The following is a 57671-nucleotide window of genomic DNA, read 5'->3' on the forward strand; positions in this document are numbered from 1 at the left end:
AAATGCCTTGGTTATAGACAACCTGCGGTGGTGTTCGATGAACTACGAAGCGCAGCATAATTTAGAGGGTGGTGCACTTCGGAGTTGAATTCGCGCTTAATTTCATCATCTAAAATTTGGATAATTCGTTTAATTGATAACAGGACTCGCTTATGAGAATCACTGATTGTGCAAGCTTCCAGTCGGTTGCTTTCTCTCAAACGATCTTTTTCCAACGCTGATAGCCTACGAACTAACGCTTTGATTGATCTAATACTCTCGGCATCTGGTTTCCACAAAGGAGAATGCTCATATTGAGCGTTACCATATCTTGCGAGCATATATGAATCTGATTTATCTGTTTTATGAATTAACCCTAGCGACTGAGAGAATTTCTTCGCTTTGCCAGGATTTGAAATTATGATTTGAACACCAGACGTGTATAAATATAAAGCGATTGCTTCATGATAAACACCTGTAGACTCCATCGTTATGACGATTTCGTTGGGTTGGCATTTAGCTTGCTTTAACAACCAATCATTGATAGTTGCATAATCGACTTTTCTATTTTTAAAACTCCTAAACTTTCGACCGCTCTTGGTTTGATTTAATAATAAACAAAAATCTAAAGAATCTTTGCTTACTTCAATTCCAACATTTACTCTCATATCAACGACTCCACTTGTGCATACAGCGTCATTAGTTAATAACTAAGCGCTCGGATACCATCCAGTATTAGAGAAAGTAAAATCAGGGGATAATCTACAGCTCAATGTTAAACATTACGTGGTCAAACATCCTCACTGATTTTAGAGCTTGGAGGATAGCTAATCATCCAAAACTTCAAGATACAAGTGGTCAAGTCAAACTGGCCACGGTTTTATAGTTTCTCCAGTACAGCTCTTCCGCTTTATTCGGTGGCAACATTCTATTGTGCTGATGCGGTCTAATTTGGCTGTAGTATCCTACTATGTAATCCGTTACAGCATGTTTAGTTTCTAAAAAAGTCCGGTAACCTAATTCAGGCATCCATTCTGTTTTGAAGCTTCTAAAGAAACGCTCCATCGGGGCATTATCCCAACAGTTTCCACGGCGACTCATACTTTGCTGGATTTGATACCGCCACAGCAAACGACGATATTTTAAGCTTGTGTACTGACTACCTTGATCTGAATGAAACATTAACGCCTTAGGTTTTCCTCTTAACTCATAAGCCATAATAAGAGCCTTACTAATAAGCTCACTATCAGGGCTCAGAGACATCGCCCAGCCAACTGGTTTTCTAGCGTATAAATCCATCACAACCGCTAAATAAGCCCAACGACTTCCTGTCCAAACATAGGTAATGTCGCCACACCAAACCTTGTTAGAAGAGCTCACTTTGAACTGTCGAGCCAGAAGGTTCGGCGCAACTAAACTCTCTTGCTTTGCTCGTTTATAGCGATGCTTAGGCTGGTGACAGCTAAGCAAAGCGAGTACGCGCATTAAATTACTTGCGACATACCGACTTAAGCTTGTACCACCTTGAGTAACAATAGCTGCGACCGTTCTCGCTCCCGCAGAGCCCTCACTCACTTCAAAAGCGGCTCGAACTTTTTCTTTGAGCATAATACGAGCAGGTGTTTCACCAACTGCTTTATCACGCCAATATCTGTAGCTACTTCTGTGAATATTGAATAACTGACAGAGATGATCAACGGGAAAGCTCTCTTGCAGTCGATGAATTAACGCAAACCTTTCAGCTCGTTCGACATCAAGAGAGCGGAAGCCTTTTTTAACATGTCTTTTTCCATTTCAAGGCGTTTAACTTGCTTTTCTAATTCGCGAATTCGACGTTGTTCATCTGTCATTGGTGTTGCTTTGGGGGATTCACCACGGATCTCTGAGCGGAGTTGTCTCACCCATTTATCCATGGTGGATTTGCCCACTCCCATCGATTCAGCCGCTTCTGCAACACTATAATTTTGTTCTGTAACAAGCTGCGCCGCTTCTAAACGGAATTCAGGGCTAAAATTAGGTTTTCTTGGCATAGTGAATAAATTCACTATGCCACTACAATGCGACTCATGTGGCTGCATCAATCAATGTGAATAGCGTATTGCAATCTGAAGGGGATAAGCTAACCCCTAAGCGAATTAATATGCTTATTAAAATTGGTTCGCCTTTTGTTATTGCAGGAATGAAAGAGCTGGTTAGTAAAGATCCAGACGCTAAGGTGGTAGGGTACGAAGCCAATGGTGGCTTTTTAGTAGGTACTAACATTCAGGTAAGTGGTAAAACGCTGCATGCGTTACCAACGCGCGATTCTATGTTGCCTATGTTAATTATCTTAGCGATGTCTGTGCAGCAAGCTCGAACTGTTAGTCAACTTAGTTCAGAGTTCGCCAAACGTTATACCGTCAGCGACCGGATTAGAAATATCCCAACAGAAACAAGTAGACAGCTGATTTCAGAGCTAAAAGCCAGCAAAAAAACGAGACAAGCTGTTTGCTGTAATCGCTGAACAAGACCAGGTATTAGACGTCGTCGCAATGGACGAAACAGATGGGTTGCGTATGATACTTAATACCGGAGATATCGTGCATTTAAGACCCTCTGGAAATGCGCCTGAATTACGGTGTTATATGGAGTTTAGAAAGTCTCTTTATTGACAATAGTAAATACAGCTATTTAGCATTTTTATGAATAAAACCTTTCCAGAAAGTCAGGAAGATGATTTTAAAATCGAGCCAAATCGACCAGTGTTCTATGTAATATAGGTCACACTCAATTCTTTTCTCTAGGTCTGTATCTCCGCGCCAGCCGTTTATTTGTGCCCAACCGGTAATGCCGGCTTTGACCATGTGTTTTTGGTTATAGCCTGAAATCTCATGTTTAAAGCGTTCGACAAAAACGGTGCGTTCTGGCCTTGGGCCAACGATAGACATATCGCCTTTTAGTACGTTAATAAACTGTGGTAGTTCATCTAAGCTGGTTTTACGGATAAAGGCGCCAAATTTGGTTACTGACATACTGGTTGCGCCACCCCATTTTACGCCATCTTTTTCACTGTCTACTGCCATGGAGCGGAACTTGAGCATCTCGAATGGACGACCATTCCAGCTGACCCTTTCTTGTCGGTAAAAAACTGGACCTGGCGAAGAAAGTTTAACACCGATAGCAACTAGAAAAAGAATAGGGCTAATACAGAGAAGAATAATAGCTGAAAGGAGCTTGTCTTCTAGTGATTTCAAAAAGCGATTTCTGCCTTCTAACATATGAGAGGTAGATAAGTTGATAACAGGCAAGCCTGCAATTTCCGTCATGGAATGGTTAAGCAGCTGGAAGCCGAAAATATCCGGTACCATTCGAATGGTTACAGAGGTTTTGGTAAGAACGTTTTGGACCTTTTTCATCTGCTCTACTTCTGTCATAGGAAGAGCTATCCAAACTTGATCTATATGGAGATCTGCAACTGTTTTGTCTAAGTCTTCTAAATTACCTAGATAGTTAAGGTGACAGCTGTTTTCTTCTTCAGCAAGGGCGCCATTGTCAGAAATATAACCTTTAATAACCAGCCCCATACTGGGCGTTTCTATCAGCTTTGTTGCCACTTCTTGTGCTAACTCGCCATGACCTATGATGATGACACGTCTAATGTTTGTTCCCCTCGCTCTCAATACACCTAAGCTTTTACGCAGTGTAAAGCGGTACAGCAAAATAAGAATGCATGAGCTTATAGGCCAGCTAATAACCCATATACGCGAGAAAAGCTCTGAAGATTGTGTGGCAAACACACTGAGGATAAGAAGGATAAAGCTTAAACAGATGGCGCCAATTACACACCTTATTTCAGTGAAAAATGAGATACCACGCCATGCTCGGTATGCCCCAGACGCAGATAAAGAAAGCAGGCTAAGTAAGATACCTATTAAGAATACGCTTTTATAGTCGTAGCTTAAATTTAAATGTGAGAAGCGTAGCCAGAAGCAGAATAGCCCTGAAATGAGTATAGCAATAACATCTAGAGTTCTTAGTGTAATGGCGATGGAGGCGCTGTGTTCTTTTAGTGAGTGTCCTGATTTCAATGTCTTCCCTACTTATTTACTACAAGATTAGATGATTATAATATCAGCAATAGGCCAGTAATATCAGTAAGATAATAAAGGGAATATCGTTTTTAGACAATTTAAACGGCTAGGTAGGCACTAAGCTGATCCTCAGTATAGGAGGATGCTTTAACTGTGGCTGACCATGGGTTCGTGATGAAAATGGAGGAGAGTAGATAAAAAATGGCTACCGCGTGGTAGCCATTTAGTTCGATATGGTAATGCTCTGTGTTTAAGAGAGGGCTACGGGTGTTGCTTATTTAGTTTCAGCTTTCGCTTCGTCTTTTTTCGCATCTGGTTTTACGATGCCGTGAAGCTCAACAACAAATTTAAGTGCTGCGTTTGGTGGGATAGGGCCAGTGCCACCAGGGCCGTATGCTAGGTCTGCTGGGATGTATAGCTCGTATTTAGAGCCAACAGGCATAAGTTGTAGGCCTTCTGTCCAACCTGGGATAACTTGGTTTAGAGGGAAGGTGATGGCTTCGCCACGCTTGTAAGAGCTGTCGAATACTGTGCCGTCGATCAAGCTGCCTTCGTAGTCTACTTTTACTGTGTCAGTGGCTTTTGGTTTTTCGCCAGTGCCTTTGGCGATGACTTTGTAAAGTAGGCCGCTGTCAGTCTTCATTACGCCTTTTTCAGAGGCTTTTTCTTTCATCCAAGCTTCTGATTTGGCTTTGTCTTCTGCGGCTAGTTTTGCTTTTTCACGTTGTTGCTCTTCCATGCGCTCTTTTTGGTACGCTTGGATAGTTGCCGTTACTTCTTCTTTGGTCATTAGGCCTTTTTTGCCTTCGTATGAATCTTTAAAACCTTGGAAGAAAGTGTCCATGTCTAGATCTTTAAAGTCCTGTTCCATGCGACCACCGAACATAGTACCAATACTATAAGCTAGCTTTTGTTCTTTGGTGTCTAGTTTGGTAGTAGTGTCTGCTGCGTACGCAAAAGAAACGGAGGACATAACCAGCGCCGCAATGAGAGTTTTTTTCATAAAAAAGCGTTCCATTTGATTGTTGATTATCGCAGAGCGATGTATTGGGTTTTGTTACGGAATTTGAGTCGCATGTCGTTTTTAATTGCGTACATGTAAGAGGTATAACCTTGATGACACATTTAATACGCCCTGTGCTTAGCAAAATCAGATCCGTCGGTACTGTTCTAACATAAGCAAGGACAATTATGCCAATTTTATGTTGGACTCTTTACCAAAGCGACCCCTTCACCTGCACACTTTGTTGATCCAAAAGATAATCTTCTTCTGCAAAGCACAAGGTGTGATTCGAGAATAAGCGTTGTCGCTCTTTCCCGACAATGAGTTTTACATAACCATGACGGTGTTTGCGCAAGCGCTTGTCTTTACAAAGCGTCTTTACAGAATGCTGACAGGGTGTTTGGGGGAGAAGGGCAAGTTCCAGTATTAGTTCAAGATCAAACCCCCTCCAGCTCCCCCTTGAAGAAAAAGGGGGAGAGCAAGTGCCAGTGCCAGTTCAAGACCAAACCCCCTCCAGCTCCCCCTTGAAGAAAAAGGGGGAGAGCAAGTTCCAGTGCCAGTTCAAGTGCAAACCCCCACCAGCTCCCCCTTGAAGTAAAAGGGGGAGAGCAAGTTCCAGTGCCAGTTCAAGTGCAAACCCCCACCAGCTCCCCCTTGAAGTAAAAGGGGGAGAGCAAGTTCCAGTGCCAGTTCAAGTGCAAACCCCCACCAGCTCCCCCTTGAAGTAAAAGGGGGAGAGCAAGTGCCAGTGCTAGTTCAAGACCAAACCCCCTCCAACTCCCCCTTGAAGAAAAAGGGGAGAGCAAGTGCCAGTGCTAGTTCAAGACCAAACCCTCTCCAGCTCCCCCTTGAAGAAAAAGGGGGAGAGCAAGTGCCAGTGCTAGCTCAAGACCAAACCCTCTCCAGCTCCCCCTTGAAGAAAAAGGGGGAGAGCAAGTTCCAGTGTCAGTTCCAGCAAGTGGATGCTGGTTAGTGCATGCCAAGGAAGAGTGGGATGAGGATGGGGACGAGTAGGCTCATGATGAAGCCGCTTGCGATGCAAACCGGGACTATTTCTGGGCCGTGAAATTTGCTGAGTATCGGGAGGGTGAAGTCCATGGCGGTGGCGCCGGAGTAGCCGACGGACATGTGGCTGCTGCGTTTGGCAAGAAAGGGAATGATCATAAGCGCGGTGATTTCTCGCCCAAGGTCGAGTAAAAAAGCGGTGGTACCGAGTACTGGGTCGCCTAATCCGGTTATCAAAATACCAGAAAGGCTATACCAGCCAAACCCAGAAACGACAGCCAAGCTTTGTTGCCAGCTGAGGCCTAATATTAAGCCGCTGAGCCAGCCTGCCAGCAGTGTGCTGCCGATGGTGGTGCCTGCGACTATGACGGCTTGCTTATTTAGTAGGAGTTTTCTGAGGCGGTAATTACCTTGTCTTAGTTGGCAACCAACAAGCAAGAGCAGTATGTAGAGTAGCCCTGTGACCGCTTGGTCGACGCCCATGGCCCAGTCTTTGCCAAACCTACCCAGAATAATCCCTGCGATAACCCAAGCGATGGTTTGTGCGGCGTCTTTTAGTGCTTGCTGCTTGCTGGCTTGAGGGATGTCTTTTGGCTCGCTGGCGTGTGCGCCACCAAAGCGTTGTCCGCTGCAATAGAGCGCGGTTAAGCTGATAAGAGTAATAAGGCTAAATAAGACAAAGGCTTGCCATCCCGCAACGATCAGTTTCTCAATGAGGTTGTCCAGTGCCCCTATGCTAAAACCAATTAACCCAAGGATAAGATAAACCAGCTTTTCAAGGCCGATGGCAACACGCTTTGGCGAAAGAAACTTGATGTCTATCCAGTAGCCGAAAAGTAGCGCAACCAATAAGGGGCCTAGTGTGGTGATAACTGTCATGGGCTGTCTAACCTTAGTCCTTAATGTTAGGGACACACAGATGTTAGGAATAAGAAAAACACGGCATTTTGTCGGCATTTTTAGAAGGGCGCAAGGGGATCTATACACATAAGGTAAGTAAAAGGCTTTATTTGAAAGAAAAGTGTCTCTTTTGTGCGTTATAAAGCCGGTTACTTCGGTGTAAAATGCGGAGCTTGGTGCGAGCTGGTATCGCCCTATTTCTTTATCTGTAAGGGTGCATGTGTGTTAAAAGGATTTTCGTCTCCGTCTATTTTAAAAGAGGTTCTGCATCTACTTTTGCCCATGGTACTGACCATGACATTAGAGTTGTCGATTAGCCTAGTCGATACCGTGATGCTTGGGCATTACAGTGCGACGCATTTGGCCGCGGTTGGTTTGGCGTCCAGTTTGTGGCTGCCTGTAGGGTGTTTTTTAATTGGTGTGACCTTTGGTATTACGCCTTTGGTAACTCGCCATTTGCATGGGCGTCAGCCTAAGCTTGTTAACATCTATATGTCTCAGGCGGTAGGGCTTTCGATTATTCTGGGTGTGGTGGCTTGTATTGTCACTGTGACCCTATTGCCACATTTTGCTCGCATGATGGCGACCCAAGAAGAAACCCGCCGTGTCGCGGTGGATTATTTGTATATCTTTGCGCCAGCTTTGCCTATGTTGGCCTTGATGACGGCCTATAAAAACTTATTTGAAGCGGCTGGCCGTCCAGGCTTTCCGCTGTTTGTGGCGAGCACCGGGTTACTGCTGAACATTGTCTTTAACTATGTGCTTATCTACGGCAAGTTGGGCTTTCCTGATCTTGGTGCCCGTGGCGCGGCGATTGCGTCGAGTTTGTCTTTGTATTTGTCGGTAACTTTCTTCTTTGTATACGATCGCTTTTTTAATAAACGTCCTTTGTTCTCTCGGTTGATCTGGCGCTACATGAAGAAATTCTCTTTGCTGCTGCATATTGGCGCGCCCGCAGGCTTTGCTTTTACCTTTGAGGTAGCGCTGTTTTCCTCCATGACATGGCTGATTTCATCGTTTGGTGATTTGGCGTTAGGGGCAGGGCAAATTGTCATGTCTTATACCTCTATTTTGTTTACGCCTATGATGGCGATGAGTGCGGTGACGGCGATAGTGGTGGCCAAAGCCATGTCAAAAGAGGGAGTCTCTGGGGTGAGAAAGCGGCTGCGAGTTATTTTGTGGCTCGGTCTAGGTTACGTGGCGATTTGCTTTAGCATTACCCAGTACTTCCACGATGTTATTCCTTATATTTACAGCAGCGATGCCCAAGTGGTGGCCATGGCCGCGAGCATTTTGTTGATCTCCTCAAGTTATCAGCTACCAGACATGCTGCAAACCGTGTTTACCGGTGCACTGCGAGGCTTTCGAGATACCCGCTCGTCGATGATCGCCTTTGCCGTGTCTTTGTTTGGCTTGAGTATCCCGTTTGGTTATTGGCTGTCTCACTACAGCCCTTGGGCCGACACGCTTACATTGCGTGGTTTCTACATAGGCTTGGGAGCAGGCTTGAGCTTGTTGTCTCTGATATTGGTCGTGCGCTTGCGGTTCATCTTGCAGCGTTATGAAGGCAAACGGATATTGTCTGAAAGGGAAGTGGCTTAGATAAATATGTGATGGGGAGCGTGTGAGGTGTGTCCGCTACGCGGCCAGGCTGTGCCAGTTCAAGTGCAAACCCCCTCCAACTCCCCCTTGAAGAAAAAAGGGGGAGAGTAAGAGCTGTGCGGCCAGCGGCACATTACGCTTCGCTTATGGAGCCCTTCGAAGACCGCGGTATTCTCGATAGATGTGATGTAACCAAATATCGTCATTTCTACCGTAGGTCGGATGAGACGAGGAACGAGGCGTAATCCGACGGAAGGTGGTGATACCCGACGGATTATGTCTGGGTCTTGTAGGTCGTGGCTTTAGCCCGGATCCCACTATGCTAATAAAGCCAATCATGCGAGACACGTGTGGTTAGGGTGATACAACAGCCACACAACATCACCGGCTATTTCGACTTTAACCCACATTTGAGGCATCCAATCTCCAGTTATTCGCCTAAGGGCAAACCTACAAGAGACCGCGGTATTCCCGATGGATTTTGTGTAATCAAATATCGTCGGATTAAACTGTGCCCGCTGCGCGGCCATCGGCACATTACGCTTCGCTTATGATGCCCTACGAAGACCGCGGTATTCTCGATGGGGTTGGTGTGATCAAACATCGTCGGATTAAACTGTGTCCGCTGCGCGGCCATCGGCACATTACGCTTCGCTTATGATGCCCTACGAAGACTGCGGTATTCCCGATGGATTTGGTGTGGCCAATCATCGCTATTTCTACCGTAGGTCGGATGAGACGAGGAACGAGGCGTAATCCGACGGAAGGTGGTGGTACCCGATGGATTATGTCTAGGTCTTGTAGGTCGTGGCTTTAGCCCGAATACCACTATGCTAATAAAGCCAATCATGCGAGACACGTGTGGTTAGGGTGATACAACAGCCACACAACATCACCGGCTATTTCGACTTTAACCTATATTTGGAATCGTCCATTCTCCAGTTATTCGCCTAAAGGCAAACCTACAAGAGACCGCGGTATTCCCGATGGATTAGGTGTGGCCAAGCAGTGCCAGTTCAAGTGCAAACCCCCTCCAACTCCCCCTTGAAGAAAAAGGGGGAGAGCAAGAGCTGTGCGGCCATCGGCACATTACGCTTCGCTTATGATGCCCTACGAAGCCCGCGGTATTCTCGATGGATTTGGTGTGGTCAAGCCGTGCCAGTTCAAGTGCAAACCCCCTCCAGCTCCCCCTTGAAGAAAAAGGGGGAGAGCAAGAGCTGTGCGGCCATCGCACATTACGCTTCGCTTATGATGCCCTACGGGGTGAGTCGGTGGCAGCTGGTGGTTTGTGTGTCATCACTTCCGCGTCGGCCGCTCTTTTTTAGGTATGGCGACCCACAAAGGTAAGCGGCGATTGCGGGGGCTTAAGTATGGTGAGTTTTACGGTCGGTACATGGTTTTGTGGTTTAAGGGGCAGAAATCAACGATTTTTGCCCCTTAAGACAATCAAGCTACTGGGGTGTTTGATTGTCTTGTTGTTGCTTTTCTTTTATTTCAGCTTGCCAGATAAGGGCTAAAATCGCTGCAAAAGTTATTTGTAAGCATAGTACCCCTGTCCAAAAGAATAAGTACGACTCAAATATGCTAGTGACGCTCCAAAAGGATATTGTAGCAATAGAGAAGTAACCGATATCCCTATTCAAAAGATTCTTCGAGACCGCTTTAAGTACTTTAGTAAGTAACCAGCCAACCCAGACGAGGTAGAAAATGAGTCCGAATAATCCATAATTTGTTAGCAGTGCTATGTATATATTGTGAATATGTCCAAAGTCATGCTTTATATGATCAGGCATCCATGCTGTTTGGTCTATAGCAATTGACTGCCCATTGTTGCCCCACCCTGTTAGTGGTCGCTCTTCAATTTTTGCAAAAGACGCCCGCCACATATGAATTCTGATGCCAATACTGGTATAAGGCACATTTTCGATATCTCCACTTAAAATATGCTCTATCACGCCAGATTCAGCACCTGAGCGCTTTTCTACAATGTGCCCCATTGATTTGAAAACGACAAGACATGAAGTCAATAGAACTAAAGTAAAGACAAGCAAATAGCGTGGCTGTAAATACTCTTTTTTTAAGCCAGTACAAATAAAGTACAGAAGACAAATAGAGATCGCCCCAATAAGAGCTACCCATGATGCACGGGTTTGCGTTGCTATTATAGTAAATGCGCAGAACATGATCGCAGGTACTAAAAGGGCAAAAAGGTATTTTGAATAGCGAAAAATTCGTGGAGCAAAACAAACTAATCCAACTAAAACAAAGCCAAAAAATAAGCTGGCATGTTCTGGGTGGTTGCGTAAACCAAAATCTATGCGTTTACTACCACTCCATCCTATTGCTATTTCTTGCCAACTCCCGCCACTGATCCAAGGAGAAAAAAGGATTGGTAAAGAGGCAAGCCCTAAGAAAATAAAGACTTTTTTTGGACTATCTTTCAGCCACCACGCCAACGGAATAAATAGAAAAATTCGTGCCATCTTACCTAATCGCGGAGAGTCGTCCGTTAATTCTGGATAGCTATCATGCGCAAAGTACCAGCTAATAAGCGGTATAATGATAGAAACGAGCAGTAAAAGCATAGGGATTTTTACACTTAACCCTTTTCCATACCGATAGATGGAGTAAAGCCCTAGTAGCACCATAGGCGCACCAACAGCATTTGATATCCCACTAGGGGTATGGATTTTGGTTAAGGCATATAAACAAGCGAAAATAAAGCCAATTAATAAAAAACGGCTGCTTTGGCTAGTGTGGTCGAGGCGGGTCATATAATAGGGGTGTCCATTCAAGCAAACTGCGAAACTGTAAAATTCTAGGTGGGAAATCATAGCGTTTTTTTTACATTCTGGCATTAGTCTTTTTTGTGAGCTTTTTGGTGGGTTGGAAAAAGTGTCTAGAGTTGTGGAGGCAGGGAAGGTTTTGAGGCAGGTCATGAGGGTGGGTGTGGTTGAGGAAATGTGCCCGCTGCGCGGCCATCGAAGACCTCGGTATTTTCGATGGATTTGGTGTGATCAAGCGGTGCCATCCTCGTCGAATTTGATGCACCAAATATCGTCATTTCTACCGTAGGTCGGATGAGACGAGGAACGAGGCGTAATCCGACGGAAGGTGGTGATCCCCGACGGAAGGTGGTGATCCCCGACGGATTATGTCGGGGTCTTGTAGGTCGCGGCTTTAGCCCGAATGCCACTGTGCTAATAAAGCCAATCATACGAGACACGTGTGACAAACGTGACCCTCATGATGAGCATCACTTCCGCGTCGGCCGCTCTTTTTTAGGTATGGCGACCCACAAGGGAAAACAGTATTCTAGATGGATTTAGTGTGGTCAAAGATCGTCGGATTAAACTGTGTCCGCTGCGCGGCCATCGGCACATTACGCTTCGCTTATGATGCCCTACGAAGACCGCGGTATTCCGCGATGGATTTGGTGTGATCAAGCAGTGCCAGTTCAAGTGCAACCCCCCTCCAACTCCCCCTTGAAGAACAAAGGGGGAGAGTAAGTTCCAGTGCCAGTTCAAGTGCAAACCCCCTCCAACTCCCCCTTGAAGAAAAAGGGGGAGAGCAAGAGCTGTGCGGCCATGGGCACATTGCGCTTCGCTTATGATGCCCTACGGGGTGAGTCGGTGGCAGCGGGTGGTTTGTGTTATGGCTTCTGCGTCGGGTGGTTTTAGTTTGGTTTCCATGTTTTGCATTGTTGGATTAGTTTGTCGATGTCTATGTGTGCTTCGGTGCTGTCGGCGAGGCGGTTGATTTCTTGGTCGCGTAGGGCTGTGTAGTCAAATGGCGCGGCGTTTTGTATGCCTACCCATTTTATGAGTGCGGCAAGGGCGTCTGGGTGGTCGAATAGGCCATGGAGATAGGTGCCTATGATGGCGTTGTCGGCTGAGACGAAGCCTTCTTGCTGGCCGTTTTCCAATGTGGCGAGTGGCTGTCTTTCTTGGTTAAAATGTGAGACGCCGCAGTGGATTTCATAGCCTGTTAGTTGAACTTGTGTCTCGTTGAGCAGCAGTGAGCCTTGGCGTTGTTTCAGTTGTTTGTCTTTTTCCAATACGGTTTCCATGGGGATAAAACCAAAGCCATTTGAGGTGGCGTTTTTCTCGTGGTTTTCCAAACCGTGGGGGTCGAGGAGTTTTTCCCCTAGCATTTGATAGCCGCCGCAAATGCCGATGACTTTGCCGCCGTATCTTAGGTGTTTATTCAGGTAGTCTTGCCAGCCTTCTTGGCGTAGAAACGCCAAATCCGTTTGCACGCTTTTGCTACCCGGTAAGATGACCAAGTCCGCAGCGGGTATGCTTTGGTTGGCGCCAACGAGTGTGACCTGAACGTCTGGGTGTAGGCGCAAGGCGTCCCAGTCGGTGTGGTTGCTGGTACGTGGCATGACAGGAATAACCACCTGTAATTTGGCTTGAAGGCCTTCTTTTTCTGGGCTTTTTGCCACCGCGTCTTCAGATTCTAAATGGAAGCCTTTTAAGTAAGGTAAAACCCCTAGAACCGGTTTGCCGGTGCGTTCTTCAAGCCAGTCTAATCCAGATTGCAGCAAGCTGATGTCGCCCCGAAAGCGGTTTATCACAAAGCCAATCACTCTGTCTTGCTCACTTTGGCTCAGTAGCTCCAGAGTGCCAACAAGATGCGCGAAAACCCCGCCTTTGTCGATGTCGGCAATGATGATCACAGGGCAATCGACGGCTTCGGCAAAGCCCATGTTGGCGATGTCGCGGGCGCGTAGATTAATTTCCGCTGGGCTGCCTGCGCCTTCTATTAATACCGCTTGGTACTGGTCAGCAAGGCGATGATAGGATTCCAGCGCAGCGGCTTTGGCGACGCTTTTGTATTGGTGATAACCCACGGCGTTCATATTACCGATGGCTTTGCCCTGAATGATGACTTGCGCGCCTGTGTCTGTGTTGGGTTTAAGCAGAATCGGGTTCATGTCGACCTGAGGCTCAAGCCCTGCCGCATAGGCTTGCACGGCTTGAGCGCGGCCAATTTCATTACCGTCGGCGGTTACCGAGCTGTTTAATGCCATGTTTTGCGGCTTGAAGGGGGCGACGGCAATGCCTCGGCGTTGGAATAATCGGCACAGGGCGGTGACTAGGGTGCTTTTTCCTGCATCCGACGTCGTTCCTTGAATCATTAAGTTAAAAGCTGGCATGTAAGTCATCACGTATTGGGTCAATTCGGTGGTAGAATTCTAGCCGACAATTCTACTCGACATTGATGCTTTTTTACGTGAAAAAATAACGCTTAACCATGATTACCTCTATTTTTAATGACTCTTTTGAGTTTCTGGGCTCTACGGCCGTGATGCTGGTGGCGGCCTTGTTACTGGATCGTCTGCTCGGCGAGCCAAAAAGTTGGCATCCATTAATTTGGTTTGGTCGTTGGGTGGACTATTGCCGACGGACGTTGCAATTGCCGCTTAGCGCAGACGTGTTCAATCAGCGTTTGTTGGGCGTTGCAGCTTGGTGTGCCGCCGTTTTGCCTTGTTTGTTTGTGCTCTTGCTCTGCTATTGGTTGCTTCCCGATTGGCTAGACAGCTTGCTGTCTGTGCTGATTTTGTATTTTTCTATTGGTTGGCAAAGCCTGCGCGAGCACGCTTTAGCCATCGCAACGCCGTTAAGTCTTGGGCATTTGGATGAGGCTCGTGTTGCAGTGAGTCGTATTGTCAGCCGTGATACTCATGATTTAAGTGAATCTCAGGTTGCCAAAGCGGGCATTGAATCGATCTTAGAAAACGGTAGCGATGCGATTTTCGCGCCTATCTTCTGGTTTCTTATTTTCGGTGCACCAGGGGCCTTGGTGTATCGCTTGGCAAATACCTTGGATGCCATGTGGGGCTATAAAACGGCCGAATTCTTATCCTTTGGTTGGTTTGCTGCGCGTTTTGATGATGTGTTGAACTACCTACCAGCGCGTTTGGTGGTTTACACCTATGCCATTTGCGGTCAGTGGGCGCCAGCGTTGCGCTCGGCAGGCAAAGCAGAAGTTCGCTGGAAAAGCCCAAATGCCGGCCCAGTAATGGCTGCCGGTGCCGGTGCTTTAGGCGTGCAGCTGGGTGGAGAAGCGCCGTATTTTGGCAAAGTTGAATCGCGACCTGTGCTCGGGGAGGGCGAAGCACCAACCCCTGTGCATTTAGAAAAGGCCATTTGGTTAGTGGATAAAAGCGTTTATTTATGGGGATTGCTCATATGCATTTTGATTTAGTGCCACCAAAACACGGTGGCGATCTGGCCTATTGGCAGCGAAAAGTCGGCTCGCAAGCGTTGGCCTGGTTAGACCTTTCTTCGGCCTGCAATAGAGAGCCATGGCCGATTCCCGATATCGACCCCAAGTTATGGAACGAGCTGCCCGACCAAGCGGCCTTATTGGCCCAAGCGACTCGCTATTATGGGCTGCGCCCTAGTGCGATTGGTGCCGGTTCTCAGCATATTATTGAATCGTTACCGGCCTTGTTGAGCGAACGACTCAAACAGAAAGTCGTGATGGTGCCGCGTATTGGTTACCAAGAGCATGCATTTGCTTGGCAAAAGTGGGGCTATGACATTGCCTACTACAACGAGCTGGATGAGCTCTTAACACAAACCTGGCAAGTGGCGGTGGTGATTCAGCCGAATAACCCAACCGGACGTTTGTATGATTTTGAGAGTCTACAAGCTGTGTTGGATAAAGCCGAGTCTATGGACGCTTACCTAGTAGTGGACGAGGCCTTTATGGACCCGCAGCCAGAGCATAGCTTTTTGTCTGCATGTGAGGCGAGCGATTGGCCAAAAGCCTTATTTGTGCTGCGTTCTGTGGGTAAGTTTTTTGGTTTGGCGGGGGCGCGAGTAGGGTTCGCCTTTTGTTCAACGCGCTGGGAAGTGGCGCTGAACAATCTGTTAGGCCCTTGGCCGGTCGCAACCCCGAGCTTGTTTTTGATCGGCGCTGCGTTTGATGATTTAGCCTGGCAAGCGCAAGCGAAGCAAAGCTTAGCCGAGCGACAAGCTTTGTTTGTCAGCAGGGTAATGCCTAAGTTGAACACCATTTTTGACTCTCAACAGCACACAGTATGCCCTTTGTTTGTGACTTGGCATTTAGAAAGTAGCGAGTACGCAGAGCGAGTATTCGAAATGTTGCATACCGTGGGCGTGCATACGCGCTTAGGAGAGGGCTGGATCCGTGTCGCCTTGCCAGCGCGGGATGAAATTGATCGACTAGATAAAGCATTGATCGGCTTATTAAAAACCGCCGGAGGCCGAGAATTAGCATGAAGCATTTGGTGTTAGGCGGCGTGCGCAGCGGTAAAAGTGCGTTTGCAGAAAAGCAGGTTTTAGCCACGGGCTTGGCGGTTCATTACATTGCCACCTCGCAGGTTTGGGATGAAGAAATGGCCAGCCGAGTGGCGAAACATCAACAAGGTCGTCCGGCTGAATGGCAGCTTATTGAAGAGCCGCTTGCATTAGCCGATACCTTAGCGAGATTAAACGATAAAGAGAATGTGCTGATCATAGAGTGTGTTTCCCTGTGGATAAGCAATCTCTTATGTTTAGAAGACGAGGCGCGGCTGGTGGCAGAGACGAACGCTTTTTTAAAGGCGGTAGACGCGTTTCAAGGCAGTTTGGTGATTGTCTCCAGTGAAGTGGGGTTGGGGATTATGCCAATCAACAAATTGGCGCGACGATTTGGTGACGAAATCGGTACAATGAATCAAAAATTAGCAAACTTGACCGAACGGGTAACTTTTGTTGCAGCCGGGCTACCAATGCCGCTAAAATCACCCCCTTAAAATCAGCCTCAGGTGGTTTTTGTGTTTTTGGCCTAAAATTCGCAAAGCCTCCGACACCACAACCTTTCTTAGATGTTTTTTATCCGTAAATGCGGCGTTGATTTCAGCGGTGATTTTGCGTATCTAAGATAAATTTGCTACTGACTGTTGAGCATAGGAGCTTATGATGACCCCTTATTCGAAAAACTTCCCGGTTTCTTGGGAAGAGCTACACCGAAATGCACGTGCATTGTCTTGGCGTTTGTTAGAGCAAGGTCCTTGGAAGGGCATTATTGCGATTACTCGCGGTGGTTTGGTGCCGGCGGCGATTTTATGTCGTGAAATGGACATTCGTCTGATCGATACCATTTGTATCGTTAGCTACAGTGGTGAAGCGGGCGAAGCGGCCATGAAGCAAGGCGAGCTGAGCGTGCTAAAAGGTGTTGAAGGGGATGGCGAAGGTTTTATCTTAATTGATGACCTGGTGGACACTGGCCGTACCGCGCAAAAAGTGCGCGATATGCTGCCAAAAGCGCATTTTGCCACCCTATATGCCAAACCTGCCGGCAAACCACTGGTGGACACCTTTGTTACAGAAGTAAGCCAAGACACCTGGATTCGCTTTCCATGGGATATGGAATACACCTTCTCTACCCCATTGGCTGATCGTCATGGGAAGTAAGCAATAAGTAAATAATCTAAAACACTTTGTTCCTATCTGGCGGCTTGCGTAAAATGCCCTCAAAATACAGCGAGACATGTTTCAAATTTATACAAAAGTCTCGCTGTCATTCTTCTCTTAATACGCTATTTTTAAAGTAGGCACCTTATTTTGCATAGCGGATCTTGATGCCGCTGCGCTTTTCTTTAAAACGCTTTATAGGATTTCACTATGCACCAATATTTATTCCGCTTGATCTTTGCTAGCTTGATGTCGTTTGCCATTGCACTGCCTGCTTGGGCTGATGGCACAGTCGCTCGAGCTGTGTTCTCCAGTGATGTTATCGACCGCGAGCCAATTGATGATATTGGCAATATTATTCCTGTTAAATACGGCGACATTCAGCGCGTCTATTTCTTCACCGACCTACGTGGCATGTCCGGAAGCCAAGTGACTCATCGTTGGAAATTAGACGGTGACGTGATGGCAGACGTGTCGTTTGATATCGGTGGCGATCGCTGGCGTGTATGGTCTAGCAAACGTTTAATGCCAGGCTTTGATGGCACTTGGACGGCGGAAGTCGTGCAAGATGGTGAAGTGATTGATTCTCGCTCATTTCGTTATATAGACGAAGACGAGCCAAGCGACACCTCAAGTGACATGAACAGCGACATGGCCGCGCCAGAAACCATGGCCGCGCCCATGTCAGAAGTAACAGAATAGGTTAAATAAATATGCCCCATTTACGAGTCCGAGGTCTTCCGCTAGAAGACCTTGAATCTATTGCAGACACGCTATTAGAAAACCTAGCGGAGATCACCGACACACCCAATTCTCATTTCACCCTCGAATACCAAGCGATAACCTACCTCGCCGTCGGCGGCGCCTCCCCCGCGTACCCATTCTTTGAAGTCTTATGGTTCGACCGTGGCGACGAAGTAAAGGCAAAAGTCACCCGCGCAATCGAATACCTCACACGCCCCCTAGTAAAAAGCGGCCAAGACATCACCGTCTTATTCCACGATATACAAGGCAAAGACTACTACGAAAACGGCGAACATTTTTAACTAACGATCCAAGACGACCGCCAAACACACCACGAAATCATGGTCACAGCTGTCTCGTGTGATTGATTCGTCTACTCCGTGGTATTTGCCTTTGTGGGTCGTCATACCTAAAAAAGAGCGCTCGACGCGGAGGTGATGATCGTGGTATGTAGTTTCGTTATAGAGCGGTCACGTTGATCGCACGTGTCTCGTGTGGTTGATTCGTCTACTCCGTGGTATTTGCCCTAAAGGGCAACCTACAAGACCCGGCTCCAGAGCTAGTTTAGTAGTTTCGTTAAAGAGTAGTCACGTTGATCGCACGTGTCTTGTGTGATTGATTCACCTACTCCGTGGTATTTGCCTTTGTGGGTCGTCATACCTAAAAAAGAGCGCCCGACGCAGAGGTGATTCCACAAGCCACCCGGTGTCGCCGTTAGCCTTTGTGGGTCGTCATACCTGAAAAAGAGTGCCCGACGCGGAGGTGATTCCACAAGCCACCTGGTGTCGCCGTTTGCCTTTGTAGGTCGTGGCTTTAGCCCGACGCGGAAGTGATGATCGTGGTATGTAGTTTCGTTAAAGAGCAGTCACGTTGATCGCACGTGTCTCGTGTGATTGATTCACCTACTCCGTGGTATTTGCTTTTGTGGGTTGTCATACCTAAAAAAAGAGTGCCCGACGCGGAGGTGATTTCACAAGCCACCCGGTGTCGCCGTTAGCCTTTTTGGGTCGTCATACCTGAAAAAGAGTGCCCGACGCGGAGGTGATTCCACAAGCCACCTGGTGTCGCCGTTTGCCTTTGTAGGTCGTGGCTTTAGCCCGACGCGGAAGTGATGATCGTGGTATGTAGTTTCGTTAAAGAGCTGTCACGTTGATCGCACGTGTCTCGTGTGATTGATTCGTCTACTCCGTGGTATTTGCTTTTGTGGGTTGTCATACCTAAAAAAAGAGTGCCCGACGCGGAGGTGATTTCACAAGCCACCCGGTGTCGCCGTTTGCCTTTGTAGGTCGTGGCTTTAGCCCGACGCGGAAGTGATGAAATCAGATTTCTCGTTTATCCCAATTCTAAGATCATTGTGACTTCAGCTGTCTATACTAGAGAGTCAACAGGTATAGAAAGGGATTTGTTATGTCATGGAATGACCTAAGAAAAGGCAGATACAGTCAGTTACAGGGTGAATATTTTATTACCTTTAAAACAGAAGCTAATCGGAAATATTTTCGAGACTTCAAATTAGCCTGCTTGTTTTGTCAGCAAATCAAGATCAACGAAATGAACCATCAATGTGTCTGGTTAGCATGGGTTCTCATGCCTGACCATTTTCATGGTTTGGTCCGGTTAAATTCACAAGTAGATTTGTCGGTCGTAGTTGGCTCATTAAAGGGAAGAAGTGCTAAAACACTGAATCATTCAAGAAAGGTTAAGAGTAAAATCTGGCAAACAGGTTTTTATGATAGAGCGCTCCGATCTGGAGATGATAGAAAGAATATAGCTAGATATATCGTTGCTAACCCGCTTAGGAAAAATCTAGTTAGCAGTGTTAGTTTTTATTCTTTCTGGGACTCTGTTTATCTTTAACTTGATTGCCTCGCCTGACTTAGCCTTTTATCGCACGTGTCTCGTGTGGTTGGTTCGTCTACTCCGTGGCATTTGCCCTAAAGGGCAACCTACAAGACCCAAGCCTAGAGCTAGTTTAGTAGTTTCGTTGAAGAGCAGTCACGTTGATCGCACGTGTCTCGTGTGATGGATTCGTCTACTCCGTGGCATTTGCCCTAAAGGGCAACCTACAAGACCCAAGCCTAGAGCTAGTTTAGTAGTTTCGTTAAAGAGCAGTCACGTTGATCGCACGTGTCTCGTGTGATTGATTCGTCTATTCCGTGGTATTTGCCCTAAAGGACAACCTACAATACCCAGCTTCAGGGCTAGTTTAGTAGTTTCGTTGAAGAGCTGTCACGTTGATCGCACGTGTCTCGTGTGATTGATTCGTCTACTCCGTGGCATTTGCCCTAAAGGGCAACCTACAAGACCCAAGCCTAGAGCTAGTTTAGTAGTTTCGTTGAAGAGCAGTCACGTTGATCGCACGTGTCTCGTGTGATGGATTCGTCTACTCCGTGGCATTTGCCCTAAAGGGCAACCTACAAGACCCAAGCCTAGAGCTAGTTTAGTAGTTTCGTTGAAGAGCAGTCACGTTGATCGCACGTGTCTCGTGTGATTGATTCGTCTACTCCGTGGCATTTGCCCTAAAGGGCAACCTACAAGACCCGGATCCAGAGCTAGTTTACTAGCTTCGTTGAAGAGCAGTCACGTTGATCGCACGTGTCTCGTGTGATTGATTCGTCTACTCCGTTGAATTTGCCTTTGTGGGTCGTCATACCTAAAAAAGAGTGCCCGCCGCGGAGGTGATGATCGTGGTATGTAGTTTCGTTAAAGAGCTGTCACGTTGATAGCACGTGTCTCGTGTGATTGATTCGTCTACTCCGTGGTATTTGCCCTAAAGGGCAACCTACAAGACCCAAGCCTAGAGCTAGTTTAGTAGTTTCATTGAAGAGCAGTCACGTTTATCGCACGTGTCTCGTGTGATTGATTCACCTACTCCGTGGTATTTGCCCTAAAGGGCAACCTACAAGACCCAAGCCTAGAGCTAGTTTAGTAGTTTCGTTGAAGAGCGGTCACGTTGATCGCACGTGTCTCGTGTGATTGATTCGTCTACTCCGTGGTATTTGCCCTAAAGGGCAACCTACAAGACCCAGATCTAGAGCTAGTTTAGTAGCTTCGCTTATGGTGCTCTATACGCTATGGCTGTTGTTTTCATTACCGACCATCGTTGTTTGGCGATGGTCGGTTTTGGATTACTTTTGAAACTCGTAGACTGATCCCAATTCTAAGATTTTGGTGAGTTCGTCGAGTGCGGTGCGGCTTTCGATGAGCAGTTGTGGGTCGGCGAGGTCGGCTTCGTGTAGTGTGTCGCGGTAGTGTGCGTCTACCCAGGTGTTTAATCGTTGAAACAGTGTGTCGTTCATCAATGTGGCTGGGTTGAGTGCGGCTTGTTCGGCTTGTGTTAGGGCGACTCGAAGGCGCAGGCAAGCAGGTCCGCCGCCGTTGCTCATGCTTTGTTTTAGGTCGAAGACTTTGATTTCTGTAATCGGTGAGTTGCCTGCGACTAGACTATTTAAGTAGGCCCATACGGCTGGGTTGTTTTCACATTCGCCAGGTACGACGAGCACCATGTCGTTGTCGCCACGGCTTAATAGTTGGCTATTAAACAGATAAGACTGAATGCAATCTTGCACAGACACGGCGTCTGTTGGCACTTCAATTAAATGAAATTCTGAGGCACGTTCACCCCACGCAGCCAACAAGTCTTGCTTCATTTTCGCTGTGTCGAGAAAGGCTTCTTGGTGGTAAAAATGCGCATTACGGTTGCCCACTGCGATGACGTCATTGTGGAATACGCCAGCGTCTATCACGTCAGGGTTTTGTTGTGCATAGACCACTTGTGATGGGGTCAAACCATGGCTACGGGCGACGGCTTGGGACGCTTCTAATGTGTGACGCGCTGGGAATTTCGCAGGGCGAGGTGATGACATATCAAACGCCGACATACCATAGACAAAAAACTCGATGCCTTGTTCGTTGTATTGGTCGCAAAAGCGGGTGTGGTTAGCGGCGCCTTCGTCTCCAAAATGATCGACACTTGGCAATGCGGAATGATGAGCAAAGTGTTTTTCGTCTTTGAACGTCGCTTTTAAAATCGCCCCTGTGGTTTCGTGCTCGATGGAGCGGTGAAATTTATTCACAAGGTTGGCGGGAGTAAAGTGTACGCGGCCATCTTGAGTGTCACCACTTGGTGAAACCGTGGCGGCGTTGGCGGTCCACATGCATGACGCGGAGCTTACGGCAGCCAATATTTTAGGCGCGTGTTTTGCGGCCTGTGCCAATATTTCTGAGTCAGACCCAGAAAACCCAAGGCGACGCAGGCTAGGAATATGAGGGCGTTCGTGAGGCGCTAGCACCCCTTGTACAAAGCCTAAATCCGCTAAGGCTTTCATTTTAACCAGGCCTTGTTTGGCCGCGGCTTTCGGGTTGGAAGGTCGTGCTGAGTTGTTTAAAGACGCGACATTACCAAAAGAAAGGCCGCTGTAGTTATGGGTCGGTCCCACTAAGCCATCAAAATTGGCTTCTGTCGCATGGTTCATGATTACCTCGATATTCTAAATCTGTGTGTCTTTTCGTGTATGGGATAGCCGCGTGTGGCCGCGTGGCAAAGCGGCCACACGCGGCGATAAGGTGGCTTACAGAGTTAATCCTGGGCCTAACTTTTCTGGCATACATAGGCTGTCAGCTTCGATGCTGGCAACTGGGTAAGCACAATAGTCTGCAGCGTAGTAAGCACTTGCTCTGTGGTTGCCGCTGGCGCCGGTACCACCAAATGGTGCGGCGCTGGAGGCGCCAGTTGTTTGGCGGTTCCAGTTAATGATGCCAGCACGGCTGTGTTGCAAGAACCATTCATACTCGTCTTTCTCATCCGACAAGATGCCCGCCGACAAGCCAAAGCTGGTGTTGTTGGCTACTTGCATGGCGTGATCCAGCGAGTCGTAACGTACCACGGTCAACAAAGGGCCAAAGTATTCTTGGTCTGGAAGCGTATCCAGCATCTCGGTAGCGTCTATGATGCCCGGTGTGACAAAGCCAGTATTGGTGTCGCCGCGAGTCATTTCCAGCAAAGGCTTAGCGCCTAGGCCGACGAGTTTGTTGTAGGCTTGCAGTAAGCCATCTGCAGCTTGAGCAGAGACCACAGGGCCCATAAATGGCGCTTCTTCAGCGTCAAAGCGATCAATGCGTAGCGCTTTGGTTGCGGCTAGTAGTTTTTCTAAGATCGCATCGCCTACTGCGCCTTTTGGCAATAGCAGTCGGCGTGCACAGGTGCAGCGTTGTCCGGCAGATAGGAAGGCGGATTGAATGATTTCATGGACCGCAGCGCGCTGATCCGCCACTTTTTCTGAAACCAGTAATGGGTTGTTTCCGCCCATTTCTAAGGCAAGGATTTTACCTGGATGACCTGCGAAATCCTTGTGTAAAATGTGACCTACCTGTGGGCTGCCGGTAAAGAATAAGCCGTCGATGCCTTGGTGGTTTGCCAAGGCAACCCCAGTATCACGCTCGCCTTGAACTAGGTTGAGTACACCAGCTGGAAGTCCCGCTTTTTCCCATAATTGAATGATCAAGTCAGAGGTAGCTGGCGTTTGTTCGCTGGGTTTGAAAACAATGGTGTTGCCAGCAATCAGTGCTGGAACAATGTGTCCATTGGGTAAATGGCCAGGGAAGTTATAAGGGCCAAAGACCGCAACCACACCATGAGGGCGGTGGCGCAAGCGTGCAGTAGCGCCTGGCATTGGGCTGCTTTTCTCACCCGTACGCTCGTCATAGGCTTTTTGCGAAATCGCGACTTTACCGACCATAGCAGCAGCTTCGGTGCGTGTTTCCCAAATGGGTTTGCCCGTTTCACGGCTGATTACGGTGGCAATGGCTTCACTGTTCTCTTTGACTAGGCCGGCAAAGGTTTCGATGATCTCGATGCGCTCAGCACGAGGTCGATTCGCCCAGCTAGGAAACGCGCTGCGTGCGGCTTTAATTGCTTGATCTACTTGGCTTTCGCTGGCGCTGTTCGCTTGCCAAACTAGGCTGGCATCGGCAGGGTCGATCGAGCGAGACAGTGGGCCTTCGCCTTGAATCCATTGTCCATTGATGTAATGAGCTTGTTTCATGTGGGCTCCTATTATGGGTAGACGGTGTCTTTAGGTTGCGGGTTGAGCGGTGTGTCTCCTTATTAATAAGGAGACAGCTCTACCACGCGAACGGGTTCTTTATTAGTCACGGCTAGGTGTTCGGCTTCTTCTTGGGTCAAGGTCATGGCGCTGCCTGGCGGTGTTGAACGTTGAATCAGAATGCAGCGGAAGTCTTGTACCTTGGCATTGGAAACCAGGTAGTGAATGCCTTCTCCAGCACCTTTAGGCTCGCCAATACTAGCAAGGCAAAGGCGACTATTACGCACCGCGCGAATATCTTGTACGCGGGCTTCGATGGTTGGGCCGCCATCAAAAATATCCACGTAATTTTCATAGCGGAAGCCTTCTTGCTCAAGCAAGCGGCGTGCTGGCACTGTGCTTTTATGGACCTGTCCCAGTACTTCGCGGGCTTCTTGACTCAGTAGGTTTACGTACACTGGGTTGCTCGGCATCAATTCAGCAATAAATTGCTTACTGCCTAAGCTGGTCAGTTCGTCGGCGCGGTCAAAGTCGATGGAGAAAAAGTGGCGGCCAAGGCTTTCCCAAAATGGTGAGACGCCATTTTCATCACTAACGCCACGCATTTCGGCAAAGATCTTGTCGGTAAAACGCTCAGGGAATTGCGCTAGAAACATAAAGCGTGCTTTTGACAAAAGCTGGCCATTTTTTGAATGGCGGTAACTTTCTTCTAAAAATAATGTGCAAACTTCACTGCAGCCGGTGTAGTCGTTGTTTAGCACCAAGGTGGGCATAATGTTGTGCACACCAAGCTCACGGGAGGAATGGGTAATGGTACCTAGGTGATAGCTGTAGAAGGGCTCGTCTAAACCCACTGTAGCTAGCAAGCCTGTGGTGCCGACAATATCGCCTGTTTCTGTGTCTTCGAGCACCATTAGGTAGTCTTCAGTATCTGGTTTCTCAATCGTTTCTTTCGCGAAAGAGCTAACCGCCGTGTCTATTTTTCTTTGCAAAATGGCCTCGTCGGCTACCAAAGAGGTAAAGCCAACACCGGTTTTTTCTGCAAGCCGATAGAGAGAGGCATGATCCTCTTGGCGAATTGGGCGGATAACCATCATGATAAAAATCCTCGTTAAAATATCTTCATACCATTTAAGGCATTACAGCATGTCGTTGAAGTAAGTCGTTGTTAAAGTCTGTCTTGTTAAAGTACAACCCACTGAATCCGGCTGCCAGAAGAAATCTGTAAGCGTTCTTGGGTGTCTTTTTCTATGGCTAGCCCCGCGGCCTGCGGTTCAGCTTTCGCGGCGGTCACTCGAAAATCTTCTAAGTGACCGGCCGAAATAAGGTGCGTTTTGCCGAGTAAAGAATCTGGCTGGATGAGGGCTTTGCCGATGCGTTGCTGGCTCACTGTGGTGAGGTTTTCTGAACGCGCTTCGAGCGTTGGTCCCGCATCGAAAATATCCACATAGCCACGGAACTCAAAACCTTCTGCGAGCAAAATATCCGTGCTTTTGGCAGAGTCTTCATGCAGTACCCCAATGACTTCTTGTGCGGCTTCCGGCAGCGTCGGCACATAGATGGGGTAACGTGGCATTAGGTCAGCAATAAAGTGTTTGTTGCTGACTCCTGATAAGTAGTCCGCCTTTTTAAAATCCATGGTGAAAAAGTGTTTACCCAGCGCATCCCAGAAGGGCGAATAACCGTGACGATCGCTCTCGCCGCGTAATTCGACAAACAAACGTTTGGTAAAACGCTCAGGGTGGCGCGCGATAAATAGCAATCTAGCGCGCGACAACAGGGCCAATGCGGTGGCGTTTTGATGCGCTTTATCCACCACCAGCGACATTAAGCGGCTCGTGCCACTGTAGTCATGACACAGAAATAAAGCCGAGATACGATTGTGAATTTGCAGTTGTGGAGAGGCGTGCACCACTTCATCAATACGGTAGCTGTAAAATGGCGTATCTATGCCCACCATGGCTTCTAAACCACAGGTACCAACGATGGTATTTGTACTGGTATCCACAAGGACAAATAAGTAGGATTCGTCACCTGGCTGAACCACATCGGTTTGTAGAGAGCGGCGCGAAGAGGCAATCTTGTCATTCAGTCTCTCGCGATTCGCAGGAAAGTTTGTCATACCTATGCCGGCTTCTTGAGCGAGGCGCTCGAGAGCAGGAAGGTCACCAAAATCCACGGGGCGTACGAGATACATAAAAAGCCTTGTGTTGTTGATTAGTAAAACGTGATTGATCACAAAGAATGCAAATTAGATCGCTATTATTACCTAAGTCTAGGTTGTTAAATAGATGTCTAGTTTTCAAATAGCGACCTAATATTCTGGTTATTGGTATAAAAAGGTCGATTTTTAATAAAAGAGGTGGTTTATGAAGCTGGGAATCTATCGTCACTATAAAGGCGCGGAGTACTGGGTTGAGCGTGTTGTGACGCACAGTGAAACAGAAGAAAAGTTAGTGATTTATCAGGCTTTGTATGGTGATTTTGGCTGGTGGGCGCGACCTTTGACTATGTTTTCAGAGCAGGTCGAAGTAGGAGGGGAAAGCATCCCGCGTTTTGAATGGCTAAGAGCTGAGAAAAACGCAGGATAAAAGCCTAGCTTATTTGTCTATTAAGTGGCATTTCTTGGTAGTGGGCTAATCTGGAAGGTGCATCCAAGGGCATTCGCGCATAAAGCGAATAATGTTTTCCCGTAGCCAGCGGTGGGCGAGGTCGTTGTTTGAGCGCTCGTGCCAAAAGATATGAATAGGGTGGCGACCATTGTATTCGTCCACTTCAATGACTTCTTTGGGAATCGGCAGAACCTTGGTTGGATAGGTGTTTTTCTGGTCACAGATGACATCGGTAAAGAGTTTACCAATCGGGCGTGGTGCGACCAGCGCCATGCCGCGTTTTACTGCTTGCATGGCAACCATCAGGCTATCGGTTTCTAATGATGGTTCTATGTCATAGCCTTTCTGTTTCAGCTTGTTCGCGGTATTTTGAAAGGTGGATTCTTGGTGGTTGCGTAAGTGATGAGTCACGGTTCGGTTCTGGAGCAGCTCTTCCAGAGAGATTTCATCGCGGTGAAATAGGGGGTGTGATTCGCTTAAGATGATACAGGCTTCCATATAACCAATCAGCTTGCTGCGAATGTTGCCTGGTGTGTTTGTGATGCGCATAATGCCGAGGTCGGCAGTGCCTGACATCAAGTCTTCAAACTGTGATTCTTCTCCCCAGCCACTAATCGATAGGCGCAAACCGGGTGCGTCGTCATGCAAAGACGCCAACAGTGGCTCGATAAAATTCTCTAAATCCCCTTCGTCGACCCGCAAACAAAAGCGTCGTTGCAGCGTTTTCAGGTCAAGTACGCTGGGCGTCATAAGCTCTGAAAGTGAGCTTAAGATAGGGTGGATCTGGTTGCTTAACTCGACGGCTTTGGCGGTTGGACTTAAGCCATAGGCTTGGCGAGTGAAGAGCGGGTCTTTAAACAATTCACGAAGTTTTTGCAGGTTTTTGCTGAGCGCAGGCTGGGTAACGCCAAGGCGTTTTGCGGCGCGAGAAGCGCTGCCTTCTTCCATGATAGTCATAAAGGCGACCAAGATCTTGATGTCGAGTTTTAGCACGTCGTCTAACTGCATAGTGTTCTCTACTTATTCCATACGAAGCACGGTGATCGAGTGATCACCGTGCTTTAGGCAAGATTTTAAGATTCAAAATCTGTGCGTTTTCGGTATTTTACACGGAACAATATGGCATAAAACACAGGAACAGCGATTAAAGTAAGGATTGTTGCGAAGCCCAAACCGAACGAAATAACCACCGCCATACCTTCAAAGAAGGCGTCATAAAGCAGAGGAATCATCCCCAATATGGTGGTGATGGCAGCCATACAAACCGGACGCACACGACTCACCGAAGAGATGAAAATCGCTTCATACAATTCCGTGCCTTGCTCTTTTTCAAAGTTAATCTGGTCGGCCAGTACTATGCCATTTTTGACCACCATACCAGACAAACTTAAGAAACCGAGCAGTGCCATAAAACCAAAGGCGGAGTTCATGGCTAATAACCCAGTCGACACGCCAATCAGCGCCAAAGGCACACAGAACCAGATGGTTAATGGCACGCGGATCGAGTTAAACAGCAAGATGGTGATGATAAACATAAACAAATACCCCATTGGCAATGCCTTGAAGATATTCGCTTGAGCATCGGTACTGCTTTCGTATTCACCGCCCCACTCTAAAGCGTAGCCAGGTGGTAACTGAATGGCTTCCACTGGCCCGCGGATACGGGCAAAAATGGCCATGGCGGTTTCGTCGCTTAAGATGTTCGGGTCGGCCATCACGGTAATGGTACGTTTGCGATCACGACGTTCGATGATCGGGTTTTCCCATACGGTTTCAAAGCCAGACACTAAAGTGGATAAAGTCACATAAGAACCAGATGCTGGGCTGTAGATCTGTAAATCACGGATCTGATCAATCGAGACACGCTCGTTAAGTGGCGCTCGTTGAACGATGGGTAACAGGTCTGTGCCTTCGCGATACAAGCCAATTTGCGAACCACTAAAGTTGGTTAATAGCACATCATCTAGGTCTGTTTTGCTGATCCCAAGGCGGCGAGCTTGGGCATCGTTAAACAGCGGACGTAGCACTTTAACTGGCTGACGCCAGTCGTCTTTGATGCTTTCTAACGCGCCATCTTGACGGTATATTTCTTTGATCTGAGCGCTGAATTTACGCAGTAGCACAGGGTCTGGGCCGCTGATTCTGGCTTCGATCTTAGAGCCGCTAGTAGGCCCAAGCTGCAACCTTTCTAGCTTCACTTCAAGGCCTGGGTATTGTTCTTTCATCTGGTAATACAGATCGTTCAATAATCCAGGAATCTCCTCTTGGCTGTGGGTACGAATGATAAACTGAGCATAGCTGGAGTTCGCTTGCTCAGCCGTATAAGTCAGCATAAAGCGCAGCATACCTTGACCTGTGGTCGAAGCAACATACTCAATACGCTTGTCTTTCAACAGCTTAGATTCAATCTGCCGTACCGTATTATAGGTGTCTTCAATGTGCGTGCCTTCAGGCATTTGCACGTCCATATAAAACATTGGCGTTGAAGAAGGCGGAAAGAAAGATTGCTTAACGAACTGGAACGCCCAGCCAGCGGTTACCAAACCGCCAATCAAGAGTGCCACTGTGACCCAGCGAAAACGCAATGCTTTGTCGAGCAACCATTTATAGCCAGAAAATAAGAAGCCTTTGTATGGGTCTTCAGCTGCGTCATCTTCACCTTCTGCGATGCTTTCTTTAAAGAATAAATCGCAGAAGAAAGGCGTTAGCGTAATCGCAGTGATCCAGCTTAACAGCAAAGAAATCATCAGTACGTAAAAGAGAGAGCCGACAAATTCCCCCACCGCATCGGGGGATAGGCCAATCGGAGCAAACGCGGTAACCGCGATCACGGTGGCGCCTAATAATGGCCATTTGGTTTGCTTTACCACGGCGCTGGCGGCTTCGAGCTTGGTCATGCCGCGCTTGAGGCCAATCAATACGCCTTCGGTGACCACAATGGCGTTATCTACCAGCATACCAAGGGCGATAATCAAACCACCGAGCGAGATCCTTTGTAGGTTAATGCTGAAATAATCCATGACAATAAAGGTGCCAAGAATCGTTAGCAGCAAAATAAGACCGATCAGCAATCCGGAACGAATTCCCATAAAGATCAGCAGTACCAAGATAACGATGCCGACCGCTTCCGCCAAGTTTAATAGAAAGTTAAAAACAGAGCGTTCTACTTCTTTTGATTGGAAATAAATCGGCTCCATGCTGATGCCAACTGGCTGTTGGTAGGTCAGCTCATCAATGCGTTTTTCTAAACTTTCACCCACGTTCACCACGTTTACATTGGAGGAGAAGGAAATCCCCAATAACAGGGATTTCGCCCCATTAAAATTAACAATGTGGGTTTCAGGGTCGACGTATTCACGCTTGATCGTCGCGATGTCTTTTAAGCGAATCAGTTTGCCGTTGATCGGCGTACCGACGATCAGATTTTCCAGTTCAGAAATGTCTTTAAATTCGCCGGTTGGGTTAATGCGAATGTATTCACTGCCGACTTTGACTTTACCGGCATTTGAGACACTGTTCTGGTTGGCTAATAGCGACTGTAGCTCACTGGGTGCAATGCCCATATTGGCTAATTTTGCCCGTGATATTTCGATGGTAACTTGCTCGTCTTGCTCAGCCGCCACCGTCACTTTGGCAATCCCATCAACCAACACCAGTTCGCGTTTGACGTAATCTACGTAGTTTTTTAAGTCTTTATAACGGTAGCCGTCACCGTGTACCGCCAGCATCACACCGTATACGTCACCGTAATCATCGAGGATGTTTGGGGTGCCAACGCCGCTGGGAAAGCTGCCCGCCATGTCGTTAACTTTTTTGCGCACTTCATCCCAAATTTGCTTGAGTTCTTTGGCGCGATATTGGTCTTTAATGGTCAGAGTGATCTGAGAATAACCAGCCTTCGAGAGGGATTTAATCTCGTCCACATAAGCGAGGTTTTGCAACTCCTGCTCAATAGGGTAAGTTACTTCTTCTTCCACCTGTTCTGGAGACGCACCTGGGTAATAGGTGATGATCAGCGCATCTTTGATGGTGAACTCAGGGTCTTCTAACTGCCCAAGATTGGTAAACGCCAGGGCGCCACCGATCAAAAGGATCAGGGTGACCATCCAGCTGGTGACTTTTTTCTCAATAAAATAAGCTGCAATATTCACTTATAAGCCTCGCTCACGAGTCCATGGGCGTACTTTCATCGCTGCGGTTAAGCCATCTACTCCTGCAGCAACGATCTGCTCACCGGGTTCTAAGCCTGAGCGAATCTCGATCATTGAGCCTTTTAGCGCGCCCAACTCCACGGCCTTTTTGGTCACGGTTTGGTTGTCGGCTTGATAGACCCAAACGGTGCTTTGTGCTTCACCTGTGTTTGGGTCTTCGGTTTGCACCACAGCTTCAACGGGTACCACTATGTGTTTGGTGACGCCCAGCAGTTTGCTTAGGTCCATGTCCACATTGGCCGTCATACCTGGTAGTAGGGTGTGTTGTTTTGCTCCCTCGCGAATTAAGCTAAGGGTGACATCGTAGGCCATGGTGGATTGATCCGGCATGGTTTTGTGCTCTTTATAAGCACCCTGGTAGACCGCATCTGGCGCAACGTCTACCAGCACTTTAGGTTGGTAGTGGTTTTGCGCAGATTTTATGCTGACGACTAGGCTTTCAGGCACTTGAAATTCGACTTCGAGATTATCAAGGTCTTGAATGTGCATCAGGGTTTGGGTCGCACTAACATACTGGAAATTTTCTGTGCTGGTAGAGGAGATAACCCCATCAAAAGGGGCATAAAGCTTGGTGTATTTGAGTTGATTCTTGGCGCTTTCGAGGGCGTTGTCTGCTTGTGCTAAGGTGGCCTTCGCTTCATCAAATTGAGATTTGCTGGTGGCATTACGTTTTAGCATGATTTGTGTGCGATCGAATTGTGCTTTGGCCAAATCTTGATTGGCTTGAGCGAGTTCCACTTCCAGCTTGAAGTCAGTAGGGTCTAGCTCAGCCAGTAATTCGCCTTTTTTCACTCGTTGACCGTCGACCACGTTAAGCTTGATCAGCTGACCACCAACACGTAGGGCAAGGTCTGCGTCTTGGCTGGCTTTTAGCTCGCCAGGAAAGCGGCGAATATTGATGGCTTCCGTAGAACCTATGGTAATGAGTTTAACGGGACGAACAACCTCTTTTGCTAGGTTTGCGTCTTCGTTGTCGGAAGAACAAGCTGTTAATAAAAGAGACAAACCGAGTATGGCAAGAGGACCATATTGTTTACGTTTAAAGCGCTTCATTCATTGCTCCGTAAAAACCAAGAAAAAAATATCAGATAACTTTATTTTATATCTCTATCGCCTAAGTATAAATTTTCAATTCTATATTTAAGATATAGCTTAAATTCATATCTTGGCGAAGGTATTCAATTCAAAAGTTATGCGCAGCTTCTTTTCGCTCAAGAATTTAAGGCGTGATTGTATCGAGAAAAGTAGCAAGACGCCTTGATCAACCGCAGCTTTACTAAAACGAGCCACTGGCCTGTGGGGAATGGCTTTGATGCTTAGTGCTCAGCGCTTTGTATTATTAAGTGTTGTCGAGCTGCTCGATAAAGGTTTCCAGCACCAGATTAGCGCGGGCGCCTTTACGAGTAATGGCAGAAAACTGGGTAATATAGTGGCATTCGTTGGGCAAAATCGCCCGCATTCGTCCGTCTCGCACCCAGGAGGCGGCCACATGGTCTGGTAAAAAACCAATATAGCGGCCGGTTAAAATAAGAAAGGAAATGCCTTCGCGGTCGGTGGCGGTGGCGCTTGAGGTTAGCGGCTGGTGTTGAGCTTTGGTGTCGGGCGTTTGGGCATAAGCTGGCAGAACCGCATCAAAGTCTTTTAAATCGGCTTTGCGAATCTTCTTTTCGTCTTCATGGAATAACGGATGAGTGTCGCTGCAATACAAGAACGAGCGCTCTTCGTATAAAGGTCGATATTCTAAACCGCTGAGTATTTTTAAATCCGGCACAATCCCCACATGCAAGCGGCCATCGAGCACGCCGCGTTCCACCTCTGTGGGGGGAATCATGCGGATATTTATCGTTACTTGGGGGCCTTTGTCTTTTAATGCGGCCAGAGCGCGGGTGATGCGAGTATGAGGCAGAGTGACTAGGTTGTCGGTAATCCCTATGTTGAGCTCGCCCTTTAAATGTTGGTGTAAGGCATTGATATGAGTGCGAAAATCTTCTAATGACGAGAGCAGTTGTAGGGTGTAGTCGTAAACTTGGCTGCCTTCATTGGTAAGGGAAAACCCCGAGCGACCTCGTTGACAAAGACGAAACCCCAAACGCACTTCCAGATCGGATATGGCGATACTAATGGCCGCTCGACTGATATTGAGGTCGACCTCAGCGGCAGAGAAGCCGCCGCATTCCACCACGGTTTTAAAAATGCGCAAAATGCGCAAATCAGCATCGCTTACCTGACCTTGGAATTTATTCATTGTGGTACTCGGTTAAAATTAAGTAATGGTTAACTAATCACTTAACTAAAAGTTAATGAACTTGTGTTTTATTAATCTATTAGGCTTGGCATAGTGAAGTCAATCGCGCCTGTCGTAAAGCGCACATAGTGATCTAAACACGACTTTAAACTAACCTCATGGAGTGCTCATGGAAACGATCGGACATTTAATTGGTGGTCAGCTGTCTTATCAGGCGTCACGAACCCAAGACGTCTTTAATCCTGCTACTGGAGCGGTAGCCAAGCAAGTGGCGATCGCTCCTAAGGCAACCGTTGAAGAGGCGATTGCAGCGGCTCAAGCCGCGTACCCAGCATGGCGTAATACGCCGCCAATAAAACGCGCTAGGGTGATGTTTAAATACAAAGAGCTGCTTGAGCAACATGCGGATAAGATTACCGCGATGATTGGCGCTGAACATGGCAAGATTTGCCATGATGCCGCGGGCGAACTGCAGCGTGGCATTGAAAACGTAGAGTATGCGTGCGGTGCTCCAGAGTTGCTAAAAGGCGAGTTTTCTAAAAATGTGGGTCCGAGCATCGACTCTTGGAGCGAGTTTCAGCCGCTCGGTGTGGTGGCGGGCATTACGCCGTTTAACTTCCCTGCCATGGTGCCTTTGTGGATGTTCCCAATGGCCATTGTGTGTGGCAATACCTTTGTGCTTAAGCCATCAGAACGTGACCCAAGCACTGCGCTTTTCATTGCTGAGCTATTACACGAAGCGGGTTTGCCAGCTGGCGTAATGAACGTCGTCAATGGTGACAAGGAGGCAGTAGATACATTACTTACCTCGAAAGACGTTAAAGCGGTCAGCTTTGTCGGTTCTACCCCGATTGCCGAATATATTTACTCCACTGCCAGTGCCAATGGCAAACGTTGCCAAGCATTAGGCGGCGCGAAAAACCACGCCATTGTGATGCCAGATGCGGACATGGATAACACGGTCAATCAGCTGTTAGGCGCGGCGTTTGGCTCCTCTGGAGAGCGTTGTATGGCGCTGTCTGTGGCCGTTGCTGTTGGTCAAGAGGCGGGCGATACCCTAGTGGCAAAAATGCAAGAAGCCATGGCTCCACTAAAAGTGGGCGAATGCTCTGATAAGACCAATGACTTTGGCCCAGTGATCACTCAAGAACACAAAGACAAGGTCGTTGGCTTTATCGACAGCGCAGAAGCGCAAGGTGCCACAGTGGTGGTTGATGGCCGTAATCCGGTTATCGCAGGCTATGAAAATGGCTTCTTTGTCGGCGCTACTCTGATTGATAACGTCAGCAAAGAAATGGACAGTTATCAGCAAGAAATCTTTGGTCCTGTACTGCAAGTGGTTCGAGTGGACACCATGGAGCAAGCCATGCAGCTGATCAATGACCATGAGTATGGTAATGGCACCTGTATTTTTACCCGCGACGGTGAAGCGGCGCGATATTTTTCAGACCATATTGAAGTGGGCATGGTGGGCATCAATGTGCCTTTACCAGTGCCTGTGGCTTATCACAGTTTTGGTGGCTGGAAACGTTCTTTGTTTGGTGATCTGCATGCTTATGGCCCTGACGCGGTGCGTTTCTACACCAAACGCAAAACCATTACTCAGCGCTGGCCTTCGGCGGGTGTGCGAGAAGGTAAGAGTTTTGCTTTTCCGTCTTAGTGGCAGCATGATAGCCGCTAGATAAGTGCTTCTTCACAGCGAGTGCTGTCTTGTATATGGTCGCTAGCCACCTGGTAGCGGCCATTATTTTTGGCTTGATAAAGTAAGCAATCTACGCGCTTAAACGCTTCTTTTAAGGTTTCCTCTTCTTGTACTTGGATCAGGCCAAAACTGCAGCTTATTGGGGTATGCCATTGGTCTATATTGACGTCTTTGGGCATTTTTTGGCATATCTCTTCCAGCCGTTTATGGATCATTTCTATCTGGGTATTAGGGAAAACAAAGAGAAACTCTTCGCCACCCCAGCGACAGCAAATGTCCTTTTCTCTTAAACTGTTTGATAAGTAATGAGAGATTTTTATAAGTGCCTCATCGCCCATATCGTGGCCCAGTTCGTCGTTTATTTTTTTAAAATTATCCACATCAACGAGGGCAATACAAAAGGTTTTAGTGCCGCATCTTGCTCGTGAAAAATAATATTGCAACAGGCGTTGCGCAAAACGTCGGTTGTAAAGCTTGGTTAATTCATCATGCTCAGCAAGCTGTGAAATCTTTAGAAACTGATTTTCAAATAAACAGCGCGCAATCGCCGCGATAATAATGAAAGGCACACTGGCAAAGATGGTATTAAAAATATAAAGGCCAAAATAATGGGGGGCAAGGCCCGGTATAGGCTGGCTAAAAAGCACAGAAAAAACACCAAATGCGATCATATTGGTGATGCCCAGCAGGGCTGAGCTCACCGTTGGCAACACAGGCACAGCGACAATCAACAAAGCCATGGGCCACAAATAATATTGAAAGCCTGCGTCAGCACCTAATAATTTGGTGGCTAAAAATGCATGGGCAATAATTTCGCCGCACATAATAGAAGCAGATATGGCATGCTGCTGGCATTTATTAAAGTAGAGGGTGGAGAGCCAAAGCAGTACGCTGGCAATATTGAACCAAGCGAGAAAGTCTTGTTCTATATAAACAAATAGAAAAATAAAGACAAGGTGAACTGAAGCACCGCAACAGGACGCAATATTAAAAATAAAGGACTTTTGCTTTATGTTATTGGCAAAGCTGGCTGAAGCAGGATGTATGTTCATTGTTAACCGCATTGTTATACTGGATAACCAAGCACGATAGCTTCCTGCTTTATTTCTCATTGCTTTGGTAGTAATTTTGTTTTGAAGTGTAATTGTATGTTAATCAGGTGTTAAATAGCCAAATAAAATCGCATAAATCAATATTTTTTTGATGGTTTTATGTATTTTTATGTTTTTCTTTTGTTTTTAATGGTGTCTGAAATGACTTTCGCCCTGATTGCCGGCTGTTTCGCTTTCTTGCTAGGGCAGTATCGGTGTTATTTCATGCATGAGGTGTGAGATGAATGATATAAAACTCAGTATTAATCGGTGGGTAACACTGTCTCCGGTACTGTTTGCTTTGTTTTTGGTTGCTTGTTCTAGTCAAGAGGTTAAACCTAAGCCTGTTCCCATAGAAAGCAAACTGACTATTTATGTGAAGAACAACATGGCCTTTTTGTCGGGTGTATTAGAAGCCGATTTACCGCAACGGTTAACCGAAATGGTTCGCCAGCATCCGAATGTTACGGACATTATGCTGGTGGATGTGCCCGGTACCGATGATCAGCAAGCGACGATGGAAGGCGCCCGCTTAATTCGACGCCTAGGCTTAAATACGCACATTGTGCCTACTGGTTATGTCTTATCTGGTGGGGTTGATCTATTTTTAGGTGGGGTTGAACGCACCATAGGTGCCGGTGCTGGTGTGGGGGTTCATGCCTGGTCAGATAACATAGGTACCCAGGCGAATAGCCTGAATAAAGTGAACCCAGTGCATGCGACCTATGTAAACTTTTACCTTGAAATGGGGGTATCAGAGCGCTTTTATTGGTTTTCGATTCAAGCCGCGCCTGCGAACCGAATTTATTTTTTATCGTCAGAAGAAATCTACGATTACCAGCTGGTGACAGAATAGACTGGTTTTACTCTGCTATTGGCGAGGAGGCGAGATGGAACAAATAGAACTGTTTACCATTGAAAACCCTTGTCGCGGAATATGTGAAAACAGTGCCAAAGGGTTTTGCAAAGGCTGTTTACGCAGTCGAGAAGAGCGCTTTCATTGGCACTCTTTGTCGAATGAAAGCCGGCATCAGGTATTAGAACTCTGCCGCCAGCGTCGTCAGCGGTTGTTAAAAGCGCGTCAGAAGCGGCTGCAAAGCGACTCTTCCAAAGCGCTTCCTTACGGAATGGAAGAGGAGAGCGGTGCGCCCCTAGAGCAAGGGGCTGAAGGTGAGGTTTTTGAACTCACTCGGGAAGCGTTTGACCCTGAAGCAGACCGCGTTAGCGATCAAAAATAGCGTCGAGCGCTTCAGATAGCCGATCCACACCAATGACTTCCATGCCTGGAATGGGTTTTTTCGGGCAATTGGCTTTAGGCACAACCGCTTTGATAAAACCGTGTTTTGCCGCTTCGCTAATACGCTCCTGGCCTGATGGCACAGGGCGTATCTCTCCCGATAGCCCCACTTCACCAAGTACTACCAAGTTATGAGGCAAGACTTGGTCTCGAAAGCTGGACACCACCGCCGCAATGGCGGCTAAGTCGGCGCTGGTTTCCAATACTTTGACGCCGCCCACTACGTTCAAATACACATCTTGATCGGAAGTGAGCAAGCCACCATGCTTGTGCAAGACAGCTAGTAGCATGGCGAGGCGATTATGATCGAAGCCGACCGTGACGCGTCTTGGATTGCCTAGCGCGGATTCATCGACCAAGGCTTGCAGTTCGACCAGCAAGGGGCGAGTGCCTTCCCACACCACCATCACCAAGCTACCAGCGGCAGGGTGATTGCTGCGGTTTAAGAAGATAGAGCTGGGGTTCTTCACTTCTTTTAAGCCATTTTCCAGCATGGCAAATACGCCCAATTCATTAATCGCCCCAAAGCGGTTTTTCATGCCGCGTAAGGTGCGAAAACGAGAGTCTTCCGAGCCTTCCAGCAACACCGAACAGTCCACCATATGTTCGAGAACTTTCGGGCCTGCGAGTGAGCCGTCTTTGGTCACGTGGCCAACCAATAACACCGCAGTTTGGGTTTGCTTGGCAAAGCGTGTTAACACCGCGGCGCTTTCTCGTACTTGGGATACACTGCCGGGAGCCGACTCGATGCCATCCAGATGCATGACCTGAATCGAGTCGATCACCATTACCTTGGGTTTAATTTGTTGGGCAATGGTAAGAATACTTTCGACGTTGGTTTCGGACAGCATTTTTAGGTTTTTAGTGGGCAAACCTAAGCGCTGTGCACGCATGGCCACCTGTTGTAAGGATTCTTCACCGGTGACATAGAGCGCGTCTTGCTGTTGTGCCAGCCAACACATGGTTTGCAGTAGTAGGGTACTTTTCCCCGCTCCTGGATGTCCGCCGATCAGCACCACACCACCAGGCACTAGGCCGCCACCTAATACACGGTCAAATTCATTGGCTCCTGAGCTAAAACGCGGCACATCGCCTAAGTCGACGTCAGAGAGGTCTTGAATACCGGTGACTGCACCAGCATAACCTTGATAGCGAGGGTCTTGGTTGGCTGCCACTCGTGCCGAGGTTTTACTGGACGTTAAGCGGATTTCAGATAGGGAGTTCCAGGCGCCACAGGCTTGGCATTGGCCTTGCCATTTGGCGTAGTCGGAGCCACATTCATTGCATACAAACGCTGTTTTTGCTTTAGCCATAGAGAGTCTTTTTTAGTCGTAAAGCCTGCTTTGTGAAGCAGGCTTTGGGTGTACCAGTCGTGAGAATAAAGACAATACCGAGTTATTTGGTAATGATCTCACGCGTCCAATTTACCGAGTACAAATCAGTACGGCGGTCTTTTAAGTTATTCACTGAACCTTCACTGCGGGTCAGTTTTAGTTTGTCTAGGTCCAAGTCAGAGAACATGATCATCTCTGTGTTAGGGGTGGTTTCTGCCATAATCGCATCGTGTGGGTAGGAGAAATCCGAGGGTGAAAATACCGCACTTTGGGCGTATTGGATGTCCAAGTTTTCTACTTGTGGCAGGTTGCCACAGCTACCACAAATTACCACGTAACATTCATTTTCAATGGCCCGAGCTTGGGCGCAATTACGCACTCGCAAGTAACCATTTTTAGTGTCTGTCCAGAATGGAACAAACAAGATGTCCATATCTTGATGGGCTAATAATCGACCCAGTTCCGGAAATTCCACATCGTAACAAATCAAGATGCCTACGCGGCCTGCATCGGTATCAAAAACGCGAAGTTCATTACCGCCTTGAATGACCCAGTCGCGGCGCTCATGGGGCGTGATATGGATTTTTTTCTGTTCTTCTACCGTGCCATCACGACGACATAAGTAGCTGACATTATACGCCGTCTCATCTTCCATTATCGGCATGGAGCCAGTGATGATATTGATGTTGTAGCTGACCGCCATTTGCGACATTTCAGTTTTAAAACGCTCGGTAAAACTGGCCAAAAAGCGAATCGCTTCGGTTTGGTTGCTTTGGTCTGGACTTAACCCCATTAGTGGAGCGTTGAAAAATTCCGGCAACACCGCAAAATCACTTTTGTAATCGGAGACCGCATCGACAAAGTACTCCACTTGTTTTAGCAGTTCATCGACACTTTCTACTTCGCGCATTTGCCATTGCACAGCGCCAATGCGGACTTGAGTTTTGCGGGACTCAATGACCGTAGTTTCGGGTTCGAAGAAAATGTTTTTCCATTCCAGTAAGGTGGCATAACCTTCTGATTTTTCGTCCTCTGGTAGGTAACTTTTTAGTAGTCGGGTGACTTGGAAATCATTCGACAATTGGAACGACAGAATAGGGTCATAGATTTTGCGTTCGCGTACTGCTTCTAGATATTCTGCTGGCGACAGTTCGTCTGAATGTTGGTAGTAACTAGGGATGCGGCCGCCTGCGAGAATGGCGCGTAAGTTATGCTGTCGACATAGCTCTTTGCGTGCTTCGTATAAGCGGCGACCGAGGCGAAAGCCACGGTATTCTGGGTGAATCAGAACGTCTAAGCCATACATGGCATCGCCATTACGGTCATTCAGAATGGTTTCTTTTTGGCCAATTAAGTCATCATAGGTGTGGGGGTTACTAAAACGCTGGTAGCTGACTTGAACCGAGAGCGCAATGCCAACGATTTTTTCATGGTCTTCGAGACAGATTTGCCCTTCAGGGAAATCAGAAATCAATTTGTTAATGGTCAGCTTTGGCCATGCACCACCAATGTCATCGTAGATATCATCCATCAGCTCTTTGACTTGATCGTAATCGCTTGTGGTTAAATTACGGATCTTTAAGTGCATATCTTCAGACATGGTAACTCCTTATTAGTGCAGCAGAGCGTCGTACTTGAGGACGGGAAAATGCGGCCGATTAGAAACTGAGAAAATGTGCGAAATAGCTTACCAGAAAAAAGAAAACCCCGCCGTGTGGCGAGGTTTTATTTTAGTAATAATTTGCTAAAGAAGGTCGGTTAACGCGCCGTCAGCGCGTTAACACAAGTGCTTAGCTTTTGTTGAATTCTGGGTATGCTTCCATACCACATTCAGAAAGGTCAACACCTTCGTATTCTTCTTCTTCGCTAACACGTACACCCATGATTGCTTTGATAATAAGCCATACGATCAGGCTGACCACAAAGACCCAAACAAAGATGGTGATAGCACCAGCGATTTGGCCGAAGAAAGAAGCGCCGTCGTTAGTTAGAGGGACTGCTAGAAGACCCCAGATACCAACCACACCGTGAACTGAAATCGCACCCACTGGATCATCGATTTTCAATTTATCTAGTGTCAGGATAGAGACAACCACGATTAGACCACCTACGGCACCGATTAAAGTAGCCCCCAGTGCTGATGGCGTAGAAGGCTCAGCTGTGATCGCCACAAGACCCGCTAATGCGCCGTTTAGTAGCATAGTCAAATCCGCTTTACCGAATAAGATACGGCCTAGTAGTAGTGCCGCAACAGCACCACCGGCAGCGGCTGCGTTGGTGTTTAAGAACACCATGGCAACAGAGTTTGCGCTGGCGATATCGCCCAGTTTAAGCACAGAACCACCGTTGAAACCGAACCAACCCAACCAAAGGATGAAAGTACCTAGCGTCGCAAGTGGCAGGTTAGCACCAGGAATGGCACGAACTTCACCGTTAGGGCCGTATTTGCCTTTACGAGCGCCAAGAATCAATACACCTGCTAGCGCTGCAGCAGCACCTGCTAAGTGAACGATACCGGAACCTGCGAAGTCCGAGAAACCAAGGTCGCCAAGGTTGAACATACCGAAGACAGAATTACCGCCCCAAGTCCAAGAACCTTCCATTGGGTAAATAAAGCCAGTCATAACAACCGCAAAAACAAGGAATGACCAAAGTCTCATGCGCTCAGCAACGGCACCAGAAACGATCGACATAGCGGTTGCAACAAACACAACTTGGAAGAAGAAGTCAGACGCTGCTGAGTAGATAGAGCCGCCTTCAAAGCCGCCTTCACGAGCTGCGAAATCCGCTAATGTTGCTGCAGTATCTACATCTTGAATACCAGATAAGAACCATGTGCCGCCATACATGATGGAGTACCCACAAACGAAGTACATGATGCAGGCAATGGCGAACAAAGCGACGTTTTTAGTAAGAATTTCTGTTGTATTTTTAGAGCGAACTAAGCCCGCTTCTAGCATGGCAAATCCTGCTGCCATCCACATAACCAATGCACCGCACACCAAGAAGTAAAAGGTGTCCATTGCGTATTGTAATTGAAAAATTTGATCTTGCATGTTTCGCCCCCCTAAAGGCTAATAAGATTCGAACGTGTGTTAAACCGCGTCTTCGCCAGTTTCACCGGTACGAATACGAACCGCTTGTTCAAGGTTAACGATAAAGATCTTACCGTCGCCGATTTTGCCAGTGTTAGCAGCATCAGAGATGGCTTCAACAACTTGGTCAGTCATGTCGTCAGCAATCGCCAGTTCGATTTTTACTTTTGGCAAAAAATCCACAACATATTCTGCGCCACGGTATAGTTCTGTGTGACCTTTTTGACGTCCGAATCCTTTCACTTCTGTCACGGTAATACCTTGTACACCGATTTCAGAAAGCGCTTCTCGAACATCATCGAGTTTAAATGGCTTGATGATGGCAGTTATAAGCTTCATACCCACAGTCTCCTTTAAAAGTCTGTCTTATTGTCTGTATCGCAGGTATCAATGCTTATTCAATATGCGTGCCATATCTGTAAGGTGCCGATATTATAAGGGTTTGCCAATAAAGCGTTGGAAATAAGGAAGCAAAAAGAATTGCCCTCGACCATTTTTGGTGCAAAAAACAACCAGTGTGCGCCGTTAGCTTGCATTTATTTGGTGCGCTTTGTCTCTGGATTACTATGGGGTGCCCGTTTATATGACTTATCTGGTTGCTCTTAAAATGAAAACTAGGATGCTGAAATAAATAAAAATAGCGGGTTTAAAGTCTGATCTTGTGCATAAAGGGGCAAGGCTGCATATTCACTGCACGAAAACTAAGCATGAGGAAGATCTGATCTTCCTTGGATTTGTCATTTAAAACGCCACATTCGTTGGATTACCCAAGACAGAGGTAGTACAGGCTTCTATACTATGGCGTAAATAGCATGAAGTAAGAGGGTCCTATGATCGATCAATTTATTAAGCAATTGGGGTCGGGTTTAGAACAAACCGCCGATATGCTTGGCAAGCTGCCAAAAGAAGAAATCCAAGCGCAACTCCATCAGGTAGCAAAAAACACCTTAACTAAGATGGATTTAGTGACGCGTGAAGAGTTTGATATCCAGGCGGCTATGCTGGTTAAGTACCGCGAGCGTTTGGCCAAATTAGAAGCGCGCATTGCAGAGATGGAAAAGCAAACGGAGATCGACGGGGAATAAACCTGGCAAGGCTGGCAGCAGTCTAGTGCCAGCCTTGGCGCCAATGTTCAGTAGATTTTAGGTCGCGCCAAGGAAGAGTGTACTGGGTTCGCGTTAGCACGGCTTCAAGCACACATTCAAGCACGGTCTCTTGCTCATCTTTGATGAGTTTAACAACAATAAAGTGTTTCTCTTTTTGTTGTGGCGCAATGGATGTCCATTTAGATAGCAGCAGTTTTTGTGGGTTGATTTGATGCATGTCGGCTCCCTTAATCGGCAAGAGTAAATGAAATAAAAAGACGTTATTTAAGCGTTATACGTCGTCTTTATCGAGCTGGATGGCTCGATTTGATAAAAGATCAAGGAGTGATCATGAGTCTAGCGACAATTTACGGCCGTGCCCGAGTGGGTGTGGCATCGCCACTGGTAACAGTAGAAACCCATATTTCAAATGGTCTCCCGGCGCTCAATATAGTGGGTTTACCAGAGGCGGCGGTGCGAGAATCGAAAGATCGTGTACGCAGTGCCATCATCAATAGCCGTTTTGAGTTTCCTACTCGACGGGTCACGATTAACCTAGCCCCAGCAGATTTACCAAAAGAAGGCGGTCGTTATGACCTCGCCATCGCGATTAGCATCTTAGCGGCCTCGGGGCAGCTGGGTGAAACCAACTTACGCCCATTTGAATTTATTGGTGAGTTGGCCTTATCGGGTGACATTCGAGGTGTGCCGGGTCTGTTGCCTTCTGCTATTGCCTGCCAGCAAGCGGGTCGTCAGCTTGTTTTGCCTGAAGACAATCAATCGGAAGCGGCCTTAGTAGATGGAGACGCTGTGTTTGCCGCCAATTTAACCCAAGTTACCGCCCACCTGCTTAAGCTGTCTGCTTTACCCCATTGTGTCACCAAGCCCGACCTAGATTACTGGGTGGAGCATAAAGATATGCGCGATGTAAAAGGCCAATACCAAGCGCGTCGTGCCTTGGAAGTGGCCGCGGCAGGTGGTCATAACCTGTTATTTATTGGCCCTGCTGGGACGGGTAAAACCATGTTGGCTTCACGCTTGCCAAGTATTATGCCTGCCATGACAGAAGCAGAGGCGCTTGCGGTGGCGTCGGTACAATCGGTCGCGGGGCGAAAAATGGGGGTGGATTGGCATTGGTCTGAACGTCCTTTTCGCTCTCCGCATCATTCTTGTTCTGCGGTTGCTTTGGTGGGCGGTGGTTCGGTTCCTAAGCCGGGTGAGGCGTCTTTATCCCATTGTGGTGTTTTGTTTTTGGATGAACTACCGGAGTTTGATCGTAAGGTGCTCGAAGTGTTACGGGAGCCGTTGGAAAATGGTGAGGTGCATATTTCGAGAGCCCGTGGGCAAGTAACATTTCCGGCTCGATTTCAGCTGGTAGCGGCGATGAACGCGAGCAATGAAGCTTATACGGGAGAGCAAGATTACTATCAATCTAGCGCCAGCCAAAAGTACCTAAAGAAACTCTCGGCGCCTTTTTTGGACCGTATTGATTTGCATGTAGAAGTGCCTCCTTTACCTTCCAGTGTGTTGGTGAATGCCGAAGAGGAAGGCGAAGACAGTCAGACCATTCGGCTGCGCGTTGAACAAGCCGTGGCAAGACAACGAGTTCGTCAGGGGGTGCAAAATGCGCATTTGTCTGGCCGACAACTGGAAACGATTTGTGCCCTGAGCGAGGAGGATAAGTTGTTTATGCAGCAAGCGTTAGAATCATTAAAACTCTCTGCTCGGGCTTATCACCGAGTGTTAAAAGTGGCACTGACCTTAGCCGACCTCAGTAACACCAAAGTAGGGCGCCCCCATTTGATGGAATCGTTAAGCTATCGAAAAATGGAGAAAACCTTAGCCGGTGCAATAACGAATTAGCCGCACCGGCTAGCACTCGGCTTAGCGGGGTGATTTGATTACCTAATTTAATCTTATCGTTACATATTGATACATTTAACCTATTCGGTACAATCCCTAGCCACTGGTTGGTAGTGTCACCTTTTGGGGTGTTTACCTTTCAGCTTCTTATAATAATGACTTAAAAAGTGTCTGCGACTTTTTGCGCGTATTGACGTGTAAAACAAGCAACACGACTAGCGGAGTAGTGGGTTATGGTTATCCAGTTGTTTCCTTTGTGGGCAGTATTGTTATCTGCGTTGGCGTACTTTCAGCCGGCGTTGTTTGTCGATCTTAAGTCGCAAATTATCCCCTTGTTGATCGTGATTATGGTCGCCATGGGATTAACCTTGAGCCCAAAAGATTTTAAGCAGGTTCTAGCCAATCGAAAAGCGGTTGTGGTTGGGGTTTTGCTGCAATTTTTGGTGATGCCGATCGCAGCGTTTGCCGTTGCCTTTAGCTTTGGTTTTAGCACAGAGCTAACTGTGGGTATGTTGCTGGTGGGCAGCGTGGCCGGTGGTACCTCGTCGAACGTGATGTGTTATTTGGCAAAAGGCGATACCGCTTTGTCGATTTCTATGACCGCCATTTCTACCTTGTTGGGTGTGCTATTAACGCCCTTCCTAGTGTCCTTGATGATAGGCCAAAGTGTCGACGTTCCTGCAATGTCTATGTTGATGAGTTTGGTGAAAATCGTCCTAGTCCCCGTAGCTGTGGGCGTCTTGATGAACGTTCTGTTCTCGGAGCTAGTACGTAAAGTCGAAGTGATTTTGCCTTATGTTTCTATGTTTGCCATTGTTTTAATCATTGCTATTGTGGTGGCGCTAAGTTCTTCTCGTTTGGCAGAAGTAGGCTTGATTGTAGCGGCGGCGGTGATCGTTCATAACGCAATTGGTTTAACTCTAGGTTATTGGGTGACTAGCTTGTTGGGCTTTGATAAACGCGTTTGCCGTACCATTGCTTTTGAAGTGGGCTTACAAAACTCCGGCTTAGCGGCGGCGCTGGCGATTAAATTCTTCAGCCCTATGGCGGCATTGCCAGGTACTTTATTCAGTGTGTGGCACAATATTTCAGGTTCGCTATTGGCGAGTTACTGGAGCCGCCGTGCGGTAGAAGGTACGCAGTCAGAAAAAGAAGACTAATGCCTACGACGACAATCAGATGACGTTAATGGTTTAGTATGATGTAAAGGGAGCGCGCCAGCGTTCCCTTTTTTCGTGGGGATTAATTTTCCTCAAACGGGCGGGAAGCTTGTGCGAGTAAAGCCAGACTCAGGTACACTAGACGCTGATTTTTAGAGTGGTCAAACCAGAGAGTGTCATGAGTGAATCCCTGCCTTCCATATCCCAGCGTTTACGCAACCTAAATGAGCGACAGCTCGATGCCGTGAAGAAAATTGACGGGCCATTGTTAGTATTGGCAGGGGCTGGCTCGGGAAAAACCAGTGTAATTACCACCAAAATAGCCTATTTGATTCAAACGTGCGGGTTTAAGGCCAACAGTATTATCGCTGTGACCTTCACCAATAAAGCCGCTCGTGAGATGAAAGAGCGGGTGGTTGGCATGCTGTCGAAGCAAGAAAGCCGCGGCTTGAGTATTTCGACTTTCCATACGCTGGGTTTGAATATTCTGAGAAAAGAGTACCGCAAAGCGGGCCTAAAAGACGGCTTTACTTTGTTTGACTCGCAGGATTCTTTGTCTTTAATAAAAGAGATTTTAGACAAGGAGTTCAATGAGCAAAGCGACGCCGCGGCCTATTGTCAGAACACCATTTCGAACTGGAAAAACGACCTCACCACACCTCAAGAAGCCACCATGAACGCTGACACCGAAGAGTTTCTTTTGGCGGCGCAAGTGTATGTGCAATATCAGCGTTATTTGCGTGCTTACAATGCGGTGGACTTTGATGATTTGATTTTATTGCCGGTGAGCTTGCTAATGGCCGATCAGCCTTTGCGGGATAAATGGCAGAAGAAAGTGCGTTATTTGCTGGTGGATGAGTGTCAGGATACTAACGCCAGCCAATATGAGTTAATTCGCTTATTGGCGGGTTATCGCCGCTGTTTTACCCTCGTAGGGGACGACGACCAATCCATCTATGCGTGGCGTGGTGCACGACCTGAAAATCTAGAACGTCTATCCGTCGATTATCCAAATTTGAAACTGGTTAAGTTGGAGCAGAACTACCGCTCGACAAAAACCATTTTGAAGGCCGCCAACACCCTTATTGCCAATAACCCACACGTTTACGATAAAGCGTTATGGAGTGACTTAGGCGAGGGCGATCCGATTCGAGTGATGGTGACGCGCAACGAAGACGCGGAAGCTGAACGGGTGGCGGCAGAGATTCAATCGCGCCATCTGCGCCACGATATCCCCTATCGAGACTTTGCCATTTTATACCGTGGTAATCACCAAGCTCGACTGATTGAGATTAAACTTCAAGCCTATCGCATTCCTTATAAAATGAACGGCGGCACCTCCTTCTTCTCGCGTGCGGAAATCAAAGATTTAATGGGCTATTTACGCTTGCTGGTAAATCCAGCCGACGACAATGCCTTTTTGCGTGTGGTGAATTTGCCACGCCGTGAAATCGGCCCAGCCACGCTTGAAAAAGTGGGTAATTTGGCCACAGAGCGTAATGTGAGCTTGTTTGAAGCGGCAGGTTACAAAGAGCTCGAAGAAACTGTATCTGGCCGACCATTAAAAAGCCTACATGAATTCGAACATTGGATGTCCACCTTACGTCAGCGTTTAGAAGGCGCTTCGCCGGTGCCTATCATAGAGCAGATGATGTTCGATATGGATTATTACGGCTGGATTCAAGATCAGTCCAGCTCGCCGAAAATGGCGGAACGACGTATTGAAAACGTGCGCTTTTTGTTGGAATCCATCCAGCGAATGATGGAAGCGGCGTGGGAAGAAGACGAAAACGCTGGCTTAGATCAAGCCATTAGTAAGCTGTTGTTGATCGATATGTTAGAGCGACAAGAAGAAGAGGAAGACGAAGATAAGGTGCAACTTTTGACGCTACACGCTTCGAAAGGGTTAGAGTATCCCCATGTTTTCTTGATCGGCTGTGAAGAAGAGTTGTTGCCTCACCGTAATAGCATAGAAAACGATGATATCGAAGAAGAGCGCCGTTTGGCTTATGTGGGAATTACCCGAGCGAAGCGCACTTTGTGTATTACTCTGGCGGCGAAACGTCGTCAATATGGCGAAGAAATCGATTGTTTACCGAGTCGCTTCTTGGACGAATTGCCAGAGGAAGATTTGGTATGGGAAGGGCGCAGTGATGAGTCTGATTCGGTAAAAAAGGAGCGTGGTCAAGCCTCACTATCCGCCCTCAAAGCCATGCTTAACTCATAAAATTAGGCCGCTTAAACAGCTTGAGCGGCCGAACTCTTCTATTGGCTCTTATCAACCATGTACTGTGTGACGTGCGCTAGTTCTTCATCGCTACAGTCAGAGCAAAAGCCTTTTGGTGGCATGGCGCCCAAGCCTTTAATTGCGTGTTTCACTAAAGTGTCCATGCCTTTTGCAATGCGTGGTTGCCACTCTCTGGCGCTGCCTAAGCGAGGCGCGCCTGCTGCGCCGCTTGAGTGACAGGCAATGCAGTAAGTGTGATAAATCTTGTCACCGGATCGACCCGTATATTCTTTGCTGGGTGACGCTTCTGCTACCTGTATCGCTGCCGCTTCTTGTTGGCAGGACTGGCCTTCGAGACAGACTTTGCCTACTGGAGCTATGCGCTTAGCAAGCGCGTCTGTGGCTTGGTCGTTGGCGCTGGCATGGCTCGCCAAGAAAAACGCACCACTGATAAAAAACAAACGACAAAGGCGTGAAGAGAATCGTGTCACAAAAAGTCCTTACGTTATGAAAAACACTATGATAGCGTCAGTATACCCATGCTGGGTGGCGCTGGAAACTCAGATAATCCAAAGGCTTGCTCTGGCGTTGGCAGAAAGGTGTAAAAAATAATTTGAGAATATTGTCGCTTTCTTACTTTTAGCACTAGAATCCTCAGCATTTTCCTTTAGAATATGCGACTCGAAATTCACATCCTACGAATTTCAACCCTGCAATGCACCCGTAGCTCAGCTGGATAGAGCGTCGCCCTCCGGAGGCGAAGGCCGGAGGTTCGAATCCTCTCGGGTGTGCCATTTTTCTTGTAAGGTATGTTTTTTCCCTTTGTGGTTTATTGGTTCAGCGCTGTATTTCGCTGGCGTTTTCCTTCTTTGTCCCCTTTTATTTGTTTTAAATTCTACTTGTTTCACTGTTCGCTTGAACTCTTTTGCGTGCTTATCTGTGCTAATTATCCGTTGTTCCATGAAGGAAAAAGGCTATAGTAACGGGTGTGTTTGAGAGGGATATGATGTATGAATTTTCAAGACCTTGAGGTCGTGCTAAAAGTGGCGGAATTTCGCAGTATTACGGCGGCGGCAACGAGTCTGGATATGCGTGTGGCAACCGCGAGTGCCGCGCTTAAGCGAGTAGAAGCGAATCTTGGAGTGGAGTTGTTTGTACGAACCACTCGTCAGTTAAAGCTGTCAGCGGCCGGCGAACTGTATTTACCACAATGTCAGCAAGCGCTGAATACGTTAGAGTCTGCTAAACAGACGGTGCGTGAAGGTTTAGCAACACTGCACGATGAAATTCGTATCGCCCTTTCTTCTGACCTTGGGCGCAATATCGTTACGCCTTGGTTGGATGAATTTTTGGCGCAGTACCCAAATGTTTCTTTGCGCAGCAACATCAGTGACAGCAACATTGATTTTTATCGCGATTCGGTTGATATGGCGTTGCGTTATGGAGCGCCAACGGATGCCAGCATGTATGGTTTTAAAATCTGCAATGTGCCGCGTTTAGTCTGTGCCTCCCCGGCGTATTTAGAAGCGCATGGCACGCCCACTCAGCCTGAAGATTTAAAGCAATTTAATGGGCTGTTTTATCAGTTACAAGATATTGTGCAAGATGAATGGCGCTTTAATAAAGACGGGGCAAGCTACAAGGTGAAGCTAAAGGGAAATCGCGCCTCTAACGACGGTGACCTAGTCAGGCGTTGGTGTCTCTCTGGCAGTGGTGTGGCAATGAAATCCTGTCTCGATATGTCAAAACATTTGCTGAATGGCCAAGTGGTCAATCTGATGGCGGATTATAAACCGCTCGCCACTGAGCTTTGGTTGGTGTGCCCGAGTCGCCAATCGATCACGCCGACCATGCGTTTATTACGTGATTTTTTGCGAGAAAAAACCAAGCAAGTGTTAACGCAAATGGTGGCGCAGAAGATCCTAGATGCAAGTGTATTAGAGTAGTTTGATGGGGCTTAAAGGCAGGGTTATAAGGTGCTGATCAGCCCTGCTACCAACATTTTCATGCCGGTCAGAAACAACACTATGTAGCTGATTTTATAGATCATTTCTTGAGATAAAATGTTGACCAGCCAAACGCCAGTACGGACCCCTAAAAAGGCGATGGGAAGCAGCACTAAGGAGGCTTCTAAATTGCTTGTATTCAGCTCACCTAAATAGGCGTACGGGATCAGCTTCAGAAAGTTTAAGCTCGCAAAGAACACCACACTGGTGCCAATATATTGCTGTTTGGGCAGTTTTTTTGGCAATAAATGCATGGTTGCCGGTGGCCCACCTGCATGGGCTATGGTGCTTGCAAAGCCCGATAATAAGGTCAGAAAGTGGCCTTTTGCTGGCAGATTATTCGCGTTTTTTCTCGGTAAAAGTTTTTGAACTAAAAATAACAGTGCCAGCCCACCAATCAACAATTCCACCACAGCGCTTGGCAGTGAGCCAATAAAAAAAGACGCCACTAGTATGCCGAGGATTGCGCCGGGTAGCATGTGTTTAAGTTCACGGTAGTTACAGTTTTTTCTGTGATAGAAGAGCGCAATTACATCCATCAGGCAGAGTAGCGGCAGTAAAATAGCGGCAGCTTGCAGGGGCGGAATCGTCATTGCGATGAGCGGCACAGATAACATGCCTAGAATACCGCCAACGCCGCCTTTACCCATGCCGTAGAAAAACACAGCGGGAACCGCCGCAAAATAAAACCAAAGATTGCTGATCATAGTGTTCTCAAAAAACTGATCGTTGTGTAACACGTCTGCGATCAGGGTGGTAAGGAAAAAGCGCAAGCTTAGCTTGCTGGGTGTTGGTCGAGCCAGGTGCGTGTTACCAGATCGAGAGGGTGTCCTTCTCGGCAAACCTGATAATCCAGTTTGGCAATGATCTCATTGGAAAAGCGCAGCGTATCTAATCTCTCTAGTTGAGATTGAGTGAAGGCCGCAGATCGATCTTGGCGTAGCAGTAAGATGGCTTTGTCGACAATGCCGAGCAAACCTTTAGGCTCAACAATTTCACGAATTACAAATTTGTGATGTAAAAACTGTGGCTTCCAAAGCGGCACGACTAGCCATTCTTTTTTCTCTACCGCTCGTTCAAAGGCGGTAAAGCAGTCTTCTTCTGTGCCCGTATGAAATTGGTAGCCCGCTTGGCTTAGACCGTAAGATTCCATCATTTGAATGGAGAATCGCGTAATACCTGCACCAGGATTAATCCCCTGAATGTCTTTGTTCATTTGGCGGATCACCTCAGGTTTAAGCAGATCACTTACTGCTGAGACAGTGTCAGCAGGGACGTAGTCTGGCACACCCCATAGCGCATAAGGCTGATAATGCAGACCCAGTTCCAATAAAGGGGCTGCGGTTTCCACATCGGCCTGATAAATGCCATGGCTCGAAGGCAGCCAAGCTGAGGCAAGCATATCGATTTCCCCAGATTTTAATTTCAGAAAATTTTCTTGATGCGGGGAGTAAATTCTTTCCACTTCAAATCCCATATCTTGTAAAACATGGCGAATAATAGACGCGGTTACCCGATGGAAAGAGAGATCAGTCACTCCCATTTTGATGATGTTAGACATATTTATTTAATACTCAATAGAAGAGGGTGAAGCGGTTGTATGTTGCGCTGAGACTAGTAAGCAGGGGGATTACACCCCCTGCTATTATGTCATTTAGTCTTGGTTTAGCTTGATGCGAACAACATGGAAGGGTTTGCTTGCACCTTCTTCGCCAGCATTAAGAGCGGGGTTTAGGCTAAGTGAATTTTGTGTAACGTATAGGTAACCGTTATGGATAGAAAAGCCATCCGCCCAAGAAAGCAATTTTTTATCTTGAGCAAAGATGCGGTAACCGTCTTTGTTGACGATACCAATGGCGTCTTTCTCAACATCACCCACATAAATATCGCCATTGTCGGCCATAATCATGCCATCACTTGGGCGTTTTTCGCTGTAAAACTCAATGCTGTCTGAAAGGGCTTTTTCGCTCAACTTTTTATCTGCTAACGATGCCGCAGGTAAGCGGTAGATAACGCTGCCGTTTACCGTGCCGAAATAGACCCAGTTATTTTCAGCGTCCATAGTAATTGGGTTCAAGCCAAGGTAAATCGGATGCTTTTTGCCATCTTCACGTTTGCTAGACATCAAAGCGCCATCAACCACCATATCGTGATGTGGTGCGAGCAAGGCTTTGTCTGCTTCCAGCACTCGGCGGGAGGTACCGGTTTTCAGGTCGACAACAATAAAAGCAGGCGCGGCTGCACCGTATAAGTTGCCCAAGCTGGTGTCGGCAATGTAGATCTTGTTGCGTTTCGTGTCGATCACAAAGTCTTGTAAAAACGAGTTTGAAGCCATCGCTTTAGGATCGATCTTAATGTTTTTGAATAATTTGTTATGAACTGTGTCCCAAGCAACAATCTGTGCTGGAGCAGTGGCGCTGCCCATGTCTAAAATCCATACGACGCCATCTTGGGTGCTGTCGATACCAATAACGGCAGATAGGCCGACTTTGCCTTTATCTGGGCCATCAGCCCAATCTTTGGTTGGGAAAGGCACGGTAGAGCCGTCTTTTAGCAATTCAACCACTCGGTAGGTTGGGTTATCTAGCGGCTGCATAGATAAAAATGTTCGACCTTGATCAGTCACCGTAATATTGCCTGGGCGAGAGCTGTCGATAGTAGCAACTTGTTCAATATCAGCCGCTTGCGCTGTACTGAATGCCAGAGTTGCGGCCAGAGTTAGAAGGGTATTTAGAGGTTTCATATTTGGGTACTCGCGTTTATTCCCTTGTGCTATTTAAGCCTAAAGGTGTGTGGTGAAGGGGTTACAGACATTAAGAAATCTGAGTCATTTCATTAAGGGTAAAGGTGGTAATAGCGCCTTCTGTGGCTTTGACATACTCAGCAAGTTGGTCATTGGCCATGTGTGCCTGCCACAGTTCACGTGACACCCAGTTTTCGTACAGGGTGAAATGTTCTGGCGCTTGATTGTCCTGATGCAGGTCGTAGTTAATGCAACCTTCTTCAGCACGGGTTACAGCAAGCAGTTTAATCAGCTCTGCTTTGACCAGCTCGATGCTCTCTGTTTTGGCAATAATATTGGCAATGACGGTTAATTGAGACATGGGAAACTCCACCTTGGTTAAGCGCCTGAACTTGTGTTCCGACTGGGTTGTTAATATGGGGCTCATAGTAGGCGGCTTACGGGGCGTGATAAAGCGCTTACATTTTGAATGATTTTCAAATTGAAATTGATAGTCTGATTGACTCAATAAAGAGGGCTTTTGATAAAGGTGTTCTTTTTTATGTTGTTGTTTTTATTAATTGTTTTTCTTCTTTAAATTTCTTGAGATGATTTTTTTGTGGTTTTTTATGTCGCGACTGGTTAGCAAACTTGTGTTATTACCTAGGTTACAGCGTAATAATCCATTATGGGATTGAGAGCCAACTAGATGTTGTTGAGAAAGGCGTACGCTTTATTGGCAAAAGCGGCGCGAATGGGCTGATTGCCGGATGAGCAAACTAGGTGTTGTGGAGAAAGGCGTACGCTTTACTGGCAAAAGCGGCGCGAATGGGGGCTCAACCCCGAAGGGCATGAGTTAAAAGCTTGTGTTATTTGTTCAGCATCTCGTTAATAGGGCCGCTACTCACATTCGATGCTCGCCTCGAACAACACGCTTTTATCCTCATGCTGAGGCCAGGGGCTGGTCCGTTTTTTCTAGAACAGGATGGCTGTTTTGCCGATGGATTTGCCGCTTTCGATGCGTTTATGGGCTTCTTTTAGCACGTCTGCATTTAGCCCAGTTAACGTTTCAGTGAGCAAGGTTTTCATGCGGCCAGCGTCGATCAAATTGGCCATTTGGAATAAAATATCTTGCTGTTTACTGATGTCATCTGTGTTGAACAGCGAACGGGTAAACATTAGCTCCCAAATAAAGCCCGCCGATTTTGCTTGCAGTTGTGATAAGTCAATGCCGCCATCAAACTCAACAATAGAACTGATTAAGCCTTGTGGTGCGATCAGTTCTACCATGGCTTCCCAATGGCCTTTGGTGTCGGCCACATTGAAAATGTAATCCACATGTTGGATGCCTTGTTGGCGAACCGAGTTCACCAAGTCGTGGTGGTTAGCCACATAATCAGCGCCCAGGTCTTTTACCCATTGCTCTGTTTCTGGGCGAGAAGCAGTGGCGATAACAGTGAGGTTCGTCAACTGTTTGGCGATTTGGATAGTCGAAGAGCCGACACCGCCAGCGCCACCAATGACGAGGAGCGTTTTCTTCTCAGTCGGAGTCACTCTTAGACGATCGAATAGTGCTTCCCAAGCGGTTAGAGAGACCAGTGGCATTACGGCGGCTTCGGCGTCAGTTAGGCTTTTAGGAGCATGTGCCGTGATGCGATGGTCGACCGCATGGTATTGCGCATGAGCGCCTTGACGGGAAACGTCGCCCGCGTAATAAACGCGATCACCAATGTTAAAACCAGTAACCTCTGCGCCTTTTTCTACCACAGTACCAACCGCGTCATAACCGATGACTTTTGGCGCCTCTAGGGTTTTGTCGAGCGCACTGCGAATGCGTATTTTGGCGTCAGCTGGGTTAATTGAGCTGGCCGACACTTTTACTAATAAGTCTTGTTCGCCAATAGTTGGCAGCTCAAGTTGGGTATCGAATAAGCTTTCTGCGTGGTCAATGGGTAACGATTGAGTGAAAGCGACGGCGTTCATTTTAGAAGGTAAAGACATGATATTCTCCAATATTATTAAGGGTAAATATAGGCTTAGCGCAACAGTGGAATAGACAAACGAGCGCTTTGTTGGTGGAGCCAAGCATCCAGATGCGGAGGCCAAGTAACACTTGCTTCGCTGTAAAAACCGCGCAGAATTGAGAAGTAAATCGCTTGATCTGTGAGCACTAATGCCGACTCACCTGCGCTTAGCTGGAGTGCTTTTTCGGCATCGATGACCAATAAATTAACCTGACTTACAATCTCATCGGTGTGCTCAATCAAGCGTTCAAAGTTCAACTCGGGCGTCTGTTTTTTGTCTTTCCACAAGGCTTTGCTTGCCGGGCTTTGGAATTCGCCTAAATCCAGCTCTGCCCAGCGTGGGTAACCAATTGCTTGCAGTAAGGGAAAGGCGCGAGATTGCCAATCCGCTGTGCCAGCCAGAGGTGCTGTATAGGTGGTTGCTTGTAACGACATTAAGTACTGAATGATGTCGTTACTTTCTGTCATTGGTTCACCATTCTCTTTGATTAGTAGCGGCACGATTTTCTTACCAATGATTTGGTTGATGCTGGTGTTGTCGCTGTAATCGACAATAATTTCTTCTAATCGGATGCCAAGTGTTGCGGCCACGTAACGTACGCGAGCGCAAAAAGGACAATGTTGATAAATATAGAGCTTCATTCAATCGCACCTTTAATTCAAAGGGTTATGGGTCAGTCTTTTGTCGCGTTAAGGCGTCAGTAAGTCGGGCTAGAATAACCAAGGGGCGGTGTTAGAAAAACGCCTTTGAGAATGAATGATTTTCAAATTAATTTTGATGATAAATGTGTGTTTTTACCTGCTACTAGATAGAAAACAGCGATTCTTGGTGGTTCTAGGTTTAGCTTGAACCGCCAGTGTTGTTATCTTTGGTTGTTCTCAGAGGTTAAAAAAAGCGTTGTGAAGAAGCCGAATTAGCCAAAATGAATGGCGGTGTTTTTTATCATCTAGAACAAGGATTTGTAGATTTAGTCTGTTTGAGTCTGGCAATAGCGCGGTGTTTGTATAAAATAATCGTCATTTACTTAATAAGAATTCGATATGTCGTTTAGTGGTCGTCGCTACCAACAAGTAGCTAAGCAAATTCGCAATACATTGCTCTCTGGTGAGTTACCCGTTGGTGGGCGCTTACCATCAGAGCGAGACCTGAGTGAACGTTATGGCGCAAGCCGAGCGACCATTCGAGAAGCGATTATCATGCTTGAGCTGCAAGGTCTGGTAGAAGTGAAGCAAGGCTCTGGCATCTTTTTTGTTGAAAATGTAGATAACAATTCACTGATTGGTGAAGCAGAAAGTAGCATTGGGCCGTTTGAGCTTTTACAAGCGCGCCAATTACTGGAAACCAACATTGCGTCTTTTGCCGCTACCCAAATTACCGCCGCCCATGTGCGAGAAATGCGCGCTTTGTTAAAAGCCCAAGAAGAAGAAATTAATGGCGACAGTAAACGCTTTAATGAGCTAGACCATAACTTTCATATGGTAATTGCGGATGCCACACAGAACAACATGCTGATCCAAATGGCCCAGTCGATGTGGGATAGCGTGCGCACAGAAAACCCGTTATGGGATGCTTTAAATGCTCAGTATTTTCATGAGAAGCGTTTGCAGTCGCTGTGGTTATCAGATCATAAAAATATCTTAATAGCGTTACAAAAACGCTCACCTCAAGAAACCAAGCAAGCGGTTTGGCAGCATATTGAAAACGCCAAGAAAGAGCTGTTTAAGGTGTCGAATGTGGAAGAGCCTGATTTTGAGGGCTACTTATTTGCGGCGAATGCAGTGCCCACATTAAACAATGATATTGAATAAGTTTCCCGTTGCCACACTCAATGCTTTACGGGTATATAAGAGTCTGTGTTTAGGGAAGCCAATATAATGGTACAGAAAAAAAATCTCACATTAAAAGACATTGCTAAAGAACTGGGTGTGTCGACCGCCACTGTCTCCTTGGCCATCAATAATAGCTCGTTAGTGGCGGAAAAAACGCGTTTATTGGTGCTCTCTAAAATCAAAGAAGTCGGCTATGTGTATAACCGTCGTGCGGCGAGTCTGATTACTGGAAAAAGCGGTATGGTCGGATTAGCGGTGCATGACTTTACCAACCCTTATTTTACCGAAGTCTGTGCCAGTGCCGAGAAAACCTTGGCGCAAGAAGGGCGTATGTCTTTGTTATGCAACTCTCATGAATCTCTTCCTCTACAAGAGCGTTTTATTAATGCGTTAATCGAACATAACTCCGATGGTTTGCTCTTGTGTCCCGTGGTTGGCACCGAAGTAGAACAGTTGCAGCCGTTATTAACCCGAGGCTTGCCAACGGTATTGGTAACCCGAGATGTGGACGGTGCCAATATGGATTTTGTCGGCAATGATGAGCGTTTCTCTTTTCACCTTGCGACACGACACCTGATTAATTTAGGTCATAAGCGCATTGCTTTTATCGGTGGTGCATTAGATGCGAAAGCCGCAAGAGATAGGCGATCAGGGTACGTGGATGCGTTAAAACTAAACGGTTTGCCGGTGGATGAACGCTTGTTATTTGATTGTGATAACCATTCGGAAGCGGCGGAAAAAATACTGCCTGAAGTCTTGTCTATTGAATCTCCACCTACGGCCATCGTTGGGTTTTCTGATTTAATTGCACTAGGGGTCTTATCTGCTTTGATCGCGTTAGGATTAGAGCCGGGTAAAGACATTGCCGTAGTGGGGTGTGACAATATTGCTGAAAGCAGTCGGCATTATTCACAGTTAACCACGGTCAATGTGCAAAAGTCACAAATTGGCCAAATGGCCGCTAGCTTTCTTTTCCAACGTTTGCAAAACCCTCATATGCCTCCCCAACGAAAGATTTTTGAATCTGAATTGATTGTACGTCGCTCTTGTGGTGCTTATCGCGTTAGCTAATTGTTTTCCTTTATAAAACGCCAATTTTTCTATTGATCATTTAGAGATAATTTTTTAAAACGATTTAAAAGCCTGCTTGCTTGGCTTTATTGTTTGCGATATAAATTTAAATCGATTAAAAAATAACAATAAAAATGCTTTGTTTTGGAGAAAATTAGTGGCTAACTCGATCATAAAGTCGATAGATGTACAGCTGTTTGCCGTACCACTAGAGGAAGTTTTAGCGGATGCTATGCACGGTGATCATACCCATTTTGAGCTCTTAACCGTGACTATTACCGACGCCGATGGTTTACAAGGAACCGGTTATACCTACA

At 47.2% G+C, this 57671-nt stretch carries 53 protein-coding genes and 1 tRNA gene (1 of these 54 running past the window's edge); 26 read left to right on the forward strand and 28 right to left on the reverse strand.

Translation table 11 applies throughout. The features are described from left to right. Positions 1-11 precede the first annotated feature (11 nt). A complete protein-coding gene (locus DFP81_RS16845) occupies positions 12-647 on the reverse strand; it encodes an IS110 family transposase (protein ID WP_115899055.1) in 636 nt (211 codons plus the stop codon). Positions 648-837: 190 nt separating this feature from the next. Continuing rightward, positions 838-2009, reverse strand: a protein-coding gene (locus tag DFP81_RS16850) for an IS3 family transposase (RefSeq protein WP_425453674.1) whose coding sequence is annotated in 2 segments (ribosomal slippage) — positions 838-1742 and positions 1742-2009 — 1173 coding nt in all. Because the reading frame shifts where the segments join, the coding sequence is not laid out codon by codon here. Between the two features lie 38 nt (positions 2010-2047). On the opposite strand from DFP81_RS16850, the gene DFP81_RS16855 reads away from it, so the two are divergent. Both DFP81_RS16855 and DFP81_RS18640 read left to right on the forward strand, forming a co-directional pair. Then, positions 2048-2482 (forward strand): phosphohexomutase domain-containing protein, encoded by a 435-nt coding sequence (locus DFP81_RS16855; RefSeq protein ID WP_181903126.1) that lies wholly within the window; start codon positions 2048-2050, stop codon positions 2480-2482. Positions 2483-2510: 28 nt separating this feature from the next. Beyond that, on the forward strand, positions 2511-2630 hold the full coding sequence (locus DFP81_RS18640) for a phosphohexomutase domain-containing protein (RefSeq protein WP_115899058.1): 120 nt from the start codon (positions 2511-2513) through the stop codon (positions 2628-2630). Positions 2631-2645: 15 nt separating this feature from the next. Here DFP81_RS18640 and DFP81_RS16865 read toward each other — a convergent pair whose 3' ends face one another. Then, positions 2646-4046 (reverse strand): undecaprenyl-phosphate glucose phosphotransferase, encoded by a 1401-nt coding sequence (locus DFP81_RS16865; RefSeq protein WP_115899059.1) that lies wholly within the window; start codon positions 4044-4046, stop codon positions 2646-2648. Positions 4047-4323: 277 nt separating this feature from the next. Continuing rightward, the gene (gene bamJ, locus DFP81_RS16870) at positions 4324-5052 is read right to left on the reverse strand and encodes a BamJ family beta-barrel-assembly machinery protein (protein ID WP_115899060.1); all 729 of its coding nucleotides are present in this window, start codon (positions 5050-5052) and stop codon (positions 4324-4326) included. A 742-nt stretch (positions 5053-5794) separates the two neighbouring features. Between bamJ and DFP81_RS16875 the strand changes: the two genes are divergently transcribed. Continuing rightward, positions 5795-6025 carry a hypothetical protein gene (locus tag DFP81_RS16875; RefSeq protein WP_115899061.1) on the forward strand — a complete coding sequence of 77 codons (231 nt, stop codon included), beginning with the start codon at positions 5795-5797 and terminating at the stop codon, positions 6023-6025. On the opposite strand, the gene DFP81_RS16880 is transcribed toward DFP81_RS16875, so the two are convergent. Then, a complete protein-coding gene (locus DFP81_RS16880; RefSeq protein WP_115899062.1) occupies positions 6022-6936 on the reverse strand; it encodes a LysO family transporter in 915 nt (304 codons plus the stop codon). The genes DFP81_RS16875 and DFP81_RS16880 overlap by 4 nt on opposite strands. A gap of 243 nt (positions 6937-7179) precedes the next feature. Here DFP81_RS16880 and DFP81_RS16885 point away from each other — a divergent pair, with 243 nt between their 5' ends. Beyond that, the gene (locus DFP81_RS16885; RefSeq protein WP_245959203.1) at positions 7180-8559 is read left to right on the forward strand and encodes an MATE family efflux transporter; all 1380 of its coding nucleotides are present in this window, start codon (positions 7180-7182) and stop codon (positions 8557-8559) included. Between the two features lie 1133 nt (positions 8560-9692). After that, a complete protein-coding gene (locus tag DFP81_RS16890) occupies positions 9693-9884 on the forward strand; it encodes a hypothetical protein (protein WP_115899064.1) in 192 nt (63 codons plus the stop codon). A gap of 126 nt (positions 9885-10010) precedes the next feature. On the opposite strand, the gene DFP81_RS16895 is transcribed toward DFP81_RS16890, so the two are convergent. Continuing rightward, positions 10011-11333, reverse strand: a complete 1323-nt coding sequence (locus DFP81_RS16895; RefSeq protein ID WP_181903127.1) for an O-antigen ligase family protein — start codon at positions 11331-11333, stop codon at positions 10011-10013. 741 nt (positions 11334-12074) lie between these two features. Between DFP81_RS16895 and DFP81_RS18265 the strand changes: the two genes are divergently transcribed. Further along, entirely contained in the window at positions 12075-12239 is a 165-nt protein-coding gene (locus DFP81_RS18265) for a hypothetical protein (protein WP_181903128.1), read from the forward strand. Here the strand turns inward: DFP81_RS18265 and DFP81_RS16900 are convergent. Next, positions 12236-13720 carry a cobyric acid synthase gene (locus DFP81_RS16900; protein WP_115899066.1) on the reverse strand — a complete coding sequence of 495 codons (1485 nt, stop codon included), beginning with the start codon at positions 13718-13720 and terminating at the stop codon, positions 12236-12238. The two genes, DFP81_RS18265 and DFP81_RS16900, sit on opposite strands and share 4 nt — an antisense overlap. 98 nt (positions 13721-13818) lie before the next feature. On the opposite strand from DFP81_RS16900, the gene cbiB reads away from it, so the two are divergent. From cbiB to DFP81_RS16935, 7 genes are all read left to right on the forward strand, one after another. Beyond that, positions 13819-14772 (forward strand): adenosylcobinamide-phosphate synthase CbiB, encoded by a 954-nt coding sequence (cbiB, locus tag DFP81_RS16905; protein ID WP_115899067.1) that lies wholly within the window; start codon positions 13819-13821, stop codon positions 14770-14772. Beyond that, the gene (locus DFP81_RS16910; RefSeq protein WP_115899108.1) at positions 14757-15815 is read left to right on the forward strand and encodes an aminotransferase class I/II-fold pyridoxal phosphate-dependent enzyme; all 1059 of its coding nucleotides are present in this window, start codon (positions 14757-14759) and stop codon (positions 15813-15815) included. The genes cbiB and DFP81_RS16910 overlap by 16 nt, the downstream gene beginning before the upstream one ends. Continuing rightward, positions 15812-16330 carry a bifunctional adenosylcobinamide kinase/adenosylcobinamide-phosphate guanylyltransferase gene (cobU, locus tag DFP81_RS16915; protein WP_115899068.1) on the forward strand — a complete coding sequence of 173 codons (519 nt, stop codon included), beginning with the start codon at positions 15812-15814 and terminating at the stop codon, positions 16328-16330. Before DFP81_RS16910 ends, cobU begins: the two co-directional genes overlap by 4 nt. 166 nt (positions 16331-16496) lie before the next feature. Continuing rightward, positions 16497-16991, forward strand: coding sequence for a xanthine phosphoribosyltransferase (gpt, locus tag DFP81_RS16920; RefSeq protein ID WP_115899069.1), 495 nt, complete (start codon positions 16497-16499; stop codon positions 16989-16991). 210 nt (positions 16992-17201) lie between these two features. Then, entirely contained in the window at positions 17202-17693 is a 492-nt protein-coding gene (locus DFP81_RS16925) for a DUF2914 domain-containing protein (protein ID WP_115899070.1), read from the forward strand. Positions 17694-17704: 11 nt separating this feature from the next. Further along, positions 17705-18037 carry a DUF1904 family protein gene (locus tag DFP81_RS16930; RefSeq protein WP_115899071.1) on the forward strand — a complete coding sequence of 111 codons (333 nt, stop codon included), beginning with the start codon at positions 17705-17707 and terminating at the stop codon, positions 18035-18037. 1105 nt (positions 18038-19142) lie between these two features. After that, positions 19143-19592: an REP-associated tyrosine transposase gene (locus DFP81_RS16935; protein WP_115899072.1), complete on the forward strand. Its 450-nt coding sequence runs from the start codon at positions 19143-19145 to the stop codon at positions 19590-19592. 1271 nt (positions 19593-20863) lie between these two features. Here the strand turns inward: DFP81_RS16935 and astB are convergent. The 4 genes from astB to DFP81_RS16955 all read right to left on the reverse strand — a co-directional run bounded on the left by astB (position 20864) and on the right by DFP81_RS16955 (position 25976). Then, complete coding sequence (astB, locus tag DFP81_RS16940; protein WP_115899073.1) at positions 20864-22210, reverse strand: N-succinylarginine dihydrolase; 1347 nt, start codon at positions 22208-22210, stop codon at positions 20864-20866. Between the two features lie 96 nt (positions 22211-22306). Further along, the gene (gene astD / locus DFP81_RS16945; RefSeq protein WP_115899074.1) at positions 22307-23779 is read right to left on the reverse strand and encodes a succinylglutamate-semialdehyde dehydrogenase; all 1473 of its coding nucleotides are present in this window, start codon (positions 23777-23779) and stop codon (positions 22307-22309) included. A gap of 62 nt (positions 23780-23841) precedes the next feature. Further along, the gene (gene astA / locus DFP81_RS16950; RefSeq protein WP_115899075.1) at positions 23842-24876 is read right to left on the reverse strand and encodes an arginine N-succinyltransferase; all 1035 of its coding nucleotides are present in this window, start codon (positions 24874-24876) and stop codon (positions 23842-23844) included. An 86-nt stretch (positions 24877-24962) separates the two neighbouring features. Beyond that, positions 24963-25976, reverse strand: a complete 1014-nt coding sequence (locus tag DFP81_RS16955) for an arginine N-succinyltransferase (protein ID WP_115899076.1) — start codon at positions 25974-25976, stop codon at positions 24963-24965. A 172-nt stretch (positions 25977-26148) separates the two neighbouring features. Here DFP81_RS16955 and DFP81_RS16960 point away from each other — a divergent pair, with 172 nt between their 5' ends. Next, entirely contained in the window at positions 26149-26370 is a 222-nt protein-coding gene (locus DFP81_RS16960) for a DUF1653 domain-containing protein (protein ID WP_115899077.1), read from the forward strand. 45 nt (positions 26371-26415) lie between these two features. On the opposite strand, the gene DFP81_RS16965 is transcribed toward DFP81_RS16960, so the two are convergent. The 4 genes from DFP81_RS16965 to DFP81_RS16980 all read right to left on the reverse strand — a co-directional run bounded on the left by DFP81_RS16965 (position 26416) and on the right by DFP81_RS16980 (position 32847). Beyond that, positions 26416-27399, reverse strand: coding sequence for a LysR family transcriptional regulator (locus DFP81_RS16965; RefSeq protein WP_115899078.1), 984 nt, complete (start codon positions 27397-27399; stop codon positions 26416-26418). Between the two features lie 65 nt (positions 27400-27464). Then, on the reverse strand, positions 27465-30542 hold the full coding sequence (locus DFP81_RS16970) for an efflux RND transporter permease subunit (protein WP_115899079.1): 3078 nt from the start codon (positions 30540-30542) through the stop codon (positions 27465-27467). Then, positions 30543-31655, reverse strand: a complete 1113-nt coding sequence (locus DFP81_RS16975; RefSeq protein ID WP_115899080.1) for an efflux RND transporter periplasmic adaptor subunit — start codon at positions 31653-31655, stop codon at positions 30543-30545. 286 nt (positions 31656-31941) lie between these two features. After that, positions 31942-32847 carry a LysR family transcriptional regulator gene (locus DFP81_RS16980; RefSeq protein WP_115899081.1) on the reverse strand — a complete coding sequence of 302 codons (906 nt, stop codon included), beginning with the start codon at positions 32845-32847 and terminating at the stop codon, positions 31942-31944. Between the two features lie 169 nt (positions 32848-33016). Between DFP81_RS16980 and DFP81_RS16985 the strand changes: the two genes are divergently transcribed. Then, positions 33017-34507: a CoA-acylating methylmalonate-semialdehyde dehydrogenase gene (locus tag DFP81_RS16985; protein ID WP_115899082.1), complete on the forward strand. Its 1491-nt coding sequence runs from the start codon at positions 33017-33019 to the stop codon at positions 34505-34507. Positions 34508-34524: 17 nt separating this feature from the next. Here DFP81_RS16985 and DFP81_RS16990 read toward each other — a convergent pair whose 3' ends face one another. After that, positions 34525-35601, reverse strand: coding sequence for a GGDEF domain-containing protein (locus DFP81_RS16990; RefSeq protein ID WP_181903129.1), 1077 nt, complete (start codon positions 35599-35601; stop codon positions 34525-34527). Between the two features lie 280 nt (positions 35602-35881). On the opposite strand from DFP81_RS16990, the gene DFP81_RS16995 reads away from it, so the two are divergent. Together DFP81_RS16995 and DFP81_RS18530 are read left to right on the forward strand one after the other, a co-directional pair. Further along, a complete protein-coding gene (locus tag DFP81_RS16995; protein WP_115899084.1) occupies positions 35882-36496 on the forward strand; it encodes a COG3904 family protein in 615 nt (204 codons plus the stop codon). A gap of 34 nt (positions 36497-36530) precedes the next feature. Continuing rightward, on the forward strand, positions 36531-36878 hold the full coding sequence (locus DFP81_RS18530; RefSeq protein ID WP_115899085.1) for a DUF1289 domain-containing protein: 348 nt from the start codon (positions 36531-36533) through the stop codon (positions 36876-36878). On the opposite strand, the gene radA is transcribed toward DFP81_RS18530, so the two are convergent. The 4 genes from radA to glnK all read right to left on the reverse strand — a co-directional run bounded on the left by radA (position 36862) and on the right by glnK (position 41705). Then, entirely contained in the window at positions 36862-38250 is a 1389-nt protein-coding gene (gene radA, locus DFP81_RS17005; protein WP_115899086.1) for a DNA repair protein RadA, read from the reverse strand. The two genes, DFP81_RS18530 and radA, sit on opposite strands and share 17 nt — an antisense overlap. A gap of 82 nt (positions 38251-38332) precedes the next feature. Beyond that, positions 38333-39871 (reverse strand): bifunctional GNAT family N-acetyltransferase/carbon-nitrogen hydrolase family protein, encoded by a 1539-nt coding sequence (locus DFP81_RS17010; protein ID WP_115899087.1) that lies wholly within the window; start codon positions 39869-39871, stop codon positions 38333-38335. Between the two features lie 190 nt (positions 39872-40061). Continuing rightward, positions 40062-41327 (reverse strand): ammonium transporter, encoded by a 1266-nt coding sequence (locus tag DFP81_RS17015; RefSeq protein ID WP_115899088.1) that lies wholly within the window; start codon positions 41325-41327, stop codon positions 40062-40064. A 39-nt stretch (positions 41328-41366) separates the two neighbouring features. Beyond that, the gene (gene glnK / locus DFP81_RS17020) at positions 41367-41705 is read right to left on the reverse strand and encodes a P-II family nitrogen regulator (RefSeq protein WP_115899089.1); all 339 of its coding nucleotides are present in this window, start codon (positions 41703-41705) and stop codon (positions 41367-41369) included. 491 nt (positions 41706-42196) lie between these two features. On the opposite strand from glnK, the gene DFP81_RS17025 reads away from it, so the two are divergent. Next, the gene (locus DFP81_RS17025) at positions 42197-42451 is read left to right on the forward strand and encodes an accessory factor UbiK family protein (RefSeq protein ID WP_115899090.1); all 255 of its coding nucleotides are present in this window, start codon (positions 42197-42199) and stop codon (positions 42449-42451) included. 22 nt (positions 42452-42473) lie between these two features. On the opposite strand, the gene DFP81_RS17030 is transcribed toward DFP81_RS17025, so the two are convergent. After that, positions 42474-42689, reverse strand: a complete 216-nt coding sequence (locus DFP81_RS17030; protein ID WP_115899091.1) for a TIGR02450 family Trp-rich protein — start codon at positions 42687-42689, stop codon at positions 42474-42476. Between the two features lie 113 nt (positions 42690-42802). Here DFP81_RS17030 and DFP81_RS17035 point away from each other — a divergent pair, with 113 nt between their 5' ends. The 3 genes from DFP81_RS17035 (at position 42803) to rep (ending at position 47701) form a co-directional block, all read left to right on the forward strand. Then, positions 42803-44314, forward strand: coding sequence for a YifB family Mg chelatase-like AAA ATPase (locus DFP81_RS17035; protein ID WP_115899092.1), 1512 nt, complete (start codon positions 42803-42805; stop codon positions 44312-44314). 233 nt (positions 44315-44547) lie between these two features. After that, entirely contained in the window at positions 44548-45474 is a 927-nt protein-coding gene (locus DFP81_RS17040; protein WP_115899093.1) for a bile acid:sodium symporter family protein, read from the forward strand. A 178-nt stretch (positions 45475-45652) separates the two neighbouring features. Next, entirely contained in the window at positions 45653-47701 is a 2049-nt protein-coding gene (rep, locus tag DFP81_RS17045; RefSeq protein ID WP_115899094.1) for a DNA helicase Rep, read from the forward strand. A gap of 38 nt (positions 47702-47739) precedes the next feature. Here rep and DFP81_RS17050 read toward each other — a convergent pair whose 3' ends face one another. Beyond that, positions 47740-48192 carry a c-type cytochrome gene (locus tag DFP81_RS17050; protein WP_115899095.1) on the reverse strand — a complete coding sequence of 151 codons (453 nt, stop codon included), beginning with the start codon at positions 48190-48192 and terminating at the stop codon, positions 47740-47742. Positions 48193-48418: 226 nt separating this feature from the next. On the opposite strand from DFP81_RS17050, the gene DFP81_RS17055 reads away from it, so the two are divergent. Further along, positions 48419-48495 (forward strand) — tRNA-Arg (locus DFP81_RS17055). 216 nt (positions 48496-48711) lie between these two features. After that, positions 48712-49647: a LysR family transcriptional regulator gene (locus DFP81_RS17060; protein WP_115899096.1), complete on the forward strand. Its 936-nt coding sequence runs from the start codon at positions 48712-48714 to the stop codon at positions 49645-49647. Between the two features lie 23 nt (positions 49648-49670). On the opposite strand, the gene DFP81_RS17065 is transcribed toward DFP81_RS17060, so the two are convergent. The 6 genes from DFP81_RS17065 to grxB form a co-directional block, all read right to left on the reverse strand. After that, positions 49671-50414, reverse strand: a complete 744-nt coding sequence (locus DFP81_RS17065) for a sulfite exporter TauE/SafE family protein (protein WP_115899097.1) — start codon at positions 50412-50414, stop codon at positions 49671-49673. Positions 50415-50482: 68 nt separating this feature from the next. Further along, positions 50483-51268 (reverse strand): glycine betaine ABC transporter substrate-binding protein, encoded by a 786-nt coding sequence (locus DFP81_RS17070; RefSeq protein WP_115899098.1) that lies wholly within the window; start codon positions 51266-51268, stop codon positions 50483-50485. Positions 51269-51361: 93 nt separating this feature from the next. Then, positions 51362-52450 (reverse strand): L-dopachrome tautomerase-related protein, encoded by a 1089-nt coding sequence (locus tag DFP81_RS17075; protein WP_115899099.1) that lies wholly within the window; start codon positions 52448-52450, stop codon positions 51362-51364. A 70-nt stretch (positions 52451-52520) separates the two neighbouring features. After that, on the reverse strand, positions 52521-52811 hold the full coding sequence (locus DFP81_RS17080; RefSeq protein WP_115899100.1) for a putative quinol monooxygenase: 291 nt from the start codon (positions 52809-52811) through the stop codon (positions 52521-52523). 593 nt (positions 52812-53404) lie between these two features. After that, entirely contained in the window at positions 53405-54430 is a 1026-nt protein-coding gene (locus DFP81_RS17085; protein ID WP_115899101.1) for a zinc-binding alcohol dehydrogenase family protein, read from the reverse strand. 35 nt (positions 54431-54465) lie between these two features. Further along, positions 54466-55095 (reverse strand): glutaredoxin 2, encoded by a 630-nt coding sequence (grxB, locus tag DFP81_RS17090; RefSeq protein ID WP_115899102.1) that lies wholly within the window; start codon positions 55093-55095, stop codon positions 54466-54468. Between the two features lie 399 nt (positions 55096-55494). Here grxB and DFP81_RS17095 point away from each other — a divergent pair, with 399 nt between their 5' ends. The 3 genes from DFP81_RS17095 to DFP81_RS17105 all read left to right on the forward strand — a co-directional run. Further along, positions 55495-56262, forward strand: coding sequence for an FCD domain-containing protein (locus DFP81_RS17095; RefSeq protein WP_115899103.1), 768 nt, complete (start codon positions 55495-55497; stop codon positions 56260-56262). Positions 56263-56328: 66 nt separating this feature from the next. Next, positions 56329-57354 (forward strand): LacI family DNA-binding transcriptional regulator, encoded by a 1026-nt coding sequence (locus DFP81_RS17100; RefSeq protein ID WP_115899104.1) that lies wholly within the window; start codon positions 56329-56331, stop codon positions 57352-57354. Positions 57355-57511: 157 nt separating this feature from the next. Then, positions 57512-57671, forward strand: the 5' portion of a protein-coding gene (locus DFP81_RS17105; RefSeq protein WP_245959204.1) for a mandelate racemase/muconate lactonizing enzyme family protein. It continues 935 nt past the right edge of the window; 160 of the gene's 1095 nt are visible here — the first part of the coding sequence; it begins with the start codon at positions 57512-57514; the stop codon falls past the right edge of the window.

The sequence above is a fragment of the Marinomonas pollencensis genome (assembly GCF_003387375.1).
GTDB classification, from domain to species: Bacteria; Pseudomonadota; Gammaproteobacteria; order Pseudomonadales; family Marinomonadaceae; genus Marinomonas; species Marinomonas pollencensis.

What these genes read in the sequence shown, in the direction of transcription:
- DFP81_RS16845 (WP_115899055.1), bottom strand. Translation starts at nt 647, where the DNA reads ATGAGAGTAAATGTTGGAATTGAAGTAAGCAAAGATTCTTTAGATTTT.
- DFP81_RS18640 (WP_115899058.1), top strand. Translation starts at nt 2,511, where the DNA reads ATGGACGAAACAGATGGGTTGCGTATGATACTTAATACCGGAGATATC.
- bamJ (WP_115899060.1), bottom strand. Translation starts at nt 5,052, where the DNA reads ATGAAAAAAACTCTCATTGCGGCGCTGGTTATGTCCTCCGTTTCTTTT.
- DFP81_RS16880 (WP_115899062.1), bottom strand. Translation starts at nt 6,936, where the DNA reads ATGACAGTTATCACCACACTAGGCCCCTTATTGGTTGCGCTACTTTTC.
- DFP81_RS16890 (WP_115899064.1), top strand. Translation starts at nt 9,693, where the DNA reads ATGGATTTGGTGTGGTCAAGCCGTGCCAGTTCAAGTGCAAACCCCCTC.
- DFP81_RS16895 (WP_181903127.1), bottom strand. Translation starts at nt 11,333, where the DNA reads ATGACCCGCCTCGACCACACTAGCCAAAGCAGCCGTTTTTTATTAATT.
- DFP81_RS16900 (WP_115899066.1), bottom strand. Translation starts at nt 13,720, where the DNA reads ATGCCAGCTTTTAACTTAATGATTCAAGGAACGACGTCGGATGCAGGA.
- cbiB (WP_115899067.1), top strand. Translation starts at nt 13,819, where the DNA reads ATGATTACCTCTATTTTTAATGACTCTTTTGAGTTTCTGGGCTCTACG.
- DFP81_RS16910 (WP_115899108.1), top strand. Translation starts at nt 14,757, where the DNA reads ATGCATTTTGATTTAGTGCCACCAAAACACGGTGGCGATCTGGCCTAT.
- cobU (WP_115899068.1), top strand. Translation starts at nt 15,812, where the DNA reads ATGAAGCATTTGGTGTTAGGCGGCGTGCGCAGCGGTAAAAGTGCGTTT.
- gpt (WP_115899069.1), top strand. Translation starts at nt 16,497, where the DNA reads ATGACCCCTTATTCGAAAAACTTCCCGGTTTCTTGGGAAGAGCTACAC.
- DFP81_RS16925 (WP_115899070.1), top strand. Translation starts at nt 17,202, where the DNA reads ATGCACCAATATTTATTCCGCTTGATCTTTGCTAGCTTGATGTCGTTT.
- DFP81_RS16930 (WP_115899071.1), top strand. Translation starts at nt 17,705, where the DNA reads ATGCCCCATTTACGAGTCCGAGGTCTTCCGCTAGAAGACCTTGAATCT.
- DFP81_RS16935 (WP_115899072.1), top strand. Translation starts at nt 19,143, where the DNA reads ATGTCATGGAATGACCTAAGAAAAGGCAGATACAGTCAGTTACAGGGT.
- astB (WP_115899073.1), bottom strand. Translation starts at nt 22,210, where the DNA reads ATGAACCATGCGACAGAAGCCAATTTTGATGGCTTAGTGGGACCGACC.
- astD (WP_115899074.1), bottom strand. Translation starts at nt 23,779, where the DNA reads ATGAAACAAGCTCATTACATCAATGGACAATGGATTCAAGGCGAAGGC.
- astA (WP_115899075.1), bottom strand. Translation starts at nt 24,876, where the DNA reads ATGATGGTTATCCGCCCAATTCGCCAAGAGGATCATGCCTCTCTCTAT.
- DFP81_RS16955 (WP_115899076.1), bottom strand. Translation starts at nt 25,976, where the DNA reads ATGTATCTCGTACGCCCCGTGGATTTTGGTGACCTTCCTGCTCTCGAG.
- DFP81_RS16960 (WP_115899077.1), top strand. Translation starts at nt 26,149, where the DNA reads ATGAAGCTGGGAATCTATCGTCACTATAAAGGCGCGGAGTACTGGGTT.
- DFP81_RS16965 (WP_115899078.1), bottom strand. Translation starts at nt 27,399, where the DNA reads ATGCAGTTAGACGACGTGCTAAAACTCGACATCAAGATCTTGGTCGCC.
- DFP81_RS16975 (WP_115899080.1), bottom strand. Translation starts at nt 31,655, where the DNA reads ATGAAGCGCTTTAAACGTAAACAATATGGTCCTCTTGCCATACTCGGT.
- DFP81_RS16980 (WP_115899081.1), bottom strand. Translation starts at nt 32,847, where the DNA reads ATGAATAAATTCCAAGGTCAGGTAAGCGATGCTGATTTGCGCATTTTG.
- DFP81_RS16985 (WP_115899082.1), top strand. Translation starts at nt 33,017, where the DNA reads ATGGAAACGATCGGACATTTAATTGGTGGTCAGCTGTCTTATCAGGCG.
- DFP81_RS16990 (WP_181903129.1), bottom strand. Translation starts at nt 35,601, where the DNA reads ATGAACATACATCCTGCTTCAGCCAGCTTTGCCAATAACATAAAGCAA.
- DFP81_RS16995 (WP_115899084.1), top strand. Translation starts at nt 35,882, where the DNA reads ATGAATGATATAAAACTCAGTATTAATCGGTGGGTAACACTGTCTCCG.
- DFP81_RS18530 (WP_115899085.1), top strand. Translation starts at nt 36,531, where the DNA reads ATGGAACAAATAGAACTGTTTACCATTGAAAACCCTTGTCGCGGAATA.
- radA (WP_115899086.1), bottom strand. Translation starts at nt 38,250, where the DNA reads ATGGCTAAAGCAAAAACAGCGTTTGTATGCAATGAATGTGGCTCCGAC.
- DFP81_RS17010 (WP_115899087.1), bottom strand. Translation starts at nt 39,871, where the DNA reads ATGTCTGAAGATATGCACTTAAAGATCCGTAATTTAACCACAAGCGAT.
- DFP81_RS17015 (WP_115899088.1), bottom strand. Translation starts at nt 41,327, where the DNA reads ATGCAAGATCAAATTTTTCAATTACAATACGCAATGGACACCTTTTAC.
- glnK (WP_115899089.1), bottom strand. Translation starts at nt 41,705, where the DNA reads ATGAAGCTTATAACTGCCATCATCAAGCCATTTAAACTCGATGATGTT.
- DFP81_RS17025 (WP_115899090.1), top strand. Translation starts at nt 42,197, where the DNA reads ATGATCGATCAATTTATTAAGCAATTGGGGTCGGGTTTAGAACAAACC.
- DFP81_RS17030 (WP_115899091.1), bottom strand. Translation starts at nt 42,689, where the DNA reads ATGCATCAAATCAACCCACAAAAACTGCTGCTATCTAAATGGACATCC.
- DFP81_RS17035 (WP_115899092.1), top strand. Translation starts at nt 42,803, where the DNA reads ATGAGTCTAGCGACAATTTACGGCCGTGCCCGAGTGGGTGTGGCATCG.
- DFP81_RS17040 (WP_115899093.1), top strand. Translation starts at nt 44,548, where the DNA reads ATGGTTATCCAGTTGTTTCCTTTGTGGGCAGTATTGTTATCTGCGTTG.
- rep (WP_115899094.1), top strand. Translation starts at nt 45,653, where the DNA reads ATGAGTGAATCCCTGCCTTCCATATCCCAGCGTTTACGCAACCTAAAT.
- DFP81_RS17060 (WP_115899096.1), top strand. Translation starts at nt 48,712, where the DNA reads ATGAATTTTCAAGACCTTGAGGTCGTGCTAAAAGTGGCGGAATTTCGC.
- DFP81_RS17065 (WP_115899097.1), bottom strand. Translation starts at nt 50,414, where the DNA reads ATGATCAGCAATCTTTGGTTTTATTTTGCGGCGGTTCCCGCTGTGTTT.
- DFP81_RS17070 (WP_115899098.1), bottom strand. Translation starts at nt 51,268, where the DNA reads ATGTCTAACATCATCAAAATGGGAGTGACTGATCTCTCTTTCCATCGG.
- DFP81_RS17075 (WP_115899099.1), bottom strand. Translation starts at nt 52,450, where the DNA reads ATGAAACCTCTAAATACCCTTCTAACTCTGGCCGCAACTCTGGCATTC.
- DFP81_RS17080 (WP_115899100.1), bottom strand. Translation starts at nt 52,811, where the DNA reads ATGTCTCAATTAACCGTCATTGCCAATATTATTGCCAAAACAGAGAGC.
- DFP81_RS17085 (WP_115899101.1), bottom strand. Translation starts at nt 54,430, where the DNA reads ATGTCTTTACCTTCTAAAATGAACGCCGTCGCTTTCACTCAATCGTTA.
- grxB (WP_115899102.1), bottom strand. Translation starts at nt 55,095, where the DNA reads ATGAAGCTCTATATTTATCAACATTGTCCTTTTTGCGCTCGCGTACGT.
- DFP81_RS17095 (WP_115899103.1), top strand. Translation starts at nt 55,495, where the DNA reads ATGTCGTTTAGTGGTCGTCGCTACCAACAAGTAGCTAAGCAAATTCGC.
- DFP81_RS17100 (WP_115899104.1), top strand. Translation starts at nt 56,329, where the DNA reads ATGGTACAGAAAAAAAATCTCACATTAAAAGACATTGCTAAAGAACTG.